The sequence below is a fragment of the Cryobacterium psychrophilum genome (assembly GCF_004365915.1).
Classification (GTDB): Bacteria; Actinomycetota; Actinomycetes; order Actinomycetales; family Microbacteriaceae; genus Cryobacterium; species Cryobacterium psychrophilum.
The window spans coordinates 741,638-798,360 of the sequence record NZ_SODI01000001.1; the positions used below are offsets into that span (position 1 = coordinate 741,638).

56 protein-coding genes and 1 pseudogene (2 of these 57 running past the window's edge) are annotated in these 56,723 nt (G+C 65.5%); 21 read left to right on the forward strand and 36 right to left on the reverse strand.

Annotation, left to right across the window (positions count from 1 at the left end):
- From EDD25_RS03505 to pdhA, 5 genes are all read right to left on the reverse strand, one after another.
- On the reverse strand, positions 1-95 hold the 5' end (the start) of the coding sequence (locus EDD25_RS03505; protein WP_134172049.1) for a LysE/ArgO family amino acid transporter. The gene continues 535 nt to the left of window position 1, outside the view; only the first 95 of its 630 coding nucleotides appear in the window; it begins with the start codon at positions 93-95; its stop codon lies beyond the left edge, outside the window.
- Between the two features lie 343 nt (positions 96-438).
- Positions 439-1,101: a VOC family protein gene (locus tag EDD25_RS03510; RefSeq protein ID WP_134172050.1), complete on the reverse strand. Its 663-nt coding sequence runs from the start codon at positions 1,099-1,101 to the stop codon at positions 439-441.
- Positions 1,102-1,158: 57 nt separating this feature from the next.
- Positions 1,159-2,634, reverse strand: coding sequence for a dihydrolipoamide acetyltransferase family protein (locus EDD25_RS03515; RefSeq protein ID WP_134172051.1), 1,476 nt, complete (start codon positions 2,632-2,634; stop codon positions 1,159-1,161).
- Between the two features lie 2 nt (positions 2,635-2,636).
- Positions 2,637-3,626 carry an alpha-ketoacid dehydrogenase subunit beta gene (locus EDD25_RS03520; protein ID WP_134172052.1) on the reverse strand — a complete coding sequence of 330 codons (990 nt, stop codon included), beginning with the start codon at positions 3,624-3,626 and terminating at the stop codon, positions 2,637-2,639.
- Between the two features lie 32 nt (positions 3,627-3,658).
- Positions 3,659-4,768: a pyruvate dehydrogenase (acetyl-transferring) E1 component subunit alpha gene (pdhA, locus tag EDD25_RS03525; protein WP_241986360.1), complete on the reverse strand. Its 1,110-nt coding sequence runs from the start codon at positions 4,766-4,768 to the stop codon at positions 3,659-3,661.
- A gap of 131 nt (positions 4,769-4,899) precedes the next feature.
- Between pdhA and EDD25_RS03530 the strand changes: the two genes are divergently transcribed.
- The 7 genes from EDD25_RS03530 to EDD25_RS03560 all read left to right on the forward strand — a co-directional run bounded on the left by EDD25_RS03530 (position 4,900) and on the right by EDD25_RS03560 (position 12,506).
- Positions 4,900-5,376 (forward strand): Lrp/AsnC family transcriptional regulator, encoded by a 477-nt coding sequence (locus tag EDD25_RS03530; protein WP_134172054.1) that lies wholly within the window; start codon positions 4,900-4,902, stop codon positions 5,374-5,376.
- Positions 5,377-5,448: 72 nt separating this feature from the next.
- Complete coding sequence (locus EDD25_RS03535) at positions 5,449-5,934, forward strand: NADH-quinone oxidoreductase subunit B family protein (protein WP_134172055.1); 486 nt, start codon at positions 5,449-5,451, stop codon at positions 5,932-5,934.
- Positions 5,931-7,949 carry a proton-conducting transporter transmembrane domain-containing protein gene (locus EDD25_RS03540; RefSeq protein ID WP_134172056.1) on the forward strand — a complete coding sequence of 673 codons (2,019 nt, stop codon included), beginning with the start codon at positions 5,931-5,933 and terminating at the stop codon, positions 7,947-7,949. Before EDD25_RS03535 ends, EDD25_RS03540 begins: the two co-directional genes overlap by 4 nt.
- Positions 7,946-8,893 (forward strand): respiratory chain complex I subunit 1 family protein, encoded by a 948-nt coding sequence (locus EDD25_RS03545; protein ID WP_134172057.1) that lies wholly within the window; start codon positions 7,946-7,948, stop codon positions 8,891-8,893. The genes EDD25_RS03540 and EDD25_RS03545 overlap by 4 nt, the downstream gene beginning before the upstream one ends.
- 6 nt (positions 8,894-8,899) lie before the next feature.
- Complete coding sequence (locus EDD25_RS03550) at positions 8,900-9,559, forward strand: hypothetical protein (protein ID WP_134172058.1); 660 nt, start codon at positions 8,900-8,902, stop codon at positions 9,557-9,559.
- Positions 9,559-11,007, forward strand: coding sequence for a proton-conducting transporter transmembrane domain-containing protein (locus EDD25_RS03555; RefSeq protein ID WP_134172059.1), 1,449 nt, complete (start codon positions 9,559-9,561; stop codon positions 11,005-11,007). The genes EDD25_RS03550 and EDD25_RS03555 overlap by 1 nt, the downstream gene beginning before the upstream one ends.
- Positions 11,007-12,506, forward strand: a complete 1,500-nt coding sequence (locus EDD25_RS03560) for a hydrogenase large subunit (protein WP_134172060.1) — start codon at positions 11,007-11,009, stop codon at positions 12,504-12,506. The genes EDD25_RS03555 and EDD25_RS03560 overlap by 1 nt, the downstream gene beginning before the upstream one ends.
- A gap of 29 nt (positions 12,507-12,535) precedes the next feature.
- Here EDD25_RS03560 and EDD25_RS03565 read toward each other — a convergent pair whose 3' ends face one another.
- The gene (locus EDD25_RS03565; RefSeq protein WP_134172061.1) at positions 12,536-13,135 is read right to left on the reverse strand and encodes a TetR/AcrR family transcriptional regulator; all 600 of its coding nucleotides are present in this window, start codon (positions 13,133-13,135) and stop codon (positions 12,536-12,538) included.
- 92 nt (positions 13,136-13,227) lie between these two features.
- On the opposite strand from EDD25_RS03565, the gene EDD25_RS03570 reads away from it, so the two are divergent.
- Positions 13,228-13,830 carry a carboxymuconolactone decarboxylase family protein gene (locus EDD25_RS03570; protein WP_198418853.1) on the forward strand — a complete coding sequence of 201 codons (603 nt, stop codon included), beginning with the start codon at positions 13,228-13,230 and terminating at the stop codon, positions 13,828-13,830.
- Positions 13,831-14,037: 207 nt separating this feature from the next.
- On the opposite strand, the gene EDD25_RS18330 is transcribed toward EDD25_RS03570, so the two are convergent.
- A complete protein-coding gene (locus EDD25_RS18330; RefSeq protein WP_166671187.1) occupies positions 14,038-14,322 on the reverse strand; it encodes a DUF222 domain-containing protein in 285 nt (94 codons plus the stop codon).
- On the opposite strand from EDD25_RS18330, the gene EDD25_RS17400 reads away from it, so the two are divergent.
- Positions 14,222-14,530 carry a hypothetical protein gene (locus EDD25_RS17400; RefSeq protein WP_166671143.1) on the forward strand — a complete coding sequence of 103 codons (309 nt, stop codon included), beginning with the start codon at positions 14,222-14,224 and terminating at the stop codon, positions 14,528-14,530. The two genes, EDD25_RS18330 and EDD25_RS17400, sit on opposite strands and share 101 nt — an antisense overlap.
- A 106-nt stretch (positions 14,531-14,636) precedes the next feature.
- On the opposite strand, the gene EDD25_RS03580 is transcribed toward EDD25_RS17400, so the two are convergent.
- From EDD25_RS03580 to EDD25_RS03635, 12 genes are all read right to left on the reverse strand, one after another.
- Entirely contained in the window at positions 14,637-14,981 is a 345-nt protein-coding gene (locus tag EDD25_RS03580) for an ArsR/SmtB family transcription factor (protein WP_241986359.1), read from the reverse strand.
- 51 nt (positions 14,982-15,032) lie between these two features.
- Positions 15,033-16,709 (reverse strand): ABC transporter permease, encoded by a 1,677-nt coding sequence (locus EDD25_RS03585; RefSeq protein WP_134172063.1) that lies wholly within the window; start codon positions 16,707-16,709, stop codon positions 15,033-15,035.
- Positions 16,706-17,629, reverse strand: coding sequence for an ABC transporter ATP-binding protein (locus EDD25_RS03590; RefSeq protein WP_134172064.1), 924 nt, complete (start codon positions 17,627-17,629; stop codon positions 16,706-16,708). The genes EDD25_RS03585 and EDD25_RS03590 overlap by 4 nt, the downstream gene beginning before the upstream one ends.
- Positions 17,630-17,662: 33 nt before the next feature.
- A complete protein-coding gene (locus tag EDD25_RS03595; protein ID WP_166671188.1) occupies positions 17,663-18,331 on the reverse strand; it encodes a TetR/AcrR family transcriptional regulator in 669 nt (222 codons plus the stop codon).
- 35 nt (positions 18,332-18,366) lie between these two features.
- Positions 18,367-19,230, reverse strand: coding sequence for a GDSL-type esterase/lipase family protein (locus tag EDD25_RS03600; protein ID WP_134172066.1), 864 nt, complete (start codon positions 19,228-19,230; stop codon positions 18,367-18,369).
- Positions 19,231-19,388: 158 nt separating this feature from the next.
- Complete coding sequence (locus EDD25_RS03605; protein ID WP_134172067.1) at positions 19,389-21,662, reverse strand: polyribonucleotide nucleotidyltransferase; 2,274 nt, start codon at positions 21,660-21,662, stop codon at positions 19,389-19,391.
- A gap of 190 nt (positions 21,663-21,852) precedes the next feature.
- Positions 21,853-22,998 carry an LLM class flavin-dependent oxidoreductase gene (locus tag EDD25_RS03610; RefSeq protein WP_134172068.1) on the reverse strand — a complete coding sequence of 382 codons (1,146 nt, stop codon included), beginning with the start codon at positions 22,996-22,998 and terminating at the stop codon, positions 21,853-21,855.
- Between the two features lie 97 nt (positions 22,999-23,095).
- The gene (locus tag EDD25_RS03615; RefSeq protein ID WP_134175109.1) at positions 23,096-24,628 is read right to left on the reverse strand and encodes an amino acid permease; all 1,533 of its coding nucleotides are present in this window, start codon (positions 24,626-24,628) and stop codon (positions 23,096-23,098) included.
- Positions 24,629-24,793: 165 nt separating this feature from the next.
- Positions 24,794-25,063 carry a 30S ribosomal protein S15 gene (rpsO, locus tag EDD25_RS03620; RefSeq protein ID WP_134172069.1) on the reverse strand — a complete coding sequence of 90 codons (270 nt, stop codon included), beginning with the start codon at positions 25,061-25,063 and terminating at the stop codon, positions 24,794-24,796.
- A 119-nt stretch (positions 25,064-25,182) separates the two neighbouring features.
- Positions 25,183-26,307, reverse strand: coding sequence for an AI-2E family transporter (locus EDD25_RS03625; RefSeq protein ID WP_134172070.1), 1,125 nt, complete (start codon positions 26,305-26,307; stop codon positions 25,183-25,185).
- Between the two features lie 4 nt (positions 26,308-26,311).
- Complete coding sequence (locus EDD25_RS03630) at positions 26,312-27,253, reverse strand: LLM class flavin-dependent oxidoreductase (RefSeq protein WP_134172071.1); 942 nt, start codon at positions 27,251-27,253, stop codon at positions 26,312-26,314.
- Between the two features lie 157 nt (positions 27,254-27,410).
- Positions 27,411-29,162 carry a BCCT family transporter gene (locus tag EDD25_RS03635; protein WP_241986358.1) on the reverse strand — a complete coding sequence of 584 codons (1,752 nt, stop codon included), beginning with the start codon at positions 29,160-29,162 and terminating at the stop codon, positions 27,411-27,413.
- 204 nt (positions 29,163-29,366) lie between these two features.
- Here EDD25_RS03635 and EDD25_RS03640 point away from each other — a divergent pair, with 204 nt between their 5' ends.
- Positions 29,367-29,792: a pyridoxamine 5'-phosphate oxidase family protein gene (locus tag EDD25_RS03640; RefSeq protein ID WP_134172073.1), complete on the forward strand. Its 426-nt coding sequence runs from the start codon at positions 29,367-29,369 to the stop codon at positions 29,790-29,792.
- Between the two features lie 27 nt (positions 29,793-29,819).
- Here the strand turns inward: EDD25_RS03640 and EDD25_RS03645 are convergent, their stop codons facing one another.
- Entirely contained in the window at positions 29,820-30,233 is a 414-nt protein-coding gene (locus EDD25_RS03645) for a hypothetical protein (RefSeq protein ID WP_134172074.1), read from the reverse strand.
- 70 nt (positions 30,234-30,303) lie between these two features.
- On the opposite strand from EDD25_RS03645, the gene EDD25_RS03650 reads away from it, so the two are divergent.
- Entirely contained in the window at positions 30,304-30,465 is a 162-nt protein-coding gene (locus tag EDD25_RS03650) for a DUF167 domain-containing protein (RefSeq protein WP_134172075.1), read from the forward strand.
- Between the two features lie 12 nt (positions 30,466-30,477).
- Here the strand turns inward: EDD25_RS03650 and EDD25_RS03655 are convergent, their stop codons facing one another.
- A complete protein-coding gene (locus EDD25_RS03655; RefSeq protein WP_134172076.1) occupies positions 30,478-30,849 on the reverse strand; it encodes an FKBP-type peptidyl-prolyl cis-trans isomerase in 372 nt (123 codons plus the stop codon).
- A 177-nt stretch (positions 30,850-31,026) separates the two neighbouring features.
- Entirely contained in the window at positions 31,027-32,424 is a 1,398-nt protein-coding gene (locus EDD25_RS03660; RefSeq protein ID WP_134172077.1) for an FAD-binding oxidoreductase, read from the reverse strand.
- Positions 32,425-32,502: 78 nt separating this feature from the next.
- On the opposite strand from EDD25_RS03660, the gene EDD25_RS03665 reads away from it, so the two are divergent.
- A complete protein-coding gene (locus tag EDD25_RS03665; RefSeq protein ID WP_134172078.1) occupies positions 32,503-34,059 on the forward strand; it encodes a DNA-3-methyladenine glycosylase 2 family protein in 1,557 nt (518 codons plus the stop codon).
- A 66-nt stretch (positions 34,060-34,125) separates the two neighbouring features.
- A complete protein-coding gene (locus tag EDD25_RS03670; RefSeq protein WP_241986357.1) occupies positions 34,126-35,001 on the forward strand; it encodes a fumarylacetoacetate hydrolase family protein in 876 nt (291 codons plus the stop codon).
- A 131-nt stretch (positions 35,002-35,132) separates the two neighbouring features.
- Here EDD25_RS03670 and EDD25_RS03675 read toward each other — a convergent pair.
- Positions 35,133-36,492: pseudogene (locus EDD25_RS03675) on the reverse strand (amino acid permease).
- On the opposite strand from EDD25_RS03675, the gene EDD25_RS18420 reads away from it, so the two are divergent.
- The 6 genes from EDD25_RS18420 to EDD25_RS03700 all read left to right on the forward strand — a co-directional run bounded on the left by EDD25_RS18420 (position 36,461) and on the right by EDD25_RS03700 (position 41,917).
- Positions 36,461-36,736: a hypothetical protein gene (locus EDD25_RS18420; protein ID WP_241986367.1), complete on the forward strand. Its 276-nt coding sequence runs from the start codon at positions 36,461-36,463 to the stop codon at positions 36,734-36,736. The pseudogene EDD25_RS03675 and the gene EDD25_RS18420 sit on opposite strands and share 32 nt — an antisense overlap.
- Before the next feature lie 160 nt (positions 36,737-36,896).
- Positions 36,897-38,264: a glutamine synthetase family protein gene (locus EDD25_RS03680; protein ID WP_134172079.1), complete on the forward strand. Its 1,368-nt coding sequence runs from the start codon at positions 36,897-36,899 to the stop codon at positions 38,262-38,264.
- The gene (locus EDD25_RS03685; protein ID WP_198418852.1) at positions 38,251-38,994 is read left to right on the forward strand and encodes a gamma-glutamyl-gamma-aminobutyrate hydrolase family protein; all 744 of its coding nucleotides are present in this window, start codon (positions 38,251-38,253) and stop codon (positions 38,992-38,994) included. The genes EDD25_RS03680 and EDD25_RS03685 overlap by 14 nt, the downstream gene beginning before the upstream one ends.
- Positions 38,991-40,352: an aldehyde dehydrogenase family protein gene (locus EDD25_RS03690; RefSeq protein ID WP_134172080.1), complete on the forward strand. Its 1,362-nt coding sequence runs from the start codon at positions 38,991-38,993 to the stop codon at positions 40,350-40,352. The genes EDD25_RS03685 and EDD25_RS03690 overlap by 4 nt, the downstream gene beginning before the upstream one ends.
- Before the next feature lie 33 nt (positions 40,353-40,385).
- On the forward strand, positions 40,386-41,174 hold the full coding sequence (locus EDD25_RS03695) for a 3-oxoacyl-ACP reductase (protein WP_134172081.1): 789 nt from the start codon (positions 40,386-40,388) through the stop codon (positions 41,172-41,174).
- The gene (locus EDD25_RS03700) at positions 41,174-41,917 is read left to right on the forward strand and encodes a FadR/GntR family transcriptional regulator (RefSeq protein WP_134172082.1); all 744 of its coding nucleotides are present in this window, start codon (positions 41,174-41,176) and stop codon (positions 41,915-41,917) included. The genes EDD25_RS03695 and EDD25_RS03700 overlap by 1 nt, the downstream gene beginning before the upstream one ends.
- Positions 41,918-41,931: 14 nt before the next feature.
- On the opposite strand, the gene EDD25_RS03705 is transcribed toward EDD25_RS03700, so the two are convergent.
- A complete protein-coding gene (locus tag EDD25_RS03705) occupies positions 41,932-43,362 on the reverse strand; it encodes an NCS2 family permease (RefSeq protein WP_241986356.1) in 1,431 nt (476 codons plus the stop codon).
- A 152-nt stretch (positions 43,363-43,514) separates the two neighbouring features.
- Positions 43,515-45,110 carry a carboxylesterase/lipase family protein gene (locus EDD25_RS03710; RefSeq protein WP_134172083.1) on the reverse strand — a complete coding sequence of 532 codons (1,596 nt, stop codon included), beginning with the start codon at positions 45,108-45,110 and terminating at the stop codon, positions 43,515-43,517.
- A gap of 62 nt (positions 45,111-45,172) precedes the next feature.
- On the opposite strand from EDD25_RS03710, the gene EDD25_RS03715 reads away from it, so the two are divergent.
- The gene (locus EDD25_RS03715; RefSeq protein ID WP_134172084.1) at positions 45,173-46,450 is read left to right on the forward strand and encodes a uracil-xanthine permease family protein; all 1,278 of its coding nucleotides are present in this window, start codon (positions 45,173-45,175) and stop codon (positions 46,448-46,450) included.
- Between the two features lie 16 nt (positions 46,451-46,466).
- Here EDD25_RS03715 and EDD25_RS03720 read toward each other — a convergent pair whose 3' ends face one another.
- The 3 genes from EDD25_RS03720 to EDD25_RS03730 are packed head-to-tail and all read right to left on the reverse strand — an operon-like array spanning position 46,467 to position 48,467.
- Complete coding sequence (locus EDD25_RS03720) at positions 46,467-46,799, reverse strand: peptidase (RefSeq protein WP_134172085.1); 333 nt, start codon at positions 46,797-46,799, stop codon at positions 46,467-46,469.
- Positions 46,796-48,001, reverse strand: a complete 1,206-nt coding sequence (locus EDD25_RS03725; RefSeq protein WP_134172086.1) for an inorganic phosphate transporter — start codon at positions 47,999-48,001, stop codon at positions 46,796-46,798. The genes EDD25_RS03720 and EDD25_RS03725 overlap by 4 nt, the downstream gene beginning before the upstream one ends.
- Positions 47,994-48,467: an 8-oxo-dGTP diphosphatase gene (locus EDD25_RS03730; RefSeq protein WP_134172087.1), complete on the reverse strand. Its 474-nt coding sequence runs from the start codon at positions 48,465-48,467 to the stop codon at positions 47,994-47,996. Before EDD25_RS03730 ends, EDD25_RS03725 begins: the two co-directional genes overlap by 8 nt.
- A 53-nt stretch (positions 48,468-48,520) precedes the next feature.
- Here EDD25_RS03730 and EDD25_RS03735 point away from each other — a divergent pair, with 53 nt between their 5' ends.
- Positions 48,521-48,775, forward strand: coding sequence for a mycoredoxin (locus EDD25_RS03735; protein WP_134172088.1), 255 nt, complete (start codon positions 48,521-48,523; stop codon positions 48,773-48,775).
- A 52-nt stretch (positions 48,776-48,827) separates the two neighbouring features.
- On the opposite strand, the gene EDD25_RS03740 is transcribed toward EDD25_RS03735, so the two are convergent.
- The 8 genes from EDD25_RS03740 to EDD25_RS03775 form a co-directional block, all read right to left on the reverse strand.
- Positions 48,828-49,856: a 6-phosphofructokinase gene (locus EDD25_RS03740; protein WP_134172089.1), complete on the reverse strand. Its 1,029-nt coding sequence runs from the start codon at positions 49,854-49,856 to the stop codon at positions 48,828-48,830.
- Between the two features lie 90 nt (positions 49,857-49,946).
- A complete protein-coding gene (locus EDD25_RS03745) occupies positions 49,947-52,061 on the reverse strand; it encodes a DEAD/DEAH box helicase (RefSeq protein WP_134172090.1) in 2,115 nt (704 codons plus the stop codon).
- Positions 52,062-52,360: 299 nt separating this feature from the next.
- The gene (locus tag EDD25_RS03750) at positions 52,361-52,696 is read right to left on the reverse strand and encodes a DUF6804 family protein (protein WP_241986355.1); all 336 of its coding nucleotides are present in this window, start codon (positions 52,694-52,696) and stop codon (positions 52,361-52,363) included.
- A complete protein-coding gene (locus EDD25_RS03755) occupies positions 52,696-53,313 on the reverse strand; it encodes a hypothetical protein (protein WP_134172091.1) in 618 nt (205 codons plus the stop codon). The genes EDD25_RS03750 and EDD25_RS03755 overlap by 1 nt, the downstream gene beginning before the upstream one ends.
- A 51-nt stretch (positions 53,314-53,364) precedes the next feature.
- Positions 53,365-53,925: a GDSL-type esterase/lipase family protein gene (locus EDD25_RS03760; RefSeq protein ID WP_241986354.1), complete on the reverse strand. Its 561-nt coding sequence runs from the start codon at positions 53,923-53,925 to the stop codon at positions 53,365-53,367.
- A 154-nt stretch (positions 53,926-54,079) separates the two neighbouring features.
- On the reverse strand, positions 54,080-55,591 hold the full coding sequence (locus EDD25_RS03765) for an SDR family oxidoreductase (RefSeq protein WP_134172093.1): 1,512 nt from the start codon (positions 55,589-55,591) through the stop codon (positions 54,080-54,082).
- Positions 55,592-55,637: 46 nt separating this feature from the next.
- Entirely contained in the window at positions 55,638-56,501 is an 864-nt protein-coding gene (locus EDD25_RS03770) for an aldehyde dehydrogenase family protein (protein ID WP_134172094.1), read from the reverse strand.
- Positions 56,498-56,723, reverse strand: partial view of an aldehyde dehydrogenase family protein gene (locus tag EDD25_RS03775; protein ID WP_134172095.1) — the end only. Its footprint extends 1,301 nt past the window's final position; the window shows 226 of its 1,527 coding nt (coding positions 1,302-1,527); its start codon lies beyond the right edge, outside the window; it ends in the stop codon at positions 56,498-56,500. Before EDD25_RS03775 ends, EDD25_RS03770 begins: the two co-directional genes overlap by 4 nt.

A 56,723-nucleotide genomic window follows, 5' to 3' on the forward strand; every position in this document is an offset into this window, starting at 1 on the left:
AGCACGAAGGCGTTCTGGGTGCCGATGGCGACGATGAGGGTCAGCCCGGTCAGAAGGCCGAGGAGGGCGGGAACGAGAGTTGTAGCGGGGGTCACAGGTCAACGCTAAGGTCAAGCGGTAATTCAGTACAACTATGGTGTCCTGGGCTGGATCAGCTCGGCTCGTGCGGCCGCATCCTCGCCAGGGGGAACGTCCAGGGGCCGACACCGCGCGGGAGTTCCCGGAGGGACCGCGCGATGGGCGACCGTTTCTCGTGTCCCTCGCGGTGAACGTCGACAATCGGGTCGCGAGGTCTCGACCGCGCCGCAGACGGCGCCAGCTCGACCAGCGCAATGGGGGCGAACCGGGGAGCGCCTCGCGCTGACGAGATGGGGGCACATCGAGAGCGGCTCACGCCGGCGAGGCTGGCGGCGGCGGGGCTGCGGGCGGGAAGTTCGGTCAGAAGGAGGCCGTGCAGACACACATTTCGTTGCCTTCCACATCGGCGAGCACCCACCATTCCGGAGCGTGCTCGTCGGTAAGCAGGACTCCCCCGGCCTCGATAATGGTCTGCACGCGCTCTTCGGCGTCGTCATTGGGTACGTAGACGTCGAGGTGGATGCGGTTGCGGTCGGTGCGTGCGATTTCCATGTGTTGGAACCACACCTTCGGGCCTCTCCCCCGCGGGTCGACCAGTTCGATGCCGTCGTCGCCGGAAACCTCCCTGTAGCCCAGTGCCGCCACCCAGAAAGGGCGAATCGCGTCGGAGTCGGTGCAGTCGATGGCGATGTCGCAGCGAGTCGGTTGCAGGGTGGCGACCGTCGCTCCGTGCTCGGCGGCAAGCTCGTCGATGCGGGTCGCGAGCCTCACGTCGCGGGCGGTCACGCCGCCGACATCGTGAGAGGTGAGCACGAAATCGACGTTTCCGTAGCCGAGGCGAACGTCGGGATGGTGATTCAGGGCATCCGCTGCCCCCGACACTGCGGCGAGCAACGCGACCGCCGAGGTGAAGTCGGCGGTCGTGAACGAGGCATGCAGGGCGCTGTCGAAGTGCACGAAGGCGCTGGAGTGAAGTGTGTGGGCCGTGTTGAAGGGGGCGAGGAGTCCTGGGGTCGGATTCATGACTCCACTGTGCTCCGCCCACACCCACCGGTCAAGGGATGAGGGCGGCGGCTCCGTCTAGACCATCGTGAGAACCATGGCCGGGTTGGCCAGGATGGTACCGACATCGGCGAGGAACCTGGACCCCTGCTCGCCGTCGACGAGACGGTGATCGAAGGACAGGCTCAACGTGAGCACCTGGCGCAGGGCCACCTCGCCGCGGTACTCCCACGGCGTGCGCCGAATGGCACCCATGGCAAGGATGGCGGCCTCCCCTGTGTTGAGAATGGGCGTGCCGGAATCGATACCGAAGACACCGATATTGGTGATCGAGATCGTGCCGCCGCCGAGCGCAGCGGGCGTCGTCGTTCCGCCCCTGGCGGCCGTGGCCAGCGCGGCGAGCGCCGCCGCGATTTCGGTGAGTCCCAGCGCGTCGGCGTCCTTGATATTGGGCACCATGAGTCCGCGCGGGGTGGCCGCGGCGATACCAAGGTTCACGTAACCGAACTGCACGATTTCGCCGGCGCCCTCGTCCCATCGCGTGTTGACGCTCGGGTTGCGGGCAATCGCGATGCACACGGCCTTGGCGACGACGGTGAGAATGGAGATTCGCTGATCGGCGAACGCCCGGTTGCTCTTGAGCGACTCGAGCAGGTCCATCGTGGGCGTCACATCCACGGTGAGGAACTCGGTGACGTGCGGTGCGGTGAACGCGCTCTGCACCATGGCGGCCGCGGTGAGTTTGCGGATGCTCTTGATCGGCGTGCGAGTCTCTCGAGCGGCTGCGGCGGTCGCCGTGCCGCCGACGGCTGCCGGCGCTGCGGGCGTCTCCGTCGCCCCGTCGCCGTTCGGCGTCGCGTCGTTCAGCGCCGCCCGCACGTCGTAGCGGGTGATGAGGCCGCCCTGCCCGGTTCCCGTGACGGTCTCGAGGTTGACCCCGAGGTCACGGGCGAGAGCACGCACCGGCGGGGTGGAACGCGGTCGCTCCCCCGTCGCGGTTGCGGCCGCCGTGGGCACAGGTGTTGCGGGAACCTCGAGGGCTGTCGCCACGGGGTTCTCCGCACCGGGAGCTTCGGCAGTGACGGCAGCGGATGCCGGGGCGGCAGCGGATGCCGGGGCGGCAGCGGATGCCGGGGCGGCAGCGGATGCCGGGGCGGCAGCGCTCTGGCGCGACCGGCGGGCCGGTCGTCCTCCACGTTCGACGGCTGGACCGTATCCGACGAGGTTCGCTTCGCGACTGTCCGCCGTGGGCGGCTCTTCTGTGCTCGCATCGGTGGGCGCAGCCGGCGCCTCATCCGGGGCCGCACCAGCGGCATCCGCCACATCGAACGAGACAATCGGTTCACCCACGTGCACGACCACGCCGGCGGGCTGATGCAGCTCGCTCACGACGCCGCTGAACGGTGACGGCAGCTCAACAACGGCCTTGGCCGTCTCCACATCCGCAATGTGCTGGTTGAGCGTCACCGTGTCGCCCGGCGCAATGTACCATGCGACGATCTCGGACTCGGTGAGCCCCTCACCGAGGTCGGGCAGTTTGAAGATCTTGAGCATGTTCACCGTCCCATCACCGTGTCGATACCGTCGAGGATGCGGTCGAGGTCGGGCAAGTGGTGGCTCTCCAGTTTCGCGGCGGGGTAAGGAATGTCGAAGCCGGTCACTCGAACCGGCGCGGACTCCAGGTAGTTGAAGCAGCTCTCGGTCAGGCTGGCAATGACCTCCCCACCGATCCCGCCGGTGCGGTTGGCTTCGTGGGTGACGACGAGGCGGCCCGTCTTGCGAACGGATGCCTCAAGCGTCGGATAGTCAACCGGTGACAGTGAGCGAAGGTCGATGACCTCGATGGAGACCCCTTCGTCGGCTGCGGCGAGCGCGGCATCCCGGGCGGTGGGCACGAGCGGGCCATACGTGACGAGCGTCACATCCGTTCCCGGAGCCACGATCGTGGCCCGTTCCATGGACGCCCCGAGCTCGGGAATGACCTCACCCTTCGCGTGATAGCGACCCTTCGGCTCGAAATAGAGCACTGGGTCGTCGCTCGCGATGGCCTGCCGGATGAGACTGTAGGCATCCTGCGGGTTGGAGACGGCAATCACGCGCAGGCCGGAGGTGTGCGTGAAGTAGGCCTCCGGCGACTCGGAGTGGTGCTCGGCCGCGCCGATGCCGCCGCCGAACGGCACCCGGATGGTGATGGGCATCTTGACCGCGCCCTGGGTGCGGTAGTGCAGCTTGGCGACCTGGCTGACGATCTGGTCGAAGCCCGGGTAGATGAAGCCGTCGAACTGGATCTCGGCGACCGGGCGATAGCCACGGTAAGCCAGGCCAACGGCCATGCCGATGATCGCCGATTCGGCGAGCGGCGTGTCCATGACGCGGCGAGGGCCGAACTCGGCGAGGAGGTCACTCGTGACGCGAAACACGCCGCCGAGCGCTCCGATATCCTCACCGAGAAGCACAACCCTGGGGTCGTCGGTGAGTGCCCGGTGCAGGCCGGCATTGATCGCCTTGGCCAGCGTGAGGGTCTTCGTGGTCGTGTCGGGCGTCATCTGTATCGCCTCTGTTCCTGGCATCGTCATGGTCATGAGCGTCCCCCGTTGCTCGTGGTGTTGCTGGAGTCGAAGCTCGACAGGTAGGCGGCGTACTGGTCGCGTTCCTTCTCAAGCGTGGCGTTGGGCGTGGCGTAGACGTTGTCGAAGACGGTGAGCGGCTCGGGGTCCGGCATATTGATGCAGCCGGCACGCAGCTCGGCGGCGACCTCGTCGGCCTTCGCCTGCGTGCGGGCTTCGAGTTCTGGCGTGAGCAGCCCGAGCGAGTCGAGCAGGCGCTGCAGGCGCAGGATCGGGTCCCGCAGCTTCCAGGCCTCAAGCTCGGCCTTGTCCCGATAGCGGGTGGGGTCATCCGCGGTGGTGTGCGGGCCCATCCGGTAGGTGACGGCCTCAATGAACGTCGGGCCGTCGCCGCGCCGTGCGCGATCGAGGGCCAGGCGGGTGGCAGCGACGACGGCGAGAACGTCGTTGCCGTCCACGCGCAGGCTCGGGATACCGAAGCCCGGAGCCCGGTCGGCGATGCTCTGCACGGCCTGGAGGCCCACGGGTTCCGAGATCGCCCAGTGATTGTTCTGGCAGAAGAACACCACCGGCGCCTGGAAGCTCGCGGCGAAGACCATCGCCTCGTTCACGTCGCCCTCACTGGTTGCGCCGTCCCCGAAGTAGGTGACCGCGACCGAGTCGACGCCGTCGTACTTGGCGCCCACGCCCCAGCCCACCGCGTGCAGGGTTTGCGCGCCGATGATGATGTTGGGTGCCGCGAGCTGATGCTTGTAGGGATCCCAGCCGGACTGGGCGTTGCCGCGCCACACGCGCACGATGTCGGCGAAGGGAACGCCGCGCACATACGCGACGGCGTTCTCCCGGTAGCTGGGAAAAATGAAGTCATCGTCGCGGGTTGCCCGGGAGGAGCCGACCTGTGCGGCCTCCTGGCCGAGAAGCGGCGGCCACAGGCCCAGCTCCCCCTGCCGTTGCAGGGCGGTCGCCTCGGTGTCGATGCGACGCACCACGACCATGTCTTCGTACCACGCGGTCAACTGTGCATCCGTCACATCTGCGACCCACGGGTCAAGCTCGGGGTTGCTGATCCTCTCCCCCTCGGGGGTGATGAGTTGCACGAATTCGGGGGATGATTCAACCACTGGGCCGCTCCTAGCGTCGCTGCTAAAGTTGATTGAATCGTAAGACGATGCGGCAAAGAGAACAACCTCGTCAAAAAAAATTGAGCATTGTGCCCTATTCCACGGCCCGTGAGCGTGTTAGATTTTGCATTATGTACACCCTCGACCAGACCGACACGCGGCTCCTGCGCGCGCTCTCCGAGGACCCCCGCAGCACCTTCGTCGCTCTCGCCCAGAAGCTCGGCCTCTCCCGCAACACCGTGCAGGCCCGCATGGCCAGGCTCGAGGAATCCAACACGTTTCTGAGCTTCGACCGCCGAGTGAACCCGATCGCCCTGGGGTATCCGCTCACCGCCTTCATCGAGGTGCACGTGCAGCAGAAACGCCTCGCCAAGATCGTCACCGAGCTCGCCCAGATTCCCGAGATCGTGCAGGCGCACGGCATGAGCGGTCAGTCCGACCTTCTCGTTCGGGTGGTCTGCACGGATGCCGACGACCTGTTCCGCATCGACGGCACGATTCTCGCCGTGGAGGGAGTCGAGCGCACCGAAACGTCCCTGGCTATGGGCGAGGTCATTCCGTTCCGTGTGGCGCCCCTGCTGGAGCGAGCCGAACGCCGACCGTCATGAAAATCTATTTGCTAAATCTTTCATATTGTTATATAAAGAAGTAATGAAGTTAACGGATGTGCGGAGGCTGAAATGAGCGTCCTCCGGCTTGCCACCCTCATTCGCCAGGGCGGTCGCATTGCCGAACGGGCCCCCGTCGCCCCTCCCCTGTTTCCGGGTGCCGAGGTGTTCGGCGGCAGCATCCAGGTTCGCTTCATCAACGCGGGTGGCTGCAACGATTGCCCACCCGAGTTATCCGCCGCATTCGGACCCGTCTACGACGTGGAGCGTTACGGCGTTCGTCTCACCCCCTCTCCGCGGCATGCCGACGTACTCGTCATCACCGGCGGCGTCACCCGCAACATGGCAGAGCCGCTGCGGCGCACGATCGACGCCACCCCGACCCCCCGCTTCGTCATCGCGGTCGGTGATTGCGCCATTACCGGCGGCATCTTCGCGAAGGGCCACGGCATGGCTGGTCCGGTCTCCGAATTCGTACACGTGGACATCTCCGTTCCCGGCAGCCCCCCCTCACCCCACGACATCGTGCTCGCGCTGCGACGAATGACCGGCCGATGACGAACCTGGGGGCAGGCCTGATCCTGCAACTCGTGCTCGCCGCGGTCGCCATGCTCACCGCCCTCACCATCGCTCCCTCGTTGCGGGCGACGGTCACGGGCAGCCTCAGCGCCCTGCTGGCGCTGGCGGGCCTCACCACGGGTGCGCTCGCCATGACCGGTGCGACGGGCGGAATCCTCATTCCGCTGGCCCTGCCCATGGACGCGCTCATTCTTGCGCCCGACCGCCTCGGCGGCCTGTTCATGGTGGTCGTGTCCGTCGTGGGCCTGCTCGTGTCGATCTACGGCATCGGCTCGGCCACCGGCCCGGCCACGTCGCGCACCGCCTGGGCCGCGCTCCCGATCTTTCTCCTGGGCATGCAGCTCGTGCCCGCGGCCACCGATTCGGTTTCGTTCCTGCTCGCGTGGGAGATCATGACGCTCGGCTCCACCGTGCTGCTCCTGGCCGACCACGCCTCCCGCGCCTCCGTGGCCTCGGCGGGCATCTGGTACTCCGCCATGTCCCAGCTGAGCTTCTTCCTCGTGCTCGCCGGCTTCGCGGTTCTCGCCGCGGCCACCGGCGGCACGAGCTTCGCCGCCATGGCCACGATCGAGCCCGGTTCCTGGGCCGCCAACCTCGCCTTCCTGCTCTTGCTGCTCGGCTTCGGCGGCAAGGCCGAGCTCGTGCCCCTGCACGTGTGGGTCCCCCGCGTCCTGCCCGAGGCGCCGAGCCACGTGTCGGCGGCCATGAGCGGCGCAATGGTGAAGATCGGCGTGTACGGCGCCCTGCTCGTGTGCCTGCGCCTGTTGCCGGAGGCGCCGCCATGGTGGGGAATCCTCATCATGCTACTCGGGGGCGCATCCGCTCTTTACGGCATTCTGCAGGCCTCGGTCTCGAGCGACCTCAAGGTGCTGCTCGCGTACTCCACGACCGAGAACATGGGCCTCGTCTTCCTGAGCCTGGGCGCCTCGGTGCTGTTGCGCTCCTATGACGCGGTTGCCGCAGCGGATGCCGCCCTCATCGCCGCGCTGCTGCTCGCCGTGAGCCATGCCGTGTTCAAGGCCACGCTCTTTCTCGGCGCTGGCGCGATCATTCACGCCACCGGGGAGCGCAACCTCGACCGGCTCGGCGGACTCGGTTCCCGCATGCCGTGGACCGCCCTCTCCTTCGGCATCGCGAGCCTCGGTGCCGCGGCCATCCCCGTGACCTCGGGCTTCGTCGCCGAGTGGATGCTGCTGCAGTCCCTCATCCACGGGGGCCGACTGAACGGCGAGGTCGTCTCGGTCGCGGCATCCGTTGCCATGCCCCTGGCCGTCGCGGTCGTCGCCCTCACCGCGGGCCTCGCCCTGCTCACCTTCGTGAAGGCCTATGGCATCGCGTTCCTGGCCCGCCCGCGATCGAGCGCCGCCGCACTGGCTCACGACGTGCCACTGCTCATGCGATTCCCGCTGCTCCTCGGCGCGCTGGGCGTGCTCGCGCTCGGCCTCATACCCGGACCAGTGGCGGCCGTCGTCGCGGCGACGGTTGGTCCGCAGACCGCCCTCGCGGCCGTTCCCGTGGGGCTCGGCGGTGTGGCGCTGCCCGGCATCGGCGCCGTACTCGACCCGGTCATGCTCGTCGTGCTCTCCGCGCTCGTGCTCATCCCGATCCTGATCGCCATCATCGTGTCGGCCCGCACGCACCCCGAGCGCATCAACGCCCTCCCCTGGGGCGGCGGCGGATCCCGTGCCCGGCCGAGAATGCAGTACACGGCCACCTCGTATGCCGAGCCGCTCGTGCGCGTGTTTGACGACGTACTGAAGCCGTCCCGTGACGTGCAGGTCACCCACGTGGGCGAATCGCGCTACCTCGTGGAGCGGGTCAAGATTGAGCAGACCGTGTCCGACGTGATCGAGACCCGCCTGTATCGACCGGTGCTCAACCTGATGCAGCGCTACGGCATCGTGGCGCGGTACGCGGCCAACGGCAGCATCCACCGGTACCTCACGTATTCCTTCGTGGCTTTTCTGATCGTGCTGATTGTGGTGTCACTGTGAACTGGTCGGCGATCGTCATCGCGCTCGTGCAGGTCGTGCTCTTTGTCTTCCTCGCCCCGCTGCTCGTCGGCGTGATGCGTCAGGTGCGGGCGAGAGTCTCCGGTCGCGTCGGGGCCGGAATCTGGCAGCCGTGGCGTGACGTGCGCAAGCTCCTGCGCAAGGATCCCGTGCGCGCCCAGGACAGCAGCTGGATGCTGCGGGCTGGCCCGGTCGCCCTGCTCGTGTCAAGCCTGCTCCTGTGCGTGCTGCTGCCACTCGTGGGTACCGTCCCGTTCTCGCGCATTCCGAGCGACCTGTTCGTGATCGTCTCCGTGATGCTCATCGGCGTCGTGGCCCTCGCCCTCGTGGGCCTTGACGGCGGAACCGCGTTCGGCGGCATGGGTTCGAGCCGCCACATGACCGTCGCCGCGCTCGTGGAGCCCACGTTCCTGCTGTCCATCTACGCGCTCTCCATTCCGGCCGGCACGTCGACGCTCTCCCTCATCGTGCAGACCCGGCTCGACACCCCCGAGATCATCATCTCGCCCGTGAGCGTTCTGGCCATCGTGGCGCTCGCGATCGCGATCATGGCCGAGACCAACCGGCTCCCCGTCGACAACCCCGGCACCCACCTCGAACTGACCATGTTGCACGAAGCCATGGTGATCGAAAGCTCCGGCCGCGACCTCGCCTGGCTCGAGCTCGGCTCCTGGTTGAAGCTTGCCGCCCTGCTCGGCCTCGTCGCCAACCTCGTCATTCCCTGGGGCGTGGTGACCGACTTCTCTGTCCTGGCACTCCTGCTCGGCGTCATCACCATCGGCGTGAAGGTGCTGCTGCTGGGCGTTCTGCTCGCTGTCGGCGAAGTCTTCCTGGCCAAGATTCGCCTGTTCCAGGTGCCCGAGTTGCTCGCGGGCTCCTTCGCCCTCGCCTTCCTCGCTGTGACCGCCTCCTATCTGGTCGCTTAGGACCTCATGACTGAAACTCTGTTCACCCAACTGGTCGGGCTCTGTACCGGAACCCTGCTGCTCACGAGCGCGCTCATGGTCTGGCGGCACTCGCTGCTCGCGTCCATCCGGCTGCTCTCCGTGCAGGGCGTGGCCCTCGCCGCCCTCGTGGCCGTGATCGGAGCCCAGGAGCGTGAGGCCGAGCTCATCCTCGTGTCCCTGCTCATTCTCGTAACCAAGGGGGTGGCCCTCCCGTGGGTACTCGCGCGCCAGTCAAAGGCCACGATCCGCACGATTGAGGAATCCCCGCGCCTGAACCCCACCGCTGCCCTCCTCGCCGTGACGCTGCTCACGATCCTGAGTTACGTCGTGGTGAGCCAGCTCATCGGCCTCGGCACGAGCGTCGGTTCGCACGCCGCCCCGATCGGGCTCGCCATGATCCTCACCGGATTCCTGCTGCTCATCACCCGCCGCCGCGCTCGCTCGCAGCTCATCGGTTTTCTGCTGCTCGATAACGGCATCGCCACGGTCGCCTTCCTCACGAGCGGAGGGGTGCCCCTCCTTCTCGAGTTCGGCGTATCCCTGGACGTTCTGCTCGTCGTGCTCATTTTGCATGTCTTTGCCGGCCGCATGCGGAACAAGTTCGGTGGAACCGACGTCGACCAGTTGAGAGAGTTGCACGACTGATGGAATTAGCCCTCTTAACGCCCCTCGCCATCCCTGTGGTCCTCGCCCTGCTGAGCCTCACGATCGATTCGGCACCGCTTCGGCGCTACTCCCCCATGGCCTCGAGCGCCGCGGTGCTCGTCTCCGGCCTCCTCCTGATCAGCGCCGTACTTCAACGCGGCGGCGCCACCAGCATCAGCGACCTGCTCCGTTCCGATGCGCTCTCCTCGTACATGCTGGCGGTGGTCGGCGCCGTCGGACTCGTCTCCACCTGGGGCGGGCTCAGCAGCGTGGCCGCGAGCCGTGAACGCACCGCCGGTTCCTATGGCGCCCTGCTCTCGCTCTTCCTGGCCGCTATGTCCCTGGCCGTGCTCGCCGACAGCATCGGCCTCATGTGGGCGGCCATCGAGGCCACGACCATTGCCACCGCGTTCCTCGTGGGTCACCACCGCAGTCGGCGTTCGCTCGAGGCCGCGTGGAAATACGTCATCCTCGGCTCGGTGGGCGTGGCAATCGCCCTGCTCGGCATTGTGCTCATCTACGCCGCCTCAATCGGCACCGACACCCCCACGCTCTCCTGGCTCGTGCTCAGCCAGGGCCGCCTCGGCCTCGATCCGACGCTCGTCACGGCCGGCGGTGCCCTCGCGGTGCTCGGCTTCGCCACCAAGTCGGGTCTCGCGCCCATGCACAGCTGGCTGCCCGACGCCCACAGCCAGGCCCCCGCACCGGTGTCGGGCCTGATGTCCGGCGTGCTGCTCTCGGTGGCCCTCTACGCCATCCTGCGCATCCAGACCATCACGAACGCCGTCATCGGGCCGGACTTCCTGCGCGTGATGCTCAGCATCGGCGGCCTGCTCTCGCTTCTCGTCGCCGCGTCGTTGCTCATTCGCCAGCGTGATTACAAGCGGATGCTGGCCTACTCCAGCATCGAGCACATGGGACTCATGGCAATCGGCGTCGCCATCGGCCCCGCAGCCCTGCCCGCCGTGCTGCTCTACATCCTCGCCCACGGACTCATCAAGGCCACGCTCTTCGTGATCTCCGGACGCATTCTTGCCGTTGAGGGCACAGCGGTCATTGCCGACGTGAAACACCTACTCGCCCGGAGGCCCGGTGTGGCCGTCCCGTGGCTCATTGCCATGAGCGCCCTGATCGGGTTCCCGCCATTCAGTATCTTCTTCGCCGAGGTGGGCATCATCACGGCCGGCTGGTCAGTGGGAATGGGCGGCGTCGTCGGCGTCGCCCTCCTGCTCCTTCTCGTCATCTTCGCCGCGCTCACTCGCCTCACGGTGTCCATGACCATGGGGTCTCCGCCCGAGTCCGAACCGTTCACAATCGACCGCCAGTCGCACGGCCCCCGCCTGCCCATCATTCTCGCGCTCGCCACGACGGCAACGATGGCCTTCATCGCGGAGCCCGTGGGATCACTCCTGGTGCAGGCCACCGCCGTCCTCGGAGGGACGAACTGATGCACACAGAACCAAGTGGGCGGCCCCAACGCGCTGAACTGAAGATCGTGACGCGGGAGGGGATCCGCGACGCAGCATCCGCTGTGCTGAGCACCGGTAGCCGACTGGTGCTCATGGCCTGCCATGAGGACGATGACCAGTTTCGTATCGTCTATGCCTTCGCCGGTGCCGACGGTCGGGTCGAACTGTCCCTCGCGGTTGCCCGCGACGACGCCTGGATTCCCAGCCTTGCACTGCGGTCGCTGGCGGCGGGCAACTTTGAGCGGGAGATTCGGGACCTCTACGGGGTTGAACCTCGCGATCACCCGCAGCCGCATCGCCTCGTGCGCCACGGCCACTGGCCGCGCGGCTGGTACCCCATGCTGCGCAGCGCCTCGGTTGTTCCCGACTTCGAACCCGATGTGGAGTCCTTCCCGTTCGTCGAGGTCGAAGGCCCCGGCGTCTACGAAATCGCTGTCGGACCGATTCACGCGGGCATCATCGAGCCCGGGCACTTTCGCTTCTCCGTGGTGGGAGAGACGATCGTGCGCATGGAAGCTCGCCAGTGGTATCTGCACCGCGGTGTGGAGAAGCTCTTCGAGGGGCTGCGACCGGCAGCGGGAATCGCCCTCGCCGAACAGATCACCGGCGACACCGTGGTTGGCCACTCACTCGCGTTCGCGATGGCCGTGGAAGATGCCGCAGGCATCAAGGTTTCCGAACCCGACCGGCTGCTGCGGGCTCTGCTGCTGGAGATGGAGCGCCTCTACAACCACGCGACCGACCTCGGTTCGCTCGCCAACGATGTGGGCTTCGGCATTGTCGATGCCCACGCTCAGGCGCTGCGCGAGCAGCTGCTGCGCATCAACGCGACCATCACGGGCCACCGCTACCTTCGTGGCGGTATCACCGTGGGTGGTGTTCACGTGCTGCGACTCCCTGCGGCGACCGATCTCCGGCGCATCCAGGCCGCCATCGAAGAGCTCGTGGCGGTGACCCTGAGTCACGCCATCGTTCGGGGTCGGTTCAGCGGAACGGCCACACTTCCGCTCGCGCAGGCCGAGACAATCGGCACGCTCGGCTACGTTGCCCGCGCATCCGGCGTCGACACGGATGCGCGCCGTGACCACCCCTTCGTGAATCTGGGCGAGGTGTTCCACGTGGTCACCGAGGAGCGCGGCGATGTGCTGGCCCGGTACCGCGTTCGCGCCCGCGAATTCTCCATCTCGGTCGCCGTGATTGTGGAGCTCATCTCGCGCCTCGACGAGAGCACGGGCAGCGGGACTTCCATGGACCCGGCGGCTCCCGGCGCCGGCCTCTCTCTCGTGGAGGGCTGGCGAGGCACGATCGCGCATCGGGTTGAGCTCGGCGCCGACGGCACGCTCAGCCGGGTCAAGGTCGTCGACCCCTCGTTCTTCAACTGGCCTGCGCTCCCCGTGGCCCTGTCAGAGACGATCGTCCCGGATTTTCCGCTCGCCAATAAGAGCTTCAACCAGTCCTACGCCGGCAACGACCTGTAACCGACCCCGAACCACCCGTGCTTCAGGCTTCACCAGGAGTCGACGGTGACATGCAGGGCGTTGACGTACCGATGGATCTCATCACCGTCGGCGCCCGATCGCATGATGACCTGAAGTCCCAACAAGTATGCAGTGAACAGATCAGTCCTGACCTGAACAACTTCGGGACCGCCGTGCGGCAGCGCCCAGGCGAAAAGTGTAGCCATAACGTCCCGCATCGCCCGCCGGTAGTCGGCGGCGAACTCGTAGCCCGGCAGTGTGCCGCGCAGCTCGTTCGACGCCATCACCATCAAACAGCCGTCCCGGCCGTGTTTCGAGACCGCATCCGCCTCGAACAGGTTCAAGAAGGTATGGACGCCCTCCACACCCGTGCCCGCCTGCTCGATCATGCCGGCGAACATCTGGATGCGCCCGGCGAGGTAACGACGCAGCACGGTCGCGAACAGTTCTTCCTTTGTGCCGAATGTCCGATACAGGCTGGGCTTCTGCACGCCGCTGGTCTGCACGATGTCCGTCATCGATGTTCGGGTGTAGCCCTGGCGCCAGAACAATTCCGTCAAACGGACAAGCACGGCCTCCTCATCGAAGAGCCTCGGACGGCCGATCGTGACATTCCCCGCAGCACTCATGACGCCAGTCTAAACCGATCGACACGGTTTTGTTACCGTTCGGTAGCAAACTCGGGAAACCGTATGGTACCGTTTGGTACAGAATGCACGAGGTGTCCACCTCGGCCACCACGACCGATCCGGAGCTATCCATGACTGATTTTCAATTGCACGACGAAACTACCGCGCCCGAAGCCAGCCAGGCACTGCTTGCCCAGTCACAGAAGCAGAATGGAATGATCCCCGGCCTGCACGCGGTCATGGCCGAGGCCCCCGGACTCCTGGAGGGCTACAAGCTCGTGCATGAGCTCTTTCTGAATTCCAGCTTTGACAAGGATGAAATCACGGTCGTCTGGCAGACAATCAACGTCGAACACGCGTGCCACTACTGCGTGCCTGCCCACACCGCCATCGCCAAGGGAATGACGGTCGACGACGCAATCACCAACGCCCTGCGCGATGGCACCCCCTTGCCCACCGCCCATTTGGAGGCCCTGCGTACCTTCACGCTGAGCATGGTGCGCGAGCGCGGCAACGTGGACGAGGGTGCGGTGCAGGAATTTCTGACTGCCGGGTTCACCACGCGCCAGATTCTCGAGGTTGTCCTGGGCCTCTCGCAAAAGGTGATGTCGAACTACACCAATCACCTGGCACAGACGCCGGTGGACGAGGCGTTCCGCAAGTTTGAATGGCAGGAAGCCGCCGTAACGGTCTAAGAGCAGCAGCGACCGTCAGCCCGCTCCGGGCCCGTCTGTCGCGGTCAGAAGGGAGCGGGTCGCTGAGGGGGTCGGTGGGCCAGTTCGTGTCAAACGGGTTGATGTATTTCTCGCGTGTTCGGGGTCGGGTGCCGGGGTGCACGAGTGGGGGTGGCAGGCGGGTGGCGTAGGGCGTGCCGGTTGCAGCCCGGGAACCGGCACGTTTCGTCACAAATCTGCTGGTAGTGCCTCACCGCCGCGGGAACGACGAACCGGTCGGCACTGACCGAGAGCACGATCCCGGTCTCCGGGCAACGGCGGGATCGACGCCACGTGATCACGCATCCGCTGCGCATGACGTGCACTGATCTGCCCGGTGCGCAATGCCTGCAGCGTGAGCGGCAGCGCATGCGTGAGACCCCGACTCTCCCGCATCACCCCCGCCGCGGTACCCTGCGGAATCCGCAGCGCACACGCGATCTCCGCCGTCGACGCCCGCGCCCAACAGATCACTTTCGAGATACACCACCCGATCAATCAGGGCACCCACCTCCGCATCCCCCGCGACGAGGCTGATCAGATCAGCATGGAGTACGTCGGTGCCGAGTTCTACAGCGTCGAGGCTGTTGAAGCGGTGTGGATCTTCCGGTTCTTCGGTCGTGTCCATGCCCCCATTTCACCCCGAATAGCACACAAAGGCGAGGAAATATCAGGACAATAGTTCCGAGGTTACTAACTCTCTTCACCACCAACGACATCCGCCCCCCCCCACGCAGAAGCACCTCAGGGAAACCCCAGGACCATCGCCTGCCGGCCCAGAGGCTGGTCTACTGCGGGGAGTCCTGCTCCATGGTGCGGAGCAACGCGTGGGAGTCTGTGAGATTTGACAGCAGCATCCGCTTGGCAGCAGCAAGCAGCTCGACCGTGCCCGTGTCTCGGAGCGCGTAGTAAATAGTGTTGCCCTCGCGGCGAGTCACGACGACACCGGCGCGGCGCAGCACGCCGAGTTGTTGCGACAGGTTCGAGAGCTCGCAACCCAGGGCCTCGGCGAGGCTGCCGACCGAACTTTCACCGACCGCGAGTTGTTCTAAAACCTGAACGCGCAGCGGATGCCCGAGCGACTTGAACAGGTCGGCCTTCAGTTGGGCAGCGGGAAGACCTTGACTCAGCACAATCTGAGTATATCGTTAACTTGCGATTCTTTCAATTAGATCGAGGTCAGCTCAGTCGCTCGTCATGTCTCGCTCCCGCAGGCGCCGGAATCCCAAGGCGCCGATTGCGACGGCGAGCACGGTGATCACGATGATCGGCAGGGCCGAGAAGTCCTGCCCGACCAGCGGGATTGCGGTGAATGGGGTGTTGTCGACGACCCAGTCGGGGAGGGAGAAGATGTCCCCGAACATCGACACCACAGCAACGACGCCGTAGCTGCCCCACATGACGGCGTTTGCCGCGCGCGGGAACCACGCCGCGCAGAAGAGCGCGAAGGCAATCATCAACAGCACCGAGGGCCAGTAGGCCAGTGACGCCGCGGCGAAGCGACCGCCCTGCTGCGGGTCATCGATCGACGAGCCATAGCTGGCCCCGAGGGCAAAGCCACTCACAGCGAGGAGCAGGAGCGACGCGACGGCGGGCACGACCAGGCGCGACAGTGCCCAGCGAACCCGGGAAATCGATCGCGACCAGGCAAGCTCGGCGCGCCCCGTGCGCTCCTCGGTGCGGATGGTGTCCGAACTTTGCAGTGCGAACGCCACGATGAGCAACACGTTCATGATGACCAACAGGCCCAGCATTCCGTCCAGGATGTCCTCCTGTCCGCCCCGGAACACCTGGGCGATCGGGTTGTCGGAGGATAAAATATTGGCCATCGCCGTCGCGACGGTCCCGAAGAACACCGAACCGACAAGCAGACCCACGGTCCAACCGATGAGGGACGCGCGCTGAAGCCGCACGGTGAGTCCGACCGGGGTGCGGAGCAGGGCGCCTGCGGTGCGGGGGCCCCGCCGATCCGGCAGAATACCCGCCCCCAGGTCGCGTCGTCGCTCGAGCGCCAACGCGATGGCAACCAGAATCAACGCGAAGCCGGCGGACACGGCGAAGGGAGCCCAATAGTTTTCGGCGTAGGAGCGCATCTGCTGCCCCCAGCCGATCGGCGAAAGCCAGCTGAGGGGGCTCGTCATCTCTCCATCGGCCTGCAGGTCCGCCGCGGCACGGATGATGTAGGCGGCCGCGAGAACACTGGCCGCGAGTCCATTGGCCCCGCGGCTGGTCTGCGCGAGCTGACCCGTCACGGCGGCCACTCCCACGAAAACGAGGCCCACTCCCGTGAAGGAAGCCCCCATCACGAGAGCACCATCGACGGGCAGACCCTGTCCGATCGCGGCGATGGCGCATGTTACGCCGACCACTCCCGAGAAGACGCTGGCCGCGGTCCAATTCGCCATCGAGTACGCGTGGGAACCGAGCGCCCCGGCGCGCAGCAGTTCTGTGCGGCCTGATTCTTCTTCGGCGCGTCCATTGCGCGCAACGAAGAAGATGACGGCGAAGGCGAGGGCGACGGCGACGGTCATCCAGAGTTTGATGTTCAGAATGCCACCGAGCGTGCTCGCCGCGTATGGCAGCCCGGTGAGTGCCGCCACGGCGGGGGTATTGGCGATGCCGGCATAGGCGTCCCGGTCCGCCTGGGTGGGAAAGGCAACACGCTGGGACTGCACGACGAGAGCGATCATGCCGACGAGAGCGATGACCCAGATGAGCATCCGCAGCCAGTTTCGCTGCAGAAGGAAGCGCAGCATCATCCCGAAGCCGGCGTACACGTCGGAAATTCGTCCGCGCCGCGATGCGTGCGCCCCGGCCTCTCCGGACCGCTCGCGGACTGAGGGGGTTACGGTCGACATCATGTCACCTCGGCGTCGGCGAGGGCGCCGTCGTGCTGTGCGGCGTAGTGGCGTAGGAAGAGTTCTTCGAGCGACGGTGGGCTGGAGATGAGACCTCGCGGCGCGTGGGGTGCGAGCGCCGCCATCACGCGGGGCAGTGCGCTCTCGGTGACCGAAAAGGAGACGCGCTGTCCGACTGCGGCGAAATCGTGCACGCCGTCAACGGTCGAGATCACGGTCGGGTCGCCGTCGAGCGTCACGGTGATCGTCGAACGGTGCAGGTGGCGCAGCTCTGTCAGGGTGCCCGACTCCACCGTGCGGCCGGCGCGGATGATGGTCACCGTGTCGCAGAGCTTTTCGACCTCGGAGAAGATGTGACTGGACAGCAGAACCGATCTGCCCTCATCTTTGAGCTCGGTGATGCAGTTGGTGAAAACGCCTTCCATGAGGGGGTCGAGTCCGATCGTGGGCTCGTCCAGGATGAGCAGTTCGGCGTGGCTGGACAGCGCCGCAACGAGGGCGACTTTTTGGCGGTTGCCCTTCGAGTAGCTACGCGCCTTCTTGCTGGGGTCAAGTTCGAACAGTTGCAGGTACCGGTCGATGCGGGTGCGATCGAGGTCGCCTCGCAGGGCACCGAGAATATCGATGGCCTGCCCGCCGGTGAGATTCGGCCACAGGGTCACGTCCCCAGCGACGTAGGCCACTCGGCGGTGCAGTGCGACCGCGTCCCGCCACGGGTCGCCGCCGAGCAGGGTCGCGCTGCCGCCGTCGGCGCGGAGCAGCCCGAGCAGGATACGAATCGTGGTGGATTTGCCCGAACCGTTGGGGCCGAGGAAACCCGCCACGCTACCGGTGGCCACACGCAGGTCCAGTCCGGTGAGGGCGTGAACCGCACCAAAATTCTTCGTGAGTCCGCGCACATCAAGGGCCAGTTCGTCAGTCATGTCTGTTCCTCCCATCGGAGCCGAGGTTCTGCATCAGGATGCTGGAGTGGATTCGAGGGCCTCCCGCGTCGCCGCCAGCACGGTGTCGTCCGTGTACAGGCCGTGCGTGTAGAACTCCGCCGTCGGCAGGGCCACCCGACGCATGACGGCGGGCCCAATGCCCTGTCCCGCAAGTCCGAGCGACCGGGCCAGGTGGGAGGCCATCGTCACCATGCCCAGGCTCGTCATGGCCAGCACCGCCGCGAGTGCCCGCGGGTCAGATGACGTCAGGAGGGAACCGGAGGCCTCCCCCGCGCGCAGGAACTGCTCTGTCTCGTCGATAATCGCATCCACGATTCGCCGACCGGCCACCGAGTCCTCCGTTATGGCCCTGGATATGTATCCGAGATCACGGGCATACCGGGTGGAGTCGGCCAGGTACCCCTGAAGGACGGCACGCAGTCCCTCCGGACTACTCTCGTCCTGGGCCCGGCGAATTATCGTGCCCAGAACGTAATCGTCACAGGCCTCGCGCAGCCCCTCTTTGCTGCCGAAGTGGTGCATCACGAGACCCGCGCTCACTCCCGCGGTCGTTGCAATGGCTCGCACGCTGGCCTTGCGGAAGCCGTCCGTTGCGAAGTGATCAATCGCCGCGTCGCGGATCTTAGCGACGGCGGTGAGGTCTTCCGGCGGTGACACATGAGCTGAACGGATGTTTAACATTCTAAACATACGTTCAGCCCGGTGCAAGGGTGCGGTCAGCGGCGAAGCACCCGATCGTGCACGAGCGCGCCGACGTATCCGAGGGCGTTACCGAGCGCATTCGGATGGAAATTCACCGGCGCGAGCGGAGTCGCTGCAACGTAGTTGATGTACGGAATCCTCGAACCAATGCCGTGATTCGTGAACTCCTGCGTGACATCAACGAGCGTCACCCGAGAATCCCCCAGGCCAACCACTGCGGCCTGGATGGCGGCATTGAGACCGTCGGTGCCGGCGTTGACAATGTCCGCCAGAGGCAAGAGTCCCGGCTCAAAGAGGCGCGGGTAATTCAGAACCACAATTCGAGCCTGTGGAACGGCGGCGGCGATCCCGGCGTACGTGGCCGCAAGCTGAGGTGCCAGCGCTGCCAACTTGGAGGTACTGAGCGTCACGGCCGCCTGGCACAGCGCCGAAGCGGGATCCGGAGCGCAGGCAGCGAAGACCTCGTTCGATCCGGCGTCGATACCGCCGACCGTGACGGTCACGAGGTTCGTCGCGGCGCTGACCCCCACGAGCTGGCCCGGAATATCGACCAGCCGCGCGCCCGAGCAGGCGTTGTTCGCCACGAGGCGATACGCACTGACCGCAGCGACCATGGACGGATATGACGAGTATTGGCTCCTGAGGCACGGCCCCGACAGGTAGGGCGGCGCCCCCTGGCCGGCGGTGAAGGAATCACCGAGCGCCACATAGGACGCGGTGGTGTAACCGTGGCCGGAACCACGGTTCGCCTCGCCCGTATGGGCGAGCGCCGGCGACGCAGCGCCTCCCACAAGGACCCCGACCACGAGCAGGAAGATCGCAGCGAGGCGACCCGGGTGTCGCATTTGCGACGTCAGCCTTTCATGTGTAGTTGTCATGCGGGAACCGTACCCCCGCACGGCACGCACGACTACGGGCCAGGCGCATTAACGCACGCAAAAGGCCCGCCCTGCCGAAGCAGTGCGGGCCTTCCGTCTACCCGACCGACCTGGCGAGAGGTGATCGGGAGAACTCCAGGTGTGAACCTGGTTTGAGTCTAGCCTTCGGCCGGAGCGTCCGTGCCAGCGGCGGCCGCGTCGGCGGCCTCTTCGAGGACCGGAGCAAGCGACAGCTTGCCACGGTCATCGATCTTGGTGATCTCAACGAGCACCTTCTGGCCGACGCCGAGAACGTCTTCGACGTTCTCCACGCGCTTGCCACCAGCAAGCTTACGCACCTCGGAGATGTGCAGCAGACCATCCTTGCCTGGGAGCAGCGACACGAAGGCGCCGAAAGCGGCGATCTTCACGACAGTTCCGAGGAACTGCTCGCCAACCTCGGGGTTGGTCGGGTTCGCGATGGAGTTGACCATGGCGCGAGCCGCATCGGCCGACGGTCCGTCGACGGCGCCGATGTACACGGTGCCGTCTTCTTCGATCGAGATGTCAGCGCCGGTCTCGTCCTGGATCCCGTTAATCGTCTTGCCCTTCGGGCCGATCAGCTCGCCGATCTTGTCCACCGGGATCTGCACACTGATCACGCGGGGCGCGGTCGGTGCCATTTCGTCGGGAGCATCGATGGCGGCGTTGAGAACCGAGAGGATCGTCGCGCGGGCATCGCGGGCCTGGGTGAGGGCACCGGACAGGACCGACGCGGGAATGCCGTCGAGCTTGGTGTCGAGCTGGATCGCGGTAATGAAGTCACTCGTTCCGGCAACCTTGAAGTCCATGTCGCCGAGGGCGTCTTCGGCACCGAGAATGTCGGTCAGGGCCGCGTAGCGGGTCTGACCGTCAACGGTGTCGCTGATCAGGCCCATGGCGATACCGGCAACCGGTGCGCGCAGCGGCACTCCGGCGTTCAGCAGCGACAGGGTCGAGGCGCAGACAGAACCCATCGAGGTGGAACCGTTGGAGCTGAGCGCCTCGGAGACCTGACGGATGGCGTAGGGGAACTCCTCACGCGTGGGCAGCACGGGAACCAGGGCACGCTCAGCGAGCGCTCCGTGGCCGATCTCGCGGCGCTTCGGCGTTCCGACGCGGCCGGTTTCACCGGTCGAGTAGGGCGGGAAGTTGTAGTTGTGCATGTAGCGCTTCTTGGTGACCGGGTTGAGCGAGTCGATCGACTGCTCGAGCTTCAGCATGTTCAGCGTGGTCACGCCGAGGATCTGGGTCTCACCGCGCTGGAAGATGGCCGAGCCGTGAACGCGGGGAATGACCGCGACCTCGGCGTCGAGCGGACGAATGTCCGCCAGTCCGCGGCCGTCGATACGAATGCCCTCGTTGAGCACGCGCGAGCGAACCACGAGCTTGGTGACGGACTTGTACGCGGCGCTGACCTGGTTGTTTGCGCTCGCGTCGAGCTCGCCGGCCTCGACCTTGGCGGCGACAGCAGCCTTGACCGTGGCCTTGAGGGCGTCATCGGCGTTCTGGCGCTCAACCTTGTCGGCGATCGCGTAGACGCTCTTGAGCTCGTCGTAGGCGAGGGCAGCAACGGCGTCGTAGGTGGCCGTCTGGTAGGGCGGGAACAGCGCGAAGTCGGCGGTCGGCTTGGCCGCCTTGTCGGCGACTTCCTGCTGAGCGGCGACGAGCTGCTTGATGAAGGGCTTGGAAGCGTCGATGCCCTGGGCAACGACCTCTTCGTTCGGCGCGATGGCGCCGCCCTTGATCAGGTTCCAGGCACCGTCGGTCGCTTCGGCCTCGATCATCATGATCGCGACGTCCTGGGCACCGTTGGCATCCGTGACAACGCGGCCGGCGACGACCATGCTGAACACGGCGTCGGCGAGCTGCGAGTGCTTCGGGAAGGCGACCCACTGGCCGCCACCGTTCTCGTCGGGAACGAGGGCGACGCGAACGCCACCGATCGGACCGCTGAAGGGCAGACCGGCAAGCTGGGTCGACATGGACGCAGCGTTGATCGCGAGCACGTCGTACAGTTCGTCGGGCTCGATGGCCAGAACCGTGATGACAACCTGGATCTCGTTACGGAGACCGTCAACGAACGACGGACGCAGCGGCCGGTCGATCAGGCGGCAGGTGAGGATGGCGTCGGTCGAGGGACGACCTTCGCGGCGGAAGAAGCTGCCCGGGATGCGACCCGCGGCGTACATGCGCTCTTCAACGTCAATGGTGAGCGGGAAGAAGTCGAAGTTGTCCTTCGGCTGCTTGCTCACGCTCGTGGCGGAGAGAAGCATCGTCTCTTCGTCAATGTATGCGGCGGCAGATCCCTGCGCCTGCTGGGCAAGGCGCCCGGTTTCGAAACGGATGGTGCGCTTGCCGTACTTGCCGTTATCGATAACGGTTTCGGCGAACGTGATTTCTGGACCCTCCATGTGGGGGTTCTCTCCTTAGTGTTGCTTCTCGCCATGCTGGCGACGAAGGCTCGCGTGCCCGTGTGACAGGCGAGTTGGACCGGGAGCGGGATTCGCAGTTGTAGATTCTGCCGAAGCGCTCCCGTTGCAGGCCAATACAAAGATTGGCCTTTGCAACTCTAACAGACCCGTCAGAAACCGCCGGCAGGACTCAAACCCGGGTCGAGGGCTCGGTGAGTGCGGGCTCCGCGGTATCCGTCAGGAGAGACTCACCGCGGGCAGCGCGCTCGGCGGCGGCCACGAGGGAAGCGTGGGTGGGACCATCGGGCACGTTGGCCGGACGGTTCCTGGCGAACTCCTTGCGGAGAACGGGCACAACCTCTCCGCCGAGGATGTCGAGTTGTTCGAGCACGGTCTTCAGCGGCAGTCCGGCATGATCCATCAGGAACAGCTGGCGCTGGTAGTCCCCGAAGTGATCACGCATGGCGGCGTAGCGGTCGATGACCTGCTGGGGGCTACCGACGGTGAGCGGCGTCTGCTCGGTGAATTCTTCGAGGCTCGGGCCGTGGCCGTATACCGGCGCGTTGTCGAAGTACGGGCGGAATTCGTTGACGGCGTCCTGCGACTTCGTGCGCATGAAAGCCTGCCCGCCGAGGCCAACGATCGCCTCAGAGGCGAGCCCGTGACCGTAGTGCTCGAAGCGGGCACGGTAGTACCCGATGAGCTTCATGTAGTGCTCTTTGGGCCAGAAGATGTTGTTGGCAAAGAATCCGTCACCGTAGTAGGCGGCTTGTTCGGCAATTTCGGGGCTGCGGATGCTGCCGTGCCAGACGAAGGGGGCCACACCATCGAGCGGGCGCGGCGTGGACTGGAATCCCTGCAGCGGCGTGCGGAACTGACCTTCCCAGTCCACGTACTCCTCACGCCACAGGCGCCGGAGCAGCGCGTAGTTCTCAAGCGCGAGCGGGATCCCCTGGCGAATGTCCTGACCGAACCACGGGTACACGGGTCCCGTGTTTCCACGGCCGAGGGTGAGGTCGACCCGACCGCCGGAGAGGTGCTGGAGCATGGCGAAGTCTTCGGCAATTTTCACCGGGTCATTTGTGGTGATGAGCGTCGTCGCGGTCGAGAGAATGAGCTTCTCCGTCTTCGCGGCGATGTAGCCCAGCAGGGTCGTGGGCGACGACGGCACAAACGGCGGGTTGTGGTGCTCCCCGGAGGCGAAAACGTCGAGACCGACCTCTTCGGCCTTCTGGGCGATCGCAACCATGGCCGTGATTCTCGCGTGCTCGGTGGGCTCGTGGCCCGTCGTGGGGTCTACGGTCCTGTCACCCACCGTGAAAATTCCGAACTGCATGTCAGTCTCCAATGCACCATACGTCTGCATGTATGTTCCGCACAACGGCATCCGTCGCGGACTTATTCCCCGCCGGCGCCGCCGAAGACGGCTGCGCCTACTTCACGAGTTCTGTCTCCGGCTCGCTCACGACGAGCTTGTTGCCGTCCGCATCGAGACCGCGCGATTTGCGGCCCAGAACCGAGTGGCTGCGCCCGTAGAGGAAGTACACCGCAAGACCAAGGGCGAGCCAGACAGCGAATCGTACCCAGGTGAGCGTTGTGAGGTTGAGCATGAGCCAGCTGCACAGTACGGCCGAGAGGATCGGCAGGAACGGCGAGAACGGAACCTTGAACGCACGGGGCAGGTCCGGGCGCTTCTTGCGCAGCACGACCACCGCGATGCTCACGAGCACAAATGCCGACAGGGTTCCAATGTTGATCATTTCCTCGAGAACGCCAACGTTGGTGAGGCCGGCGATGAGGGCGACGGCAAGGCCGACGATGATCTGGAGGCGCGCCGGCGTGCGGCGTTTCTCCGAGGTGACGCTGAGTCCACGCGGCAGCAGTCCGTCGCGACTCATGGCGAAGAGCACACGGGAGAGGCCGAGGAGAAGCACCATGATGACGGTGGTGAGCCCGACAAGGATGCCGACGGAGATGATCTGCGCGGCCCACCCCGCGCCGACGGCGACGAACGCCGTGGCGAGCGAGGCGTTGGGGTCTTCGGCGAGAACCGTGTACGGAACCATTCCGGTGAGCACAAGGCTCACGCCGATGTAGAGCACGGTGACGATGCCGAGGCCGAGGAAGATGCCGCGTGGAAGCGTCTTCTGCGGGTTCTTGACCTCTTCGGCCGAGGTGGCCACGACGTCGAAGCCGATGAACGCGAAGAACACGAGCGATGCTCCGGCCAGCAGCCCGAACAGGCCGTACTGGGCTGGAGCCGCTCCCGTCATGAAGGAGAAGAGGGACTGCATCCACACGTCGCCCTCACCCGGCTTCGAGGGCACCGATTCGGGGATGAATGGCGTGTAGTTCTTGACGTTCACGAAGAACGCGCCGACCACGATCACGAAGAGAACGATGGCGACCTTGATGATCGTGAAGATGCTGGCCACACGAGCGGACAGCTGCGTGCCGAGCACGAGCAGGGTCGTGAAGATGGCGACGATCACGAAGGCGCCCCAGCTCACGTCGAGCCCGAGCACGTGGATCGTGGCGGGGATATCCCACCCGGCCAGTTCGAAGACGCTGCTCAGGTAGATGCCCCAGTACTTGGCGATCACGGCCGCGGCGGTGAGCATTTCGAGGATCAGGTCCCAGCCGATGATCCAGGCCAGAAGCTCGCCGAGGGTCGCGTAGGTGAAGGTGTACGCCGAGCCGGCGACCGGGACCGCAGAAGCGAATTCGGCGTAACACATGATGGCCAGGGCGCACGTAAATGCGGCCAGCAGGAAGGCGAGCGTCACGGAGGGACCAGCGTAGCTGCCGGCCGCCTTGGCCCCGACCGAGAAGATGCCGGCGCCGACCGCGACGGCGACACCCATGATCATCAGATCCCAGGTGCCCAACGTGCGTTTGAGGCTATGGCCCTTCTCAAGCGAGTCTGCAATGGAATCTTCAATACTCTTGGTGCGCCAGAGGCTCATCGTGTAATGCCGTTCGTTTCGTTGGGTGCGACCCATTCATGCTAAACCCTCGAAAAACGCGAAATCTCCGATGGATACACAGAACGGGCCGCCCCCGTGAAGGTGACGGCCCGTCTGTAAGAAGCTCGCGTTATCAACGCTGCATGAGCTACGGCTGATTCAGCCTTAGCGACGCAGGCCGAGGCTGCCGATAAGTGTGCGGTATCGCGAGATGTCGATATCGGACAGGTAACCGAGCAGTCGACGACGCTGACCAACCATGAGAAGCAGTCCACGACGTGAGTGGTGGTCGTGCTTGTGCTCTTTCAGGTGCTCCGTCAGGTCAAGAATGCGCTGCGTGAGCATGGCGATCTGAACTTCGGGGGACCCTGTGTCGCCTGGGTGGGTAGCGTACTTTTCGATGATCGCCTTCTTAGCATCGGCTTCGAGTGCCATAGATGGAATCCCCTTTCTCTCACTGCGCGGTGCCCAAGGCAGGATGCCTGGGCTCTCTTTGTCCGCGGCCGTTAAACGGCAACCTTGATACTTTAGCAGATCACCGAGACGCTCGACGGTCAGCGTCTCCGCCGGCGCCGCACGGAGGGGCTGTTCTGCGGAGGAACAACCCGGGACGAGGCGGGTTCGTTCCACGTTTTCACGATGGCCCACGCCACCGCAGCAATCGGCACGGACAGCACCGCGCCGACGATCCCGGCGAGAATGGTGCCCGCCGTCAACGCGAACAGGATCACGAGCGGATGCAGCTTCAGGTTCTGCGCCATGACCACGGGCTGGAGCAGGTTTCCTTCGAGCTGGTTGACGCCGATCACGATGATGATCACGATCAGGGCGATCAACGGGCCGTTGGCCACGAGCGCGACGAGGGCGGCGAGAACTCCGGCTGCGGTCGCGCCGATGAGGGGGATGAAAGCTCCGAGGAACACGATCACGGCCAGGGGCAACGCGAGGGGAACCTGGAGGATCGCGAGGCCGATGCCGATCGCGGACGCGTCGACGAGCGCCACGATGGCCGTGCCGCGCACGTAGCCGCCGAGAACACCGCGGGCCGTGACACCGATCCGGCGTCCACGCTCCAGCCGTGTTCCCTGGAAGGGAGCCAGGAAGAAGTTCCAGATGCGGTCGCCGTCTTTCAGGAAGAAGAACAGGATTACCAGGAGCAGCACGATGCCGGTGAGCAGTTCGGCGACAACGGATGCCCCGGCTAGGGCGCCCGTTCCAAACTGGCTGCTCGTCACAAAATCTACGGCCGTGGCGCGCAGGTCTTCAATCTGCTGCTCATCAATGTGGATGGGTCCCTGAAGGAGGAACACCTGCAACGTATCGAGGCCCTCAGCGGCCGAGGTGAACAGTTTGTCCCACTGGTCTCGAACGGCGAACACGATCAGGGTGATGATTCCGCCCAACGCCGCGATGCTCGCGAGCAACGTGATCCACGTGGCCAGGGCTGATGGTATTCCCCGACGGCGAAGCCAGGCGACGACCGGGGTCAGCGCCGAGGCAAGGATCACTGCGATGAGCACGGGAATGACGACAAGCTTGATTTGCACGAGTCCGAAGATGACCGCGGCGGTGAGGGTGATCACGAGCAGTATCTGCCCGCTGCGCAGCCCGAGCCAGCCGAGTCGGTCGTTCATAAGCGTGCGGGCAGGCGTCGGGGTGGGGGCGTCGTGTTGTCGCATGTGCTCAGCCTAGGGAATCCCGGGTCGGGGCAACACGCGGCTCACCGCAGCGAGGCGCCTGCCCCAGGGACGCGAGGCCGGTGGCCACGCTGTCGAGCACCTCGCGATCGCCGGCGTAGATGCCCTCTTCGCGCGGCCAATGGCTCAGAACATCGGTGAAGCCGAGCTCGGTGGCGCGGCCCACCGCCGTCTCGAAGGCCGACTCGCTCTGCAACGAATAGCTGCCACCGCTGTCCAGGTTGAGGTAGCGATCGATACTGGCCGGTTCACGTCCCGCCTCGTGTGCCGCATCGTCAAGGCGCCAGGCGAGGTCACGCACGCTCGACCACCACGCCTCACCGTCGAGGCCGTCCTTGCCGGTCGTCACCCAGCCATCACCGAGGCGACTGGCCAGGCGGATGCCTTTGGGTCCGTTCGCCGCGACCACCAGCGGCACTCGCGGGAGCTGGGCGGGGACGCCAACCATTCGCGCGTGTACAGCGGTGAACCATTCACCGTTGAAGCTGAGCCCCTCGGCTGCCGGCGCCTCGTGGCGCAGAAGCACGTCCAGATCCGTTACGAATTCCGCGAACCGCTCATGGCGCTGCCGCGGCGTCAGCTCCGGCTGGCCCAACGTGAAGGCGTCGAAGCCGTTACCGCCCGATCCGACACCGAGCACGAACCGCCCGTCCGAGATGTCGTCCACCGTGGCTATCTCCTTGGCGAACGGCACGGGATGCCGAAAATTGGGCGAGGACACGAAGGTTCCCAGCCGAATGCGTGACGTGACGGTTGCCGCCGCCGTGAGGGTGGGCATGGTCGCGTGCCAGGCCTCGTCGGCGAGGGAACGCCAGGAGAGGTGGTCGTAGGTCCAGGCATGGTCGAAGCCGTAGTCCTCGGCAGCCACCCACTTCTCTCGGGCGGACCGCCACCGGTCCTGCGGGAGAATGATAATTCCAAAGCGCATCTCTTGAGTCTATGGACGCTGGTGAGCGCCTTCGCCCAGTGACCGGCTCGTGGCGAGACCTTATTGACCGCGTGCAGGCCGCAACTGACCGCACGAACAAAGCACCCCCACGGCCGGGGCCACGGGGGTGCTTCTGAGGTCAATCAGCTGCTGCGAGTCAGGAATCCCTGGGCTTGCGCCCCCAGCCGCGGCGGCGGCGAACTCCCTCGTCGGTCATGGCTGCCTCGATATGACCGTCAACATGGTCACCGAAGTGATCATCAAAGTTCTCTTCCAGGTGTGCGGTGACGGTCTTGCCAATCCGGCGGGCGAGTTCTTCGCGGCGCTGACGACGTTCCGCGCTGACGAGGATTTCGTGCTCCGCCCGTAACGCCTGGAAGGTGGCGATACACATTCCGATCATCACGACGCTCACGGGTATGGCCGTGAGGATGGCACCGGTCTGCAGAGCGGCGAGTCCGCCGGCCAGCAGCAGGGCGATCGCGACGAGGCCACCGAGGGAGGCCCACATGATGCGACTCCACTTCGGTGGGTTCGTGTCGCCACCGGACGCGAGCATGTCGATCACGAGCGACCCGGAATCCGCGGATGTGATGAAGAAGATCGCAATGATGGTCACGGCGAGCACGGACAGCACCCCACCCATCGGCAGGCCGCTCAGGAAGTTGAAGAGCACGTTCTCGGGAACAATGCCGACCTCCGGGTCGAACAGTCCTCCCCCGTCGCCGTCCCACGCCTGCTTGATGGCGCTTCCGCCCATGACCGCGAACCAGACGAACGTCACGAAGGTCGGAACCAACAGCACCCCGGCGATGAACTCGCGCACGGTACGTCCACGGGAGATTCGCGCGATGAAGACACCGACGAACGGGGCCCACGAGATCCACCAACCCCAGTAGAAGACCGTCCAGGCGCCCTGCCAGTCGAGACCGGTCTGGCCCGTGAAAGAGCTGGTATCGAATGTGATTCCGACGACGTTCTGGAAGTAGTTACCGATCGATTCCACGATCACGCGAAGCAGGTAGAGGGTGGGACCAAGCAGGAGAACGGCCACGAGCAGGAGAGCGGCCATGCCGAGGTTGAGGTTGGAGAGCCATTTGATGCCCTTGCCGACGCCGCTCACGACCGAGACCGTGGCGATGGCAGTAATCGCGAGAATGAGGATCACGAGCGTCGTATTGGTCACCTCGCCGACAACGCCCAGGTGGCTGAGACCGGCTGCGATCTGCTTGACGCCGAGCCCGAGCGATGTGGCGACACCGAACAGGGTTCCCACGATGGCGATGACGTCGATGGCGTCACCGAGACGACCACGCACCCGATCGCCGAGCAGCGGCTCGAGCGCCCAGCGGATGGACACCGGCCGCCCCTTGCGGTGGATCGAGTAGGCCAGGCCAAGTCCGACGACGGCGTAGATGGCCCAGGCGTGGAATCCCCAGTGCAGGAATGTCTGGTTCATCGCCGCAGCGGCGAGTTCCGGCGGCGAACCGCTGACTCCCGGCTTCGGGTTGGTGAAGAACGTGAGTGGCTCTGACATGCCCCAGAAGACCAGGCCGATGCCCATGCCGGCGGCAAAGAGCATAGAGAACCAGCTCAGGAGGCCGAACTCGGGCTTGTCATCGTCCGTGCCGAGCTTGATGTCACCGAATCGGCTGACGCCCATCCACACCGCAAAGACCACGAAGGCCGCGACGAGAATGACGTAGTACGGGCCGAGTCCGGCCACCACCCAGCCTTGCAGGGTGGCGAGGGTGGCTCCGGTTCGTACCGGAAAGCCGATGGCGATAACGACGACCAGAAGAATAATGCCGAGTGCCGGGTAGAAAACCCGGGGTGCCGGCACAACGAAACGTTTCTCTCTGACGTCCTTCCCGAGTTCGACGGGACGGGTTTGGGTTGGTGCGCTCACTATTGGACTTCCTCATTGGGGGGGGGCTGAACCCGGTGTGCCGGTTGGATCCCCGAGGTTGTCGGTTGCCGTTGTGCACCCGTTATCTTACAACAGGACCTACCCTCGAACTGGGGGCAGGGGTCGTGGGCAACATTTTCAGGTGAGATGGCGGTCTCGGCCACATCGTCTCCCATCCGCTCCCCCCACGTGCCACGATGAGTCATGGACATCGACGACGTCAAAGAAATCCGAATCCTCACCGAAACCGAATGCTGGGATGCGTTGCTCTCGGCCAGCCTCGGCCGCCTCGCGGTCAGTGTCGGGGGAATTCCCGATATCTTCCCCGTGAACTTCGTCGCCGCCGACCGGCGTCTCCTGTTTCGCACGGCCGAGGGCACGAAGCTGCTCGAACTCACCGTAAACAACCGGGTGGCCTTTGAAACCGACGGCCTGGGTAAAGACGAAGCGTGGAGCATCGTCGTGAAGGGCACCGCGAGCATTCTCGAGAAGCAGTCAGAGATCGACGCTGCCGATCAGCTGCCGCTGCACCCGCTGATCCCGACGCTCAAGTACATCTACGTGGAAATCGCCCCCACCGAGATGCACGGGCGTCGGTTTGAACTCGGCCCTGAGCCCGACCGCTACTAGCCCGCAGCGCGCTGCACCACCCCGGGCTCAGCGGGGTTCGGTGCGAGCCATCGAGGCGAGGACGGCCGACGCATAGGCATCCGCTGCCTCGTTGGCAGTGAAGTGCGTCTGCTCCTCGCCCAGCCCGGCAACGACAAGGTACCGGGCATCGGACGTGCGCTCCAGCGCCCGGAAGGCCCGGCCGAGCATCTCGCGCAGTTGGTCTTCACGGGGTAACCAGAGCGCGTTCTCCAGCGCGAGGGAATCAAGCGCCCACTCCGTGGTGCCGTTGAAACCGAGGATTGTTCCCGTGTCGAATTCGTGCGGCTCGATGGCCATGGCGCTCACGGTGAAAACGTCGTAGTCGAAGCCGGGCTGTTCGATGCGAAACGCGTCACCGGAAGCCGGTCGCCAAATGAGGCCTGCCGTCAGGAGCGCCCGGGCGTTGGCGGTGGAGATCATGCAACATTATGCACACGGCAGTACCGCTCCGCGACAGGGCTGAACAGAAAGATCCCACGAGAGGGAACACGTGACCTGCGCGGTCACGCTGACGGTGCCGGTGAATCCGGGAAGTCGCACGGGCCCGCTCGTGGCGCTGCCGGCCAGGCTCGTCGGTGTGGCCAGGCGCGACGTGATCGTCGTGCGAGGCCACACCTCACGCATCAGGCACGTGCGGCTTGATCGGTCCTAGCTGACATCGGTCCTAGCTGACACCGAGAAGATCGATCACGAAGATCAGGGTCTGGCCGGAGAGCCGGTGACCGGAACCCGCAGGTCCATAGGCCAGATGCGCGGGGACGACGAGCTTGCGACGGCCGCCGACCTTCATTCCGGGGATTCCCTGCTGCCATCCAGCGATGAGCGAACGCAGCGGGAAGTTGATCGACTGGCCGCGGTTCCACGACGAGTCGAACTCGTCGCCGGAGGCGAATTCGACGCCAAGATAGTGAACGTCAACGGTCGCGCCGGGCGTCGCCTCCGCACCGTCTCCAACAACGATGTCCTCGATTTCAAGCTGTTCGGGCTCTGCGCCCTCCGGGAAGTCGATTTCGGGTTTTGAATTCAAATCAGTCATTCCTCCATCCAACCGGATGCGGCCGAACTTCACCTAGTTCAGAATTCATCCTTGCGCGAACGCCGATGAAGATGCACGATATATATACACAAACTCGTCGCATCGGTAGAGTCGTCGGCATCGCCACACCACCGAAGCGACGAGTTTTTGTTGCCGGGCGCATCACCTGCCGCCACCTCACGAAGCCGCGAACATTGTGCCCGGATTAAGGATGCCCAGCGGGTCGAAAACGGCTTTGAGCCGGCGTTGAAGGTCAAAGCTCGTGTCGCCGAGTTCGTCCCGGAGCCACCGACGCTTGAGTACCCCCACGCCGTGTTCGCCGGTCAGGGTGCCACCGAGCATCAGGGCGGCTCGAAACATCTCGTCGGCCGCCGCCCAGATGTTATCGGGCACGATCGCGGCGCCCTCGGCGCCCGACGGGTCGGCGGGGATCACGAAGTTCGGGTGCAGATTCCCGTCACCCGCGTGAGCAACCACGGGAATGGCGATTCCGGTGCGGGCGCTGATCTCCGCGATCACGTCAAACATCTCCTTCATCCGGGAACGAGGGACAGAGACATCTTCGATCAGCACGGTGCCGTGCTGCTCAAGCGCAGGGTGCATGGCCCGGCGAATGGCGAGCAGTCGATCTCCGGACTCCTGATCGCTGGATACCCGCACCTCCCCGCGTTCGTCGCGCATCACTGCGGCTACCCGCTCGGCCTCGATGGCGGCACCCTCACCATCCGTCTGCACGAGCAGGAACGCGCCGCGTCCGAGCGGAAGCCCGGCTGAGCGTTCCGGTCCCAGGTACCGCCCGACAATGGCGAGGGCCACCGGGTCAATGAGCTCCATCACAGCGGGTCGCAAACGCTCAGCGGTGATGCGGGCGGATGCGGCGGCGGCGGCCGCAACGTCGGGGAAAACCGCCGCGACGGTGACCGTGTCTCCCAGCGGAACGGCCCGAACGCGCACGGTCGCCTCAACAATGACCCCGAGCGTGCCTTCCGAGCCGGTGAGCAGCGCGGTCAGGTCGTAGCCGGTGACGCCCTTCACCGTTCGGTGCCCCGTGTGTAGCAGTGTGCCGTCGGCCAGCACCACCGTCAGAGCGAGTACCGCCTCGCGGGTCACCCCGTACTTTGCGCACAGCAGGCCTCCCGCGTTCGTCGCAATATTCCCCCCGACGGTCGAGATGGCCTTGCTGGCCGGATCGGGGGCGAACCATAGCCCGTGCTCGGCGAGCGCGTCGTTCAGGTGCTGGTTGATCACTCCGGGTTCGACGACCGCGAGTTCGTCCTGCGGGCGAATCTCCAGAATGCGGTTCATGCCGGCGAGGCTCAGCACGAGGGAGCCATCGGTGCCACAGGCTCCCCCGGCCAGGCCGGTGCCCGCGCCGCGGGTGATCACGGGCACCCGAAACTCGGACGCGAGGCGCAGTGCGCACTGCACGTGTTCCACGGTTGTGGCGTTCACGACGGCCAGCGGTGCGCCGTCGGCGGTCCACCCGGACTTGTCCGTGCGACTGGCCGCCAGATCTGCCGCCTCCACGCTGACGATCGCACCGAGCTCGGCCTGAAGACGTGCCACTAGAGTCATGAGCCCACCCTACCGAGCGGCGTTTGTGATGTCTGTTTTCCGCTACCGCGCCGCGGGTGAACGTGGCACGCTGAAGAGGTGAGCACGACTCGAACCCCACGCGCCGCGGCGGGCCCCGGCCCCGGCGACCCCGTTTTTGCGCAGCGGTACCGGGCCGTGTGTTCCCGCGATCAACGATTCGACGGCCAGTTCATCACCGGCGTGCACTCCACGGGTATCTACTGCCGCCCGAGCTGTCCCGCCGCGACCCCCAATCCCGGCAATGTGTCGTTCTTCCTCACGGCGGCGGCCGCGCATGAGGCCGGTCTGCGAGCCTGCAAACGCTGCCTGCCCGACGCCGTGCCCGGCTCCCCCGCGTGGAATATGCGGGATGACCTGGCCGCGCGAGCCATGCGGCTCATTGGCGACGGCGCCATTGAACGCGACGGCGTTCCCGGGCTCGCCGGGCAGCTGGGCTACACACCCCGGCATCTCACCCGGGTGCTGGTGTCCGAGCTCGGCGCGGGACCGCTGGCCCTCGCCCGCGCCCATCGCGCCCAGACGGCGCGCATTCTCCTGATCAACACCACCCTCTCGATGACGGATGTGGCGTTTACTGCTGGTTTCGGAAGCGTTCGCCAGTTCAACGAGACGATTGCTGCCGTCTACGAACGCACGCCCTCCGCGCTGCGCCAGTCGACATCGCGCGAGCGGAACCCGGACCGGGGCGACAGCGACGCCCACGGTACGACGATCACCCTGCAACTACCGGCCAGGGCGCCGTTCGATGGTCGTGGCCTGCTGCGGTTTCTCGGCGTGCGCGCCATTGCGGGCGTTGAAACGGCCACCGCCCAGCGTTATGCCCGCACGGTCCGGCTGCCCCACGGTCCGGCCACCGTTGAACTCTCCCTCGCCGGTACTGCTGCCGCTCCCGTCGTGACCTGTGCGGCCACACTGAACACCCTGGCCGACCTGGCCCCGCTCGTCGGTCGGGTGCGCCGGCTCCTCGATCTTGACGCCGACTCCGCCGCCATCGACCTCGCGCTTCGCGCCGACCCGCAACTCGAGCCGAGCGTGCGGGTGACGCCCGGCATCCGTGTTCCCGGCACTTTGGATCCCGAGGAGACCCTGTTTCGTGCTCTCATCGGCCAGCAGGTGTCCGTGGCTGCGGCCCGCACGGCGTTGACACGCCTCACGCACGCGCTCGGTGACACCCTCGCCGCACCCGACGGCGGCTTCTCTACTGACGGAGCGCCGACGCTCCTCTTTCCCACGAGCGCCCGCATCGCCGCGGAGGGACGCGACGTTCTCCGCGGTCCCGCCGTGCGCATCAACACGATCGTGCGCGTCGCCGCAGACCTCGAGCGTGGCGACCTCGTGCTGTCCTACGGTGACACCCGCACCGAGCTTGAGGCCAAGCTCACGGCGCTGCCGGGGATCGGCCCGTGGACGGCCGGCTACGTCGCACTGCGGGTGCTCGGGACCCCCGACATCCTGCTCACGAGTGACCTCGCCATCCGGCAGGGCGCGAGCCGTCTCGGGCTCCCCGGCGAGCGACGAGCCCTCGCCGTTCGGGGTCGCGAGTGGGCCCCCTGGCGCAGCTATGCCGGCATGCACTTGTGGCGTGCGGCCAGCGCCCCCGTCGGAATCCTCTAACGAACACCCGCGCGCGTTGTCGCTCTTCCACAGCCCGGATGCCCCGGGTGCCGGTAGCCTGTATAGGTGAAGTTTGCGCATCTAAGAGTTGACGGCCAGTCCACACCGAGGTTGGCGGTGACCTTTGGCGACGAGGCACTGTTCCTTGACGAGATCATGGAAGACGCCCCCCGCGACCTGCAAGACCTGCTGGAAAAGGGCGAGCATGAGGTTGATCGCGTGCGCGCGGTCAGCCTGAACGCCGTATCCGCGGGCGTGTCCTTGACCCCGATCGACGGGCTGCGGCACTCGTCGGCGGTATTGCGCCCCCCGCAGATCATCGCCATCGGGGCAAACTACGCCGCTCACTCCTCCGAGCTGAGCCTGCGCCTTGAGACGTCGGCCACGATCTTCTCCCTCTGGCCCAACTCACTCACCGGTCACGAGTCCACAATCACCTGGCCCGCTGACCTCACCTCACAGGTCGACTACGAGGCGGAACTCGGTGTGGTCATTGGCCGTGCCGCTCGCAACGTGTCCGTGCAGGACGCCCTCGACTACGTGTTCGGCTACACGATCGTCAACGACATCACCGCGCGCGACCTGCAGTTCTCCGAGGCGCAATGGTCCCGCTGCAAGTCCTTCGATGGCTTCACCCCAACGGGTCCCATCGTCGTGACGGCCGACGAGATCGGTGATCCGCAGAATGTGTGGCTCAGCACGCACGTTGACGGCCGCCTCCTGCAGGATGCTTCGAGCGGTGACATGGTGCGCACGGTCGCCCAGATCATCTCCTACCTCTCGCAAACATCGACGCTGATGCCCGGAACCCTCATCTCGACCGGCAGCCCCGGCGGCGCCGGTTACAGCCGCAAACCCCAGGTCTTTCTCAAGGACGGCTCCACGGTCACGATCTCCATCGACAAGCTCGGTTTTCTCACCACGCACTGCCGCACCAGCTAACGGTTCCGGCGCGACCGCCCCGTCCGGCGCAGTAACTGCAGCGAATGGGGCGGTCCCCTGAAGCCCGCTTGCCCGCGAAGCACGTGTTCGGCGCCGGGCAGCTCCGCTACCCGGCGCCGGTATGACGCGAGCTAGCCTTTCGGCTCGTCCCGGCCGTCGAGGGCGAGGATTTGCTCTTCGACGTCACCGCCGTAGCCTTCCTTCTGGGGGTCGCCGTGCAGCCCACCGGAGATCGCGTACTCCTCCTCGGGCGAGAGCACGAGGCGCTTGCGTCCGTACACCGCGAAGATGACGAGCATGACGATGTAGACCACGGCGATCGCGGCAATGGCCGGCCGGGCCGGTTCATTGATGAAGAACCCGAAGAAGATCGCGAGCGAGAGGACACCGCCGATGATCGCGCCGGGAACGCCCCACGGGCTCCGGTACGGCCGGTTCGCGTTCGGGAACTTCTTCCTCAGGATCAGGAACGAGACCATCTGCAGCACGTAGGCGATCACCGCACCCCAAACAGCGATGTTCAGCACGATCGCGCCCGCCACGCCACCTGCCCCGCCGAGGGAGTCCACGAGCACGAGCGCCACGAATCCGATGACGGCACCGACCAGCAGGGCGACCGCGGGGGTCTGGCGCTTGCCGGTGAGCGAGAGGAACTTCGGGTAGTAGCCGGCCCGCGAGAGCGAGTACATGTTGCGCCCGTAGGCGAACATGATCCCCTGCAGCGACGCGAGCAGCCCGATCAGGGCGAACAGGGCCAGCGCGGCCGCGGCCTGGTCCCCGACGATGGCGCGGAAGCCATCGAGGAGGGGTTCGCCAGACTCTGCGGTCTTGGATGCGCCGACGATGCCCGTGTTCAGGAACAGCACCAGGAGACCCGTGATGATCAGTGTTGTGCGGGCGATCAGCCCGGCCTTGGGGATGTCACGGACGGGGTTGTGCGCCTCTTCCGCGGCGAGCGGGAGTTCCTCGATGCCGAGGAAGAACCACATCGCGTAGGGAAGCGCGAACAGGATCGGGATCACGCCGTGCGGCAGGAATGACGACTGGCCGGGATCCGGAGCGATGTCGAAGAGGTTGTCCCAGCTGAACAGCCCGGAGAGTGCCGCCATTGCCGAGAAGACGAGCAGGATGGCGATCGAGAGTATGGCCACGATGATGGCGAATTTGAATGAGATGGCGGCGCCGGCGGAGTTGAGTCCGATGAACACGACGTACAGGATCGCCCACCAGACCGGGGCCGGCAGCGAGACGCCCAGCAGCTCGCTGGTGATGCCATCCGCATAGGCCGCCGAGAAGTACACGATGACCGCCGTGGTGGCGACGTATTCGATCGTCTCGGCCAGGCCGGTGACGAAACCGCCCCACGGCCCCATTGCCGCTCGGGCGAAGGAATAGGCGCCGCCCGTGTGCGGCATGGCCGAGGCCATCTCGCCGATGCTGAAGCATCATGCCGTAGTACATGACGATCAGCAGGGCAAAGGCGATCAGCATTCCACCGAAGCCGGCGAAGCCGATGCCGAAGTTCCAGCCGGAGAAGTCCCCCGAAATGACCGCCGCCACGGCGAGGCCCCAGAGGCCCCAGATCCCGGCGGTGCGTTTGAGGGTGCGCTTCTCGAAATACCCCGCCTCAGCCGTGGTGTATTTCACCCCGGAGACGTTCAGCGTGTCTTTGGACATCCTGTTTCCTTTGCGCTCTGGTTGCGCGCGCCGACGGGTCGAACACACAACACTGTGAGAATCCTTGGGGCGACAATACGGGAATCAATGGTTGTTGACGAGACATAAGCGATATCTTTTTTCCCATGCCACGGGAATAATTCTGGCCGAGCTCCACATCATCTGTGATCTAATGGTTGAAAAGTGCACCATTTGACTGGCTCAATGAGGAGAAGTTCATGACACACCGCTCTGGCAACCTGACGCTCGATGAATTGACCGCAGACGTCGCCACGGGCGCAATAGACACGGTCCTCGTGGCCTTCACTGACATGCAGGGGCGCCTCGTGGGCAAACGCCTCTCGGCGAGGCTCTTCCTTGAGGATGCGGCCGCTCACGGTGCGGAGTGCTGCAACTATCTGCTCGCCGTCGACGTGGACATGACCACGGTTGACGGCTATGCCATGTCGAGCTGGTCGCACGGATACGGCGACATGGTCATGCTCCCCGACCTGGCCACCCTGCGCCGCGCGCCGTGGCTTCCGGGCACCGCCCTCGTCACCGCCGACCTCCACCGGCACGACGAGTCACCCGTCGCGCCCTCCCCGCGCCAGATCCTCAAGGCCCAGCTCGAACGGCTCGCCGAACGCGGCCTGGACACCTTCGTCGCCACCGAGCTTGAATTCATCGTCTTCGATGACGGCTACCGGGAGGCCTGGAAGAAGGGCTACCGTGGGCTGTCCACGGCGAGCGACTACAACATCGACTACAACGTGCTGGCTTCGACCCGGATGGAGCCGCTCCTCCGCGACATCCGCAATGGAATGGATGGTGCCGGAATGTACTGCGAGGGCGTCAAGGGCGAGTGCAACCTCGGCCAGCAGGAGATCGGATTCCGGTACGCATCCGCACTGGACACCTGCGACAACCACTCGATTTACAAGAACGGTGCAAAGGAAATCGCCGAAGCGCACGGCAAGAGCATCACCTTCATGGCGAAGTACAACGAGAAGGAAGGCAACAGCTGCCACATCCACATCAGCCTCCGTGGAACCGATGGCACTGCGGTGTTCGCTGACAAGGACGCAGAGCACGGCATGTCGAAGATGTTCCGCCATTTCATCGCCGGCCAGCTCGCCGTGATGCGTGAGCTGACCCTCTTCTCTGCACCGAACATCAACTCATACAAGCGTTACGTGCCGGGGAGTTTCGCCCCGACGGCGCTGGCCTGGGGCCTGGACAACCGCACCTGCGCACTGCGCGTGGTTGGCCAGGGGCTGGGCATGCGCGTCGAGAACCGCGTGCCGGGCGGCGACGTCAACCAGTACCTGGCGGTCAGCGCCCTCATCGCGGCCGGTCTCTACGGAATCGACAACGAGCTCGAGCTCGAGGACGCCTACGAGGGCAACGCCTACACCAGCGACGTCGCCCGTGTTCCGGGCACACTGCGCGAATCCGCGGAGCTGTTCGCGGCATCGACGTTCGCCCGTGAGGCGTTCGGCGACGAAGTGGTCGACCACTACCTCAACAACGCCGCCATCGAAGTGGCCGCCTACGACTCGGCCGTGACCGACTGGGAGAAGGTGCGTGGCTTTGAGCGCCTCTGATCGGCCCGTTATCGGCCTGACCACGTACCTCGAACGGGCACAGACCGGCGTCTGGGATGTTCCGGCCGCGTTCCTCCCCCAGGCATACTTCGAGGCCGTCACGAGGGCAGGTGGCATCGCGGTGCTGCTGCCGCCCCAGCCGGTCAGCCCCGAGATCGCGAGCCGCGTGCTTCAGGGCCTCGACGGATTGATCATTACCGGCGGCAAGGATCTCGACCCGGCGCGCTATGGACAGGAGGCTCACCCGGCCACGGACGAGCCCCGGCGCGACCGCGACGCGTGGGAAGACGAACTTCTCCGCCAGGCGATCGACCATGACCTTCCGTTCCTCGGCATCTGCCGGGGCGCACAGGTGCTCAACGTTGCCCTCGGCGGCAGCCTGCACCAGCACCTGCCTGACGTTATCGGTCACACCACCTACCAGGCCGGCGGCGGCATCTTCAATCGCGTGACGGTCGAAGTCGAGGTGGAGTCGCGGCTTCAGGTGATGCTCGGTGGCCGGCCGGAACCCCTGGCCGTGCCGGTGTACCACCACCAGTCCATCGACCGCATCGCCGAGGGACTCGTTGTCTCGGCGCGCACGAGTGACGGTGTGATCCAGGCCGTCGAGCTGCCGACGGTTGCCTTCGGGGTGGCCGTGCAGTGGCATCCGGAGGAAGCACCGGAGGACATCCGGCTGTTCGAGGGCCTTGTGGACGCGGCCCGAAACTACCGAAAGGCACGCGCGTGAGCACGTATACCGTCATCAACCCCGCGAATGAGACCGAGATCGGCGTTGTCAACCTGCTCGACGTCGACGCAACGGACGAGGCTATCGCCCGGGCCGCCGTCGCACAAAAGGCCTGGGCGCTGGTTTCCCCCGCAGACAAGGCGCTGCTGCTGCGTCGTTTCGCGCAGACCGTGGACGGAGACCTCGAAAACCTCGCCGGACTGGAGGTTCGCAACTCCGGCCATCCGATCTCGCAGGCCCGGTGGGAGGCCGGCCACGTTCGCGACGTTCTCAACTACTACTCGGCGGCGCCCGAGCGGATGTTCGGCCAGCAGATTCCCGTGGCGGGCGGTCTCAACGTGACCTTCCATGAGCCCCTCGGCGTCGTCGGCGTCATCACTCCGTGGAACTTCCCGATGACCATCGCGGCCTGGGGCTTCGCCCCGGCCCTCGCCGCAGGCAACGCCGTGCTGCTCAAGCCCGCCGAGTGGACTCCACTGACCAGCATCCGCCTGGGCGAGCTGGCACTCGACGCCGGACTGCCGGAGGGCCTGTTCCAGGTCTTGCCCGGCAGGGGGTCCGTCGTGGGCGAACGATTCGTCACCCATCCCACCGTGCGCAAGATCGTGTTCACCGGGTCGACTGCCGTGGGCAAGAAAATCATGGCCGGATGCGCCGACCAGGTCAAGCGCGTCACGCTGGAACTCGGCGGCAAGAGCGCCAACATCGTCTTCGCTGACGCCGACCTTGAGAAGGCGGCCGCAGCGGCGCCCTATGGGGTATTCGAGAACGCCGGCCAGGACTGCTGCGCCCGCAGCCGCATCCTGGTTGAACGCAGCGCCTACGACCGGTTCATGGAACTTCTCGAACCCGCCGTCGCCGGCGTGCGCGTGGGCGACCCCGCCGACGAAGCGACCGAGATGGGTCCGCTCGTCTCGGCGAAACACCTGTCGTCGGTTCGGTCGTATGTTCCGGCCGACGCGCCGGTCGCATTCAGGGGAACCGCACCGACGGGACCGGGCTATTGGTTCGCGCCAACCGTGCTGACCCCCCAATCGCGCAAGGATCGCACGGTCACCGATGAGATCTTCGGACCCGTCGTCACCGTGCTCCCCTTCGATGACGAAGCCGATGCGATGCAGCTGGCCAATGACTCCGATTATGGCCTGTCCGGCTCCATCTGGACGAGGGACGTCGGCCGGGCCATCCGGGTGGCCCGCACCGTTGAGGCAGGCAACCTGTCGGTCAACTCGCACTCGTCCGTGCGCTACTCCACACCGTTCGGCGGGTTCAAACAATCGGGCCTCGGCCGCGAGCTCGGCCCGGACGCCCCCCTTCACTTCACCGAGACAAAGAATGTTTTCATTGCCGTCGACTAACCAGCCCTCCCCTTCCCACCCAAGGAGCACCGAATGAGCATCACCCCCATCGACCTCACGCAGCGCCTGGCCGGCAAAGTCGCCGTCATCACCGGCGGAGCGAGCGGAATCGGCCTGGCCACCGCACGGCGGTTTGCGGCCGAGGGCGCCACCGTGGTCATCGGCGACATGGACGAGGCGGCCGGCCTCGCGGCCGCCGAACTGGTCAACGGCCTGTTTGTGAAAGTCAACGTGGCAGATGAGGATCAGGTGAACGAGTTGTTCGACACCGCCGCCCGCACCTACGGCTCTGTCGACATCGCCTTCAACAACGCCGGAATCTCCCCGCCCGAAGATGACTCAATCCTCACCACTGAGTTGCCCGCCTGGCAGAAGGTTCAGGACGTCAACCTCAAATCGGTATACTTGTGCTGCCGTGCGGCCCTCCGGCACATGGTCAAGCAGGGCAAGGGATCGATCATCAATACCGCCTCATTCGTTGCCGTGATGGGGTCGGCCACCAGCCAGATCTCGTATACCGCTTCCAAGGGCGGTGTTCTCGCCATGAGCCGTGAGCTGGGTGTGCAGTTCGCGCGTCACGGGATTCGGGTCAATGCGCTCTGCCCGGGCCCGGCCAACACCCCGCTGCTCCAGGAACTGTTCGCGAAGGACCCCGAGCGTGCGGCGCGCCGCCTCGTGCACATCCCGCTCGGACGTTTCGCCGAAGCCGAGGAACTCGCGGCCGCGGTCGCGTTCCTGGCCAGCGATGATTCGTCATTCATCACCGCGTCGACGTTCCTCGTGGACGGCGGCATCAGCTCCGCCTACACGACACCGATGTAATGGACGAGCCGGCCGGTCTCCGCGGTGAGTCGCTGCTGCGCCCTGTGCGCGGCGGCAACTCATTCGAGGAGACCGTCCAGCGGCTTCTACAGACGGTTCGCCTCGGCCTGGTCGGGCCAGGCGAACGGCTGCCGGCCGAACGAGAACTCGCGACAATGCTCGCGGTCAGCCGCGACACTGTGCGCGACGCGATCGCCTCCCTCAGCGACGCCGGGTACCTCGTGTCCCGGCGGGGTCGATATGGAGGGACCTTCGTCAACGATGTTCTGCCCGCACTCACTCCGGGCGCGAACCGGGACGGCGCGTTGGCGCCCGGACGCGAGCTCTCGCCGGACGCCATCGAGGACACGCTTACCCTCCGCGAGATCCTCGAGGTGGGAGCCGCACGTCACGCGGCCGGCCGCGCCCTCACTCCCAGCCAACGGGAACTGCTGTGGCTGAGCCTCGTCGAAGCGAGCGCCGCCACCGGCGACGAGTATCGCCGTCTTGATTCGCGATTCCACCTCATGGTCGGTGAACTGGCCGGTTCGGCCTCGCTGATACCGCTCATCGCCGACGTGCGGATGCGGGTGAACGAGCTCCTCGACACCATCCCCTCGCTCGGACCCAACATCGCCCACTCCAACACTCAGCACGAGCAGATCGCGATGGCGATTCTCACCGGCCGCCCTGATGCCGCGGCGCAGGCGATGAGCGAGCACCTCGCCGGAACAGCCCTGCTGCTTCGCGGCTTTCTGGAATAGCGGCGGCCGGGTCGCTACGCGCCGAGCAGGGCCTCGACCGGTCCGCGCACGAAGAACAGCACAAAACCAGCCGCGACAACCCAGAGCAGGGGGCTGATCTCCTTGCCCTTGCCCGAGAAGGAGCGAACGAGCACCCAGCTCACGAATCCCGCGCCGATGCCGTTGGCGATCGAGTACGTGAGCGGCATGACGATAATGGTCAAAAAGACCGGGAGCACGATCGAGAACTCCGAGAAGTCCACGTGACGGATCTGGGAAACCATCATGGCCCCGACGATCACGAGAGCGGCCGCGGCGACTTCAAGCGGGACAATCTCGGTCAGCGGCGTGAAGAACATGGCCGCGAGAAACAGCACGCCGGTGACGATGTTGGCCAGCCCCGTGCGTGCACCCTCGCCGATGCCCGCACCGGATTCGATGAACACGGTGTTTGACGACGCGGATGCCGCGCCCCCGGCTACCGCGCCGATGCCCTCGACGATGAGCGCTGATTTCAGGCGCGGGAAGTTACCGTTCTTATCGGCAAGGCCGGCTTCATTGGCGAGCCCGGTCATCGTGCCCATGGCATCGAAGAAGTTGGTGAAGACAAGAGTGAAGACGAGCATCACCCCGGCCAGCATGCCGATGCGGTCAAACGCGCCGAAGCTCACCTGGCCGATCAGGCTCAGGTCGGGAACGGCCATAATTTCGGTGGGCACAACCGGGGCGTTGAGGTTCCACCCATCCGGGTTCACCCCGAATGATGGGCCAACCTTGAAAATGGATTCGAGTATGACCGCGATGATCGTCGTCGCAACGATGCCGATGAGCAGGGCCGCTTTCACCTTGCGGGCCAGCAGCACACCGATGATGACGAGGCCGATCACGAAGACCGCGGTGGGCAGGGTGGTGATGGAACCCTGGTCACCCAGCTGTACCGGCGGCGAGGCCGCGCCGCTGGACCGCACGAATCCCGAGTCGACGAGGCCGATGAAGGCGATGAACAGTCCGATACCCACCGTGATAGCGATCTTCAACTGCCGGGGAACGGCATTGAAGATGAGTTCCCGCATGCCCGTCGAGGCCAGGATCACAATGATGACTCCGTTGATGAGCACGAGGCCCATGGCCTCGGGCCAGGTGACCTGGCCGACAACGCTCACGGCCAGGAAGGAGTTGATGCCGAGCCCGGCAGCGAAGCCGTACGGGAGGCGAGCAACGAGACCGAAGAGGATCGTCATGACCCCGGCGGTCAGCGCGGTGACCGCCGCAACCTGTGCGTTGGGCAGCCAGTTGCCGGCCACGTCAACGGCGGCCTGGTCGGCGCTGAACCCGCCGAGGATCAGCGGGTTCAAGATGACGATGTAGGCCATGGTGACGAAGGTGACCAGGCCGCCGCGCATTTCACGGGCCCACGTGGACCCGCGACTGGTGATCTCAAAATAGTTGTCGACTCTGGCCCTCACGCCGGTGGGCTTCGGGGATTCTGCTTCTGAAGTTGTTACGTTCGTGCTGGAAATTGTGTGCTCCCGGGCCGTTCGACAAGTAAATAGACGGGCTGTGTGCGCTGTGGCGTTATTGGCAAGCCCACGTGATTCTCAAATGACCAGTCTACGACTCAGACGTGGGGCACGAACGCGCACCAGGCCACGCGGCGTTCGGCGCCCGGGTCAGACTCAACGCGGTCACTCGCGTCGATGATGAGGGTTTCGCGGGTCAACTCGTCATAGCGGGGCCAGTGGGCGTCGGGAACCCCCGCACTGGCGAACCCCAGCCACCAGCGTTGCATACGGGCACCGACGGCCCGGAAGGCGGCCCGCCCACCAAGCAGGGTCATGCCCCGACCCGGCCATCCGTTCAAACGGTCAAAGAGCGGGAACAGCTCCAGTCCGTGCGTTGCGTCGAGCCCCATCCATCGCACCAACCGTGGGGCAGCGTCGAAGCGGTAGAAGTACACCGGGGCGTAACGGGAATGTCGTTCCCCCACCTTGATGCTCGGGTACCAGAACGCGTAATCACCGCCGAAGTCGAGGGCCGGGCGCAGGGCGGGGAGTCCCGGGTACTGCGCCCTGAGTGTTCTGCGCGCCTTCTTCTTGGTTCTCTTGAAAATTGCCCGGATGCGGGTGGGCGTCGTAGCGAGAATGTCGATGCGCCCGCTGAAGAGGGACCCTTCTCGCGCATTGGTCCCGATGATCAACGGTACGCGGTGGGCTCGGCCATCCCGGAAGGCATCAAGCGGACGCTCCGGAAGAAAGACCCCGTCAATGACCGGACACAGCGGAATCGTCCCAGGATCCTGATCCGGGGTGCGCAGGGTGAGCTCGGTCGTCGCCTCGGCCAGTCGGGCCGGATCGGTGTCGAGCAGCAAGCGAACCGCAGGGTCACCGGTTTCGGCGCCCGCCGGTTCAGCGGGTGCGCCCCGCACCTCGGCGAGGCTCTGCACGAATTCCGCGGCCCACCGAGCGGTCAACGACGGCGGATACACGGCATTGGCCGGGGCGCTCTGCGCGATGGCGCGATGAAAGAGACCAGCGGCGGTCGGCACCGTCATGAGCGTCGTCACCGCGTTTCCGCCGGCCGACTCGCCGAACAGGGTGACGGCATCCGGGTCACCCCCAAATTCGCGAATATTCTCCTGCACCCATTGCAGGGCTGCGACCTGGTCACGTAGACCCAGGTTGCTCTCGAAGGGGCGCTCCGGCGTGGAATACCGGCTGAAATCGAGGTACCCGAGGGCACCCAGCCGGTAATTGAGACTCACATACACGATGCCGCCGCGCCGCACGAGCCCCTCCCCCTGCTTAGGCACCTCGCGGGACGACCCGACACTGTACGCACCGCCGTGAATGAAGACCATGACCGGGCGCAGGGCCTTCTCCTGCGCTCCGACCGGGGTGGCCGCGTCGTCCGGCACGATCACGTTGAGGTTGAGGCAATCCTCGCCCTGCGGGATACGCGGGTGCGCGCCGATGAATTGCCCCCGGTGGCTTTGCGGCGCGACCGCACCGAACTCGTGTGCCGGTCGCACGCCCGACCACGCGGAAACCGGCCGGGGTGACCGAAATCGCAGGTCACCCACGGGTGCGGCCGCATACGGGATGCCGCGCCAGGAGAGCACGCCACGCTCGCGCACACCGCGCACGTCCCCGCCGCTCACGCGACGAACGAGTTCGTCGATCTGCTCTCTCGCGATCTTGCTGGCCGGAACAGTCATTCCCCGATCCTATTTCTTTACTACCATCGGTTTGAGAGCGCGCAACAACGAAACGAGAAACAATGGCACTTCCCTGGACTCTGCACGGTGACGGAAAAACAGTCGGAGCACAGGAGGTCGTCGGCCCCGGTGAGCGCCTCAGCTGGCCGATAACCATCGGTATCGGCGCCCAACACGTCGTCGCCATGTTCGGCGCGACCTTCCTCGTACCGCTGCTGACCGGTTTCCCGCCGAGCACGACGCTGCTGTTCTCGGGAATCGGTACGTTGCTTTTCCTGCTCATCACGGGCAATAAACTCCCGAGCTACCTCGGCTCGTCGTTCGCGTTCATCGCGCCGATCACGGCCGCCACGGCGTCGGCGGGAATGGGCAGCGCCCTCTTCGGCATCATGGCCGTCGGTGTGCTGCTGGCCATTATCGGGCTGGTCGTGCAACTCACCGGAACCTGGTGGATTGACAAGCTCATGCCACCCATCGTGTCCGGGGCCATTGTGGCCCTCATCGGGTTCAACCTCGCCCCGGTGGCCAGGGCGAACTTCGACCAGGCGCCCCTCACCGCGGGGATCACGCTGCTGGCGGTGATCCTGTGCACCGTGCTCTTCCGGGGCATCCTCGGCCGGCTGTCGATCTTTCTCGGAGTGCTCGTGGGCTACGTGGCCGCCGTTGCCTTCGGACAGGTCGACTTCAGCCAGGTGGCTGCTGCCCCCTGGGTGGGCCTGCCGCCATTCACCGCCCCGGCGAATCCGTTCGAGAACCCGGCAGCCGTGTTCGGCGTGCTACCGGCGTTCCTGCCGGTCGTTCTCGTTCTCATCGCCGAGAACGTGGGCCACATCAAGGGCGTGGCCCAGATGACGGATGCGAAAGTGAACCGGCTCACCGGGCGGGCACTGCTCGCCGACGGGCTCGCGACCATGCTCGCCGGTTTCAGCGGCGGCAGCGGAACCACAACCTATGGCGAGAATATCGGGGTGATGGCGGCCACGCGCATCTATTCGACGGCCGCCTATTGGGTGGCCGGGATCACGGCGATTCTCCTCGGGCTCTCCCCGAAGATCGGTGCCGTCATCAACACGATCCCGGCGGGAGTGCTCGGTGGCGTCACGACAGCGCTTTACGGCCTCATCGGCGTTATCGGCGTGAAGATCTGGCTCGACAACAAGGTCGACTTCTCCAAGCCCGTCAACCAGTTCACCGCGGCGACCGCACTCATCATCGGCATCGCCGACTTCACGCTCTCTGCCGGCACGCTGAGCTTCAACGGGATTGCCCTGGGCACGATCGCTGCAATCGTGATCTACCACCTGATGACATGGCTCGGCCGGGTGCGCCGCACGGCCTGAGCCGTCGGCGTTTCACTCAGCGGTGAAGCGCGGGGATGACAAGGTACACGCCGTACAGCCCGGCACCGGCGCAGAGAACGAAGCACGCGTAGCCGGCAGCGATCGCGATGCGTTTCTGCGAGTCGGTCAACGGATTGGCCGCCGCCGCCTTGCGGGTGCGCTTGGCGATCTTGGCCGCGCGCTTCGGGGTGAGCACCGTGATGGCACCCGTGAATTCGGCCGGATCCACCAGCGGGATCCGCCCTCCGGTCGTGAGTAGTCGCAGCCCGAGGGAATACAGGCCAACGACCACGATGGCAGAGACAAGCGATGCCCCCGCCACGATGACAAAGGCGAGCCAGTCGATCACAGTGCCATCTCCTTGCCAGTCTTACCGTCCGTGCGCTTGCGGCGCCTCGGCGTCTTCGTGATCCTGACCACGCGGCCGGCATCGTCAATATCGTTCAGCATCGTGTTGTGCGTGACCCGGTTTCGGCGTGACCAGCGGAACAGCACCGCAATGACCAGACCGCCGATGAGGGCGTCGAGGAAGATTCCGATCGGCCCGAGCGCGGTCAGCCCGGCGGCAAAAGCGCCCATGATCGCCGACGCCGGCAGGGTCATTATCCAGCCGAGGGAGATGCGACCGGCCATGCCCCAGCGCACGGTGGCGCCGCGACGGCCGAGCCCCGACCCGATGACAGAGCCAGACGCCACCTGGGTGGTGGATAGGGCGAATCCGAGGTGGCTCGAAGCAAGGATCGTCGCGGCCGTGCTCGCTTCGGCGGCGAAACCCTGGGCGGGTTTGACCTCGGTGAGGCCGGTGCCCATGGTGCGGATGATGCGCCAGCCGCCCGTGTACGTGCCGAGGGCGATGGCGAGGGCGCAGACGGCGATGACCCAGAAGGCCGGTCCGCTACCGACGGCCTGGAAGCCACCGGCGATGAGTGTCAGGGTGATGACGCCCATGGTCTTCTGGGCGTCGTTGGTGCCGTGCGCGAGCGCGACCAGGGAGGAGGAGAAGATCTGGGCGGAGCGGAATCCGCCGCGGCCATCCGGCTTTCCCGCCTCACGCCGGGTTATGGCATAGGCGAGTCTTGTGGCCAGAAGCGCGACCAACCCGGCGATCAGCGGCGCGATGAGCGCGGGCAGCACGACCTTGGCGCCCACGACACCGAAGTCGACGGCGTTCGTTCCGATGCCGATGATAGCGGCGCCGATCAGGCCACCGAACAGCGCGTGACTCGAGCTGGACGGCAGACCCCGTAACCACGTGACGAGGTTCCACACCGTGGCCCCGATCAGGCCGGCGAAGATGAGTTCCGGCGTGATGAGCACACCGTTTTCACCCTCGGTGATGATGCCGCCGGAGATGGTCCTGGCCACCTCGGTGGAGAGGAAGGCGCCCACGAGGTTGAGGAGGGCGGCGACTCCCACGGCGACCTTGGGTTTCATTGCCCCGGTCGCGATCGGCGTTGCCATGGCATTCGCCGTGTCGTGGAACCCATTGGTGAAGTCGAACACGAGAGCGAGCGCGATGACGAGCACCACGATCAGGCTGAGGTCAGGCATTGGGTACCACTGTCTTGAGGTCGGGGCCGAAGGTGAACGTGGCGTGGGCGGGGGCGCCATCAAGGACGCCGGGAAGCCAGTGCTTCGCGTCGTCCCACATGTCCTTGACAGGCAGCGCCGCCACCGCAAACCACTCGGGGTTGAGCTCATCGGATTCGCGGGGCGTGCCGGTCCACTCGGAGCAGACGAACACGGTGGATACCTGGCTCCAGGAGTCTCGGTGCGGGAACAGGTACGTGAGCACGCCGAGCGGAACCAGGTTCTGCGCCTCAACGACCAGGCCGGACTCCTCCTCGATCTCGCGCACGGCGGCATCCACCGCGGTCTCACCCCGTTCGAGTTTGCCGCCCAGACCCACAATATTTCCGAGTCCGAGGCCCCTCTTCTTGCGCCCCAACAGCACCTGAAATTCACCCGTCGGCGTCCGTCGAGTGAGGTAGCACACGCACACCTGGGGCACAGTCATTTGCTCAGCCTAACTCGCCGGAAACCCCATGCTTGAAGGGCTATGGTCGAGGTATGGAATTTGTACCTGGCACCGGAACCATCACCATGTTCACGACAACGTGGTGCGGCTACTGCTCGCGGCTCAAGTCGCAGCTGAAGCGGGCGGGCATCGGGTACCGAGAGGTCAACGTCGAAGAGGTCGAGGGAACGTCGGAGCTCGTGATGAGCCTCAACGGGGGAAACCGAACGGTACCCACCGTGCTGTTCCCCGACGGTTCGAGTGCGGCCAACCCCTCCCTCGCCGAGGTGCAGGCCAAACTCGCCTGATCAGCACGCTCGCGTTCGACAGGCGCCAATCGACAAGCGCCAATCGAACGGCCTATCCGAACAGGACAGCGGCCTCGTCGTAGCGCACCGGTGAAACCTTCTTGAGGCCGATCGTGGCCGCAGCAATGCTGACAACCTCGATTTCGGTGCCGCGCAGGGAGACCATCGAGCCCCACTGCTCGGCGTAGATGGCATCGACCGCAGCCATACCGAGTCGCGTCGCCAGCACTCGGTCATATGCCGACGGCGCGCCACCGCGCTGGGTGTGACCGAGCACCGTGGCGCGGGATTCGATCCCGGTTGTCTCCTCAATGAGGGGCGCAATGATTTCGCTGATCCCCCCGAGCCGCGGCCGGTCGAACGCGTCGAGGCCCTTGTGCGAGTGCGCCTGTTCCATTCCGGAGAGCAGGAACCCCTCCGACACCACGATGACCGGGGCGCGTCCTCGTGCGCGCACGTGCTCGACCCACTCGCAGATCTGCTCGATCGTCTTCGGCTGCTCGGGGATGAGGATGGCGTGGGCACCGCCGGCCATGCCGGAGTGCAGAGCGATCCAGCCGACGTGACGGCCCATGACCTCCACCACCATGCATCGCCCGTGTGACTCTGCGGTCGTGCGCAGCCGGTCGATGGCCTCGGTGGCGATTTCCACCGCGGTGTTGAAGCCGAAGGAGTAGTCGGTGGCCTCGAGGTCGTTGTCAATCGTCTTGGGCACGCCCACGATCTTGAGTCCGGCTTCGGTGAGACGGTGAGCGGCGGTGAGCGTGCCCTCCCCGCCGATGGCGATGACGGCGTCGATACCCTCGGCGTCAAGTGTGCGCTGGATGTTCTCCGGACCGCCGTTGGCACCTTCGAACGGGTTGGTGCGTGAGCTGCCGAGGATGGTTCCACCCTGGCCCGAGAGGCCGCGCACGCTGTGCCGGTCGAGAGTGATGAACTCGCCCTCCACGAGCCCGTTCCAGCCGTTGCGAATACCAACGAACTCTGCATCGTGCACGCGTTCGCCCTTGAGCACGGCGCCGCGAATGACCGCATTGAGTCCGGGGCAGTCGCCCCCACTGGTGAGGATACCGATCTTCATGGTCTTCTATTCCTTCACGCGTAAACAAACATGGTTCGCCCATTCTGGGCCAGCCTGACCCCGGCCCCAAATCGGCCGCGGTCCGGCGACTTAAGGGGTGCCGTCGAGAGCCTGGGTGAGCAGGTAGACCAGCGCGCTGGCCTGAATCGAGTCGGCCGACCTGTCTTCTTCCTGGGATCCGTCGAGTGCCCGGGCGGCGAGGCCCTGCTTGCTGCCGATCAGGTCGGCAATGCGAGCGTCGATGGTGTGGGCGGCAATGATGCGCCACGCTGTGACGGGCTCATCCTGCCCGATGCGGTGCACTCGGTCGATGGCCTGCGTCTGTTCGGCGGCGGTCCAGCTCAACTCGGCCAACACCACGTTCGATGCCGCTTGCAGGTTCACGCCCACGCCGGCCGCGGTGAGCGAGCACACCGCAATGGAGACGTCCGGGTCGTTGTTGAAGGCGTCAATCGCTGCCTGACGGGCGACGGCGCTCTGATCGCCGCGCAGCGAGACCGTGCGCAGCTCGCGCTTGGCGAAGAGGTCCTCCGCGGCATCCATCACGTCGATGTGCTTGGCGAAGAACACGACCTTGCCCACCGAGCGGGCCAGTTGGGCGGCGTAGTCCGCCGCGAGGCCCGCCTTGGCCTGGCCGATCTTGCGAACCATCGTGAAGACGTTCTCACCGGTGGTCTGACCCTTGGAATCTTCGAGTTCCGCGTGAGCGACCGCACGGATGTAGGAATCGCGCTGGTCGGCGTCCGGGGCGATGGGCCCTGGACCCGAATGCCGGGCCGCCACGAGCGCGTTGTAGCGCACCACGAGGCGGGCGCCGAGTTCGCGTTCCGCCTTCTGGATGGAGCGACCGAGTTCGTCGTCGAGTTCGACCGGGAGGTCGGCGATCCGCTTCGCCGGAAGGTCGGCTGCCACGTCGACCTTCCGGCGACGCACGATTCCCATGTCGATGACCGCAGCACGGGCCTCGGCGTAGAAGCTCGGATCGGCGGGGGTGAGTCCGGTCTCCTCGAGGCGCTGCAACAGTGCCGGTGCCGGCTTGTCGCCATCGATCCAGCCGAGGAACTGCCAGATGGCACGAAAATCGTCCACATCGTTGATCAGGGGTGTTCCGGTGAGGGCCATCAGCAGGGGGTTGCCGCCGGGGGTGCGACGACGGATCTGCTCCGCAAGGGAGAGCACATGTTTGGATCGTTGCGACTGCAGGTTCTTGATGAAGTGCGCCTCATCGACGACCATGCCCTTGAAACCGAGGGTGCCCAGCCAGGCGAGGTGCCTGTCCAGCACGTCGTAGTTGACAACCACAACGTCGGCAAAGGCGTCGAGGGTATGACCGTCGCCGTGAATCACGGTCGCCCGGCGATTCGGCGTCCACAGTTCCACCTCCCGCGCCCAGTTCATCTTCACGACGTTGGGCACGATGGCCAGAAGCGGGTACGCGTTGCTGACGGATGCCGCGAGCAGGCTCTGCGCCGTCTTGCCCAGTCCCGGCTCGTCAGCGAGCAGGTAGCTGCGGTGGCCCAGCCTGGCGCTCTCGACGAAACGAGCCTGGTGCCGCATGAGGTCCATGCCGGGCGGGGACAGGCGGTCGAGTGCGGGGGCTTCGGGCATGTCCATGCTAGCGGCCTGTCCGCCGGAGCCGTATTCAAAGGATTTGAAAAGGGGCCCCAGCAGGTCCCAGTTGGCCAGGCGACGCGCGCGCGACATGGGAGCAGCCTGCGCCGCGCTGAAATCGGGAGCGAGGAAGGGGTTGGCAAGCTGTCGCATCCTGACCGACGCCGGAACAACCTGGTTGGCCGGCGCGGGGGCCTTGACCTCCGGCTCGCGGGTGATGATCAACTCGTCGGGGCTGAGCTCTGCCCCCGACTCAAGCAGCCAGTCGCGGCGGAACCTCTGGGCCACGGTGGAGACACCGGCATCGGGTTCAAGCAGGGTGATCAGGCTCGTATCGCGGGCGGCCGTTTTCGCCAGGATCTGCGCGATACCGTCAAGGCGCTTGAGCAGTTCCGCGCGATTGATATCTGTTTGCTCGGTGTCGGCCTTGACCCGGGCGCGCTCTTCGCGCATGAGGAGCGCGATGACCTGGTACTTCGTGCGGTTTGTCGGTCCAAGCTTGGCGCCGGTCTGGGCCTTGGCTTCCACCTCGCGCACCTTGCGCGCCAGGATGGGAATGATGGGCGCATCATCGTCTCGGGATCGCGGTCGCATTCGCCGGCCTGCGTTGCCACGGTTACTCGAACCGTCGGTGCGGGTATTAGCCATTGTTCTCCACTTCACAGCCTCGCGGCGCTGGTGACACGCTCACGAGTGGCGGCATCCCAGGTGTTGCGGCATCAACAGACGCCGTCGATCGCTACAGTCAATCCCCAAGAACCCGGGGCCTTACCGGATTTCTTCGACTGCATCTCGTCCTTCTGGAACGGTTGCAGTGGCACGGTGGCGTCGGTGACCAGGTTCTTCAGTGGCCAGTCTACGCCCACAATTCACGCGCCCGAGCATTTCACGACTCAGGCGTGCTTCACCGGCACCTTGGTTCGAATTCCCGCAATGATGAAGACGAGGGCCGCAATGTACTGGGCGGATTCCCATCCCTGGCCCTCGAGCGGAATTATGACGATGGGATTCCAGAGCACGGCAATGGGGACGAGACCCAACAGCCACCACCAGGACTTCGCCTGAATGACAAAAACCGTGATGATGAGGGCGAGGATGCTCACGGCATATCGGATGATGATGTACGACTCGTCGCCGAAGAGCGCGGCACCGGCCAGAAGCACGATGGCGCCGAGAATTCCCGGCGCGACCGCGGCGCGGGTGAACGTTGGTGCAGCTGGGGTGCCCATCAGACGCCCCCTCCGTCGCCGCCACCCGAGAAACCGCCACGGCCGGAACTCGACGAACTCGTTGCGCTGCCAGACCAACTTGAGGCCGACGCGGTTGAGAAGGCGCCCAGCGCGCTCGCACAGTACACGGCACTGAAGGCGTGTGATCCCACGAACCAGTCCGGCTGCGTGGCCGTTTGTTCGTAATAGCGGCCGAGCACCCCCGACCAATCCTTTTCCTGGTGGAACAGAATCGCACGCGGCAGAACTCGCTCGGACAGTTTCACGATCTGCGTACGGTCCGTGACACTCGCTCCCCCGTTCTCGGGTCGGTAGGGCGAGCGCAGTGCACCCGCCGGACTCTGCAGCACTCGCAGTCGGTCGGCTTCCGCCAGGCCTATGTACAATTTCACGCCTTTCAGATTGTCACGCAGTTCGGCTCCGCTCGCGGTCAGCGGTCGAAAATTCGAGACACACGCGACGGTGACGACGCTTGCGATGACCGACATCAAGATTATCGCGGCGGGCCACATGCCGCCGACCACCGTGGCTACCGCCACGAGACTCGTTCCCACACCCAGGACGGCGGTGGCCATGGCCCCGCCAATGAGCCACGCGCGGCGCATCAATCGGGGCATGGCCTGGTTCTACCGAAGGCCGCGGGCTCCCTGGCCGACACGGGGGTGCGCTCAGGCGCGCTGGATCGGGATCGACGTTGTGGAGGTCGGTTGTTCGAACAGCATCTCGAGGCCCGGTTTGAGTTCGGAGACCCAGGCCTCGTACCCTGCCTCGGTGAGGTGCAGATAGTCTTCGGAGAATCGCGGGTCGATCACACCATCCGATTGGGCGAGAGCCGGCCACAGGTCGAGGTACAGTGCGTGCTGGGTTGGTGCGTACTGCCAGATGTGCCGATTGATGTTACGGATGGTGTTGGCCAGGTCCCGATCTCGAGGAAAAACGGACTGCACCAGCAGCCGCGTCTGCGGCAGCGCCTTGCGCAGGCGATACAGAATCGTTTCCACATTCCGTACGACGTACTCGTCAGACCTGCGCCACCCGAGATCGTTGGTTCCGATCAACATCACTATGGCGTCGGGCTCCAGCGCAATTACGGAGTCGAGACCGGCAACGATCTCATCGGTCGTGTTCCCGCTCACGCCCAGATTGGTGACGTCGTAATCGGGCAACCATTCTGCCCACTTGCCGCCCGCAATGAGGCCATCACCCAAAAACACGATGGATACAGACATATGGACCTCCTGGCGAACCATGATGGTTTGAACGCGTGACTCAGGCCACCCCGTCTCAGCTAATCCTAAGCGGCGACCGCGTCGAGATCGAGGATGTCACCCAAGTCCGGCAGACTAACCCCAACCGGGGGTCGGTCACCGTGCGTACCGGAAATCACGACGAAGCGGGCCTGCTGCCGGTCTCCGCGAGGTCGCTGTGCGCTTCGGCCGCCGCCGTCGCCGTGATCCGGGTGGCCATTCCCTCAAAGATAATGCCATGGAACGGTAGAACGACGGCCCAGTAGAGCCTGCCGCCGAGGCCGCGAGGAAAGAAGACCGCGCGTTGCCGGTAGAGCGAACCGCCGTCTGCGGCCGGGGTCACCGTCATTTCGAGCCACGCCCGGCCAGGAACCCGCATCTCGGCGCGCAGGCGCAGAAAGCTGCCGTGGTCGATCTTCTCAACGCGCCAGAAGTCGAGCACGTCGCCGATGTGCAGGTGATCGGGGTTGCGGCGGCCGCGCCGGAGGCCGACCCCGCCGACGACCTTGTCCATGAGGCCGCGAATGGCCCAGGCCAGAGGGAAGGAGTACCAGCCGTTCTCTCCCCCGATGCTTTCGATCACACGCCACAGGTCCTCGGGTGCGGCGGGCGTGCTCTTTTCCCGGAGGTCCGTGTACACGACGTGACCGGCCCAGTCGGGGTCGCTCGGCAACGGGTTGCTGGCGGCACCTTCGATGGAGGAATTGCGCCAACTCGTCTCGACGTCACCGTCGCGCATCCGCCCGAGGGCCAGGCGCACGGCCCGGCGGTAACCGGTGAGGCCGCCGGGTGGGAGCGGAATGTACTCGTCAATGTCGCGCTCGTGCACGATGCAGTCGTATTGCAGCGACGCGATGATGGGGATGGCGAGGTTTCGTGGAATGGGCGTGACGAGGTTGACCCACTGTGATGCCAGCCACGGCGTGAGCACCGGCAGCGCCGCAATGGCGCGCTGCTTGAGGCCGGCCTCGAGGGCGTAACCGTTCATCATCTGCCCGTAGCGCAACACGTCGGGGCCGCCGATGTCGAAGGTGCGATTCACGTCGGCCGGCAGGTCGGCACACGCCTGCAGGTAGTACAGCACGTCACGCACGGCAATGGGCTGAATCTGATTGCGCACCCACTTGGGTGCCGGCATGTAGGGCAGTACATCGGTCAGGTGCCGGATCATCTCGAAGGAGGTCGAGCCTGACCCGATCACCACGCCGGCTTGCAGTGCCGCCGTGGGCACGCCGGACTTGAGCAGGATCCGGCCGACCTCCATGCGCGAGCGCAGGTGTGGGGAAAGTTCGTCGGTATCGGGGTGCAGGCCGCCGAGGTAGACGATCCGGGAGACGTTCGCGGCGGCGGCCGCCCTGGCAACGTTCTCGGCGGCGACCCGCTCGGTGCTCTCGAAGTCACCGATGGTGCCCATCGAGTGCACGAGGTAGTAGAGGACGTCCACGTCGGTGCACGCCGGCTCAAGGGAGGCCGGGTCCCCGAGGTCTCCCTCGTAGATCTCCACCTGGTCGGCCCAGGGCACGTCACGCAGTTTCGACGGGGTACGCACGAGCACCCGCACGTGGAATCCGGCTTCGAGCAGTTTCGGAACGAGGCGTCCGCCGAGGTATCCGGTGGCGCCGGTGACAAGTACGCGTCGAGAGGTCATGCGGGGCAGCCTAGCGGCTGCCCCTCACAATTTGCCCCCGGTTGCGCTACAGGATTGCCTTCGTGTGCCACACCGTTTTGGTCTCGGTGAACGCGACGATGCGGGCCAGGGCCGGTGCCGCGGCATCCGCTCCGGATTCCGGCGGCAGAACACGCTTGAGAGTGTCGGCCGCGGATATCTGCAGCTCCACCCAGTCGAGGTTTCCCGCTCCGACCAGGTCGAGCGCGTTCACGTCGGCGTGGCTGGCGAGCCAGGGCGCGATCTCGGCCGGCGAACCCGTGAGGATGTTGACGACGCCACCGGGAACGTCGCTCGTGGCGAGCACCTCGCTGAGGCTGATCGCGGCAAGCGGCGCCGTTTCGTGGGCGACGACGACCACGGTGTTGCCGGCCACGAGGGCGGGGGCGATGGCGCTGATCAGGCCGAGCAGCGAGCCTGCGCCCTGGGGCGCGATGATGGCGACAACCCCGGTGGGTTCCGGCACGGAGATGTTGAAGAACGGGCCGGACACGGGGTTGGCGTTGCCGGCGACCTGAACGTACTTGTCGGCCCAGCCGGCGTACCAGACCCAGCGGTCAATGGCCTCATCGACCTGGGCGCCGGCGGCCTGGGTGCTCACGCCCTCCGAGTGCACGATCTCGTCGATGAACTGGATCCGCCGTCCCTCGAGCAGCTCAGCGATGCGGTAGAGCACCTGGCCGCGGTTGTAGCCTGTGGCTCCCGACCAGCCGGAGAGGGCCCCGCGGGCGGCGACGACCGCCTCTCGGGCATCTTTACGGCTGGCCTTGGCGGCGTTGGCCAAAAATTCACCCTTGTTGGACACGACTTCGTACACCCGTCCGGATTCGCTGCGCGGAAATTTTCCGCCGATGTAGAGCTTGTAGGTCTTGGGAATGGTGAGGCGGGTCACTTGGTGGCCTTCTTTTCTACTGCAGGCTTCTTGACGGATGCTGCCGGTGTCGGCGACGCGCTGAGCGCGGCGCGCACCGACGGACGAGCCGAGGGCTTGAGATACGCGGCGAGACCATGACGGCCACCCTCGCGTCCGTAGCCGGACTCCTTGTAGCCACCGAACGGGCTTGCCGGGTCGAACTGGTTGAACGTGTTTGCCCAGATGACCCCGGCGCGCAGC

Bases quoted from the DNA above. Each gene is read 5' to 3' on its own strand.
- EDD25_RS03510 (WP_134172050.1), bottom strand. From the start codon at position 1,101: ATGAATCCGACCCCAGGACTCCTCGCCCCCTTCAACACGGCCCACACA.
- EDD25_RS03515 (WP_134172051.1), bottom strand. From the start codon at position 2,634: ATGCTCAAGATCTTCAAACTGCCCGACCTCGGTGAGGGGCTCACCGAG.
- EDD25_RS03520 (WP_134172052.1), bottom strand. From the start codon at position 3,626: ATGACGCCCGACACGACCACGAAGACCCTCACGCTGGCCAAGGCGATC.
- EDD25_RS03530 (WP_134172054.1), top strand. From the start codon at position 4,900: ATGTACACCCTCGACCAGACCGACACGCGGCTCCTGCGCGCGCTCTCC.
- EDD25_RS03535 (WP_134172055.1), top strand. From the start codon at position 5,449: ATGAGCGTCCTCCGGCTTGCCACCCTCATTCGCCAGGGCGGTCGCATT.
- EDD25_RS03540 (WP_134172056.1), top strand. From the start codon at position 5,931: ATGACGAACCTGGGGGCAGGCCTGATCCTGCAACTCGTGCTCGCCGCG.
- EDD25_RS03550 (WP_134172058.1), top strand. From the start codon at position 8,900: ATGACTGAAACTCTGTTCACCCAACTGGTCGGGCTCTGTACCGGAACC.
- EDD25_RS03555 (WP_134172059.1), top strand. From the start codon at position 9,559: ATGGAATTAGCCCTCTTAACGCCCCTCGCCATCCCTGTGGTCCTCGCC.
- EDD25_RS03560 (WP_134172060.1), top strand. From the start codon at position 11,007: ATGCACACAGAACCAAGTGGGCGGCCCCAACGCGCTGAACTGAAGATC.
- EDD25_RS03565 (WP_134172061.1), bottom strand. From the start codon at position 13,135: ATGAGTGCTGCGGGGAATGTCACGATCGGCCGTCCGAGGCTCTTCGAT.
- EDD25_RS03585 (WP_134172063.1), bottom strand. From the start codon at position 16,709: ATGATGTCGACCGTAACCCCCTCAGTCCGCGAGCGGTCCGGAGAGGCC.
- EDD25_RS03590 (WP_134172064.1), bottom strand. From the start codon at position 17,629: ATGACTGACGAACTGGCCCTTGATGTGCGCGGACTCACGAAGAATTTT.
- EDD25_RS03595 (WP_166671188.1), bottom strand. From the start codon at position 18,331: ATGTTAAACATCCGTTCAGCTCATGTGTCACCGCCGGAAGACCTCACC.
- EDD25_RS03600 (WP_134172066.1), bottom strand. From the start codon at position 19,230: ATGACAACTACACATGAAAGGCTGACGTCGCAAATGCGACACCCGGGT.
- EDD25_RS03605 (WP_134172067.1), bottom strand. From the start codon at position 21,662: ATGGAGGGTCCAGAAATCACGTTCGCCGAAACCGTTATCGATAACGGC.
- EDD25_RS03610 (WP_134172068.1), bottom strand. From the start codon at position 22,998: ATGCAGTTCGGAATTTTCACGGTGGGTGACAGGACCGTAGACCCCACG.
- EDD25_RS03615 (WP_134175109.1), bottom strand. From the start codon at position 24,628: ATGAGCCTCTGGCGCACCAAGAGTATTGAAGATTCCATTGCAGACTCG.
- rpsO (WP_134172069.1), bottom strand. From the start codon at position 25,063: ATGGCACTCGAAGCCGATGCTAAGAAGGCGATCATCGAAAAGTACGCT.
- EDD25_RS03625 (WP_134172070.1), bottom strand. From the start codon at position 26,307: ATGCGACAACACGACGCCCCCACCCCGACGCCTGCCCGCACGCTTATG.
- EDD25_RS03630 (WP_134172071.1), bottom strand. From the start codon at position 27,253: ATGCGCTTTGGAATTATCATTCTCCCGCAGGACCGGTGGCGGTCCGCC.
- EDD25_RS03640 (WP_134172073.1), top strand. From the start codon at position 29,367: ATGGACATCGACGACGTCAAAGAAATCCGAATCCTCACCGAAACCGAA.
- EDD25_RS03645 (WP_134172074.1), bottom strand. From the start codon at position 30,233: ATGATCTCCACCGCCAACGCCCGGGCGCTCCTGACGGCAGGCCTCATT.
- EDD25_RS03655 (WP_134172076.1), bottom strand. From the start codon at position 30,849: ATGACTGATTTGAATTCAAAACCCGAAATCGACTTCCCGGAGGGCGCA.
- EDD25_RS03660 (WP_134172077.1), bottom strand. From the start codon at position 32,424: ATGACTCTAGTGGCACGTCTTCAGGCCGAGCTCGGTGCGATCGTCAGC.
- EDD25_RS18420 (WP_241986367.1), top strand. From the start codon at position 36,461: ATGACGATCAGCAGGGCAAAGGCGATCAGCATTCCACCGAAGCCGGCG.
- EDD25_RS03680 (WP_134172079.1), top strand. From the start codon at position 36,897: ATGACACACCGCTCTGGCAACCTGACGCTCGATGAATTGACCGCAGAC.
- EDD25_RS03695 (WP_134172081.1), top strand. From the start codon at position 40,386: ATGAGCATCACCCCCATCGACCTCACGCAGCGCCTGGCCGGCAAAGTC.
- EDD25_RS03700 (WP_134172082.1), top strand. From the start codon at position 41,174: ATGGACGAGCCGGCCGGTCTCCGCGGTGAGTCGCTGCTGCGCCCTGTG.
- EDD25_RS03710 (WP_134172083.1), bottom strand. From the start codon at position 45,110: ATGACTGTTCCGGCCAGCAAGATCGCGAGAGAGCAGATCGACGAACTC.
- EDD25_RS03715 (WP_134172084.1), top strand. From the start codon at position 45,173: ATGGCACTTCCCTGGACTCTGCACGGTGACGGAAAAACAGTCGGAGCA.
- EDD25_RS03725 (WP_134172086.1), bottom strand. From the start codon at position 48,001: ATGCCTGACCTCAGCCTGATCGTGGTGCTCGTCATCGCGCTCGCTCTC.
- EDD25_RS03730 (WP_134172087.1), bottom strand. From the start codon at position 48,467: ATGACTGTGCCCCAGGTGTGCGTGTGCTACCTCACTCGACGGACGCCG.
- EDD25_RS03735 (WP_134172088.1), top strand. From the start codon at position 48,521: ATGGAATTTGTACCTGGCACCGGAACCATCACCATGTTCACGACAACG.
- EDD25_RS03740 (WP_134172089.1), bottom strand. From the start codon at position 49,856: ATGAAGATCGGTATCCTCACCAGTGGGGGCGACTGCCCCGGACTCAAT.
- EDD25_RS03745 (WP_134172090.1), bottom strand. From the start codon at position 52,061: ATGCGACCGCGATCCCGAGACGATGATGCGCCCATCATTCCCATCCTG.
- EDD25_RS03750 (WP_241986355.1), bottom strand. From the start codon at position 52,696: ATGGGCACCCCAGCTGCACCAACGTTCACCCGCGCCGCGGTCGCGCCG.
- EDD25_RS03755 (WP_134172091.1), bottom strand. From the start codon at position 53,313: ATGCCCCGATTGATGCGCCGCGCGTGGCTCATTGGCGGGGCCATGGCC.
- EDD25_RS03760 (WP_241986354.1), bottom strand. From the start codon at position 53,925: ATGTCTGTATCCATCGTGTTTTTGGGTGATGGCCTCATTGCGGGCGGC.
- EDD25_RS03765 (WP_134172093.1), bottom strand. From the start codon at position 55,591: ATGACCTCTCGACGCGTACTTGTCACCGGCGCCACCGGATACCTCGGC.